General features: G+C 73.0%; 45 protein-coding genes and 1 pseudogene (1 of these 46 running past the window's edge). 14 read left to right on the forward strand and 32 right to left on the reverse strand.

The genetic code is table 11. The features are described from left to right. Nucleotides 1-170: 170 nt before the first annotated feature. Nucleotides 171-6848, reverse strand: coding sequence for an RHS repeat-associated core domain-containing protein (locus P3T37_RS32695; RefSeq protein ID WP_280727557.1), 6678 nt, complete (start codon nucleotides 6846-6848; stop codon nucleotides 171-173). A gap of 399 nt (nucleotides 6849-7247) precedes the next feature. Here P3T37_RS32695 and P3T37_RS32700 point away from each other — a divergent pair, with 399 nt between their 5' ends. Next, on the forward strand, nucleotides 7248-11972 hold the full coding sequence (locus P3T37_RS32700) for a hypothetical protein (RefSeq protein ID WP_280727558.1): 4725 nt from the start codon (nucleotides 7248-7250) through the stop codon (nucleotides 11970-11972). A 118-nt stretch (nucleotides 11973-12090) separates the two neighbouring features. Here the strand turns inward: P3T37_RS32700 and P3T37_RS32705 are convergent, their stop codons facing one another. The 8 genes and pseudogenes from P3T37_RS32705 to P3T37_RS32740 all read right to left on the reverse strand — a co-directional run bounded on the left by P3T37_RS32705 (nucleotide 12091) and on the right by P3T37_RS32740 (nucleotide 18676). After that, on the reverse strand, nucleotides 12091-13104 hold the full coding sequence (locus P3T37_RS32705) for an SDR family oxidoreductase (RefSeq protein ID WP_280727559.1): 1014 nt from the start codon (nucleotides 13102-13104) through the stop codon (nucleotides 12091-12093). Beyond that, a complete protein-coding gene (locus P3T37_RS32710; protein WP_280727560.1) occupies nucleotides 13101-13367 on the reverse strand; it encodes a hypothetical protein in 267 nt (88 codons plus the stop codon). Before P3T37_RS32710 ends, P3T37_RS32705 begins: the two co-directional genes overlap by 4 nt. Continuing rightward, nucleotides 13351-13929 (reverse strand): ketoacyl-synthetase C-terminal extension domain-containing protein, encoded by a 579-nt coding sequence (locus P3T37_RS32715; RefSeq protein ID WP_280727561.1) that lies wholly within the window; start codon nucleotides 13927-13929, stop codon nucleotides 13351-13353. The genes P3T37_RS32710 and P3T37_RS32715 overlap by 17 nt, the downstream gene beginning before the upstream one ends. 154 nt (nucleotides 13930-14083) lie before the next feature. Next, nucleotides 14084-15055 (reverse strand): annotated as a pseudogene (locus tag P3T37_RS32720) (polyketide synthase); the annotation flags it as partial. Next, entirely contained in the window at nucleotides 15052-15876 is an 825-nt protein-coding gene (locus P3T37_RS32725) for an acyl-ACP desaturase (protein ID WP_280727562.1), read from the reverse strand. The gene P3T37_RS32725 and the pseudogene P3T37_RS32720, both read right to left, overlap by 4 nt. Then, nucleotides 15873-16127 (reverse strand): acyl carrier protein, encoded by a 255-nt coding sequence (locus P3T37_RS32730; RefSeq protein WP_280727563.1) that lies wholly within the window; start codon nucleotides 16125-16127, stop codon nucleotides 15873-15875. Before P3T37_RS32730 ends, P3T37_RS32725 begins: the two co-directional genes overlap by 4 nt. Before the next feature lie 19 nt (nucleotides 16128-16146). Next, entirely contained in the window at nucleotides 16147-17031 is an 885-nt protein-coding gene (locus tag P3T37_RS32735; protein WP_280727564.1) for a class I SAM-dependent methyltransferase, read from the reverse strand. Then, entirely contained in the window at nucleotides 17021-18676 is a 1656-nt protein-coding gene (locus P3T37_RS32740; RefSeq protein WP_280727565.1) for an AMP-binding protein, read from the reverse strand. The genes P3T37_RS32735 and P3T37_RS32740 overlap by 11 nt, the downstream gene beginning before the upstream one ends. A gap of 225 nt (nucleotides 18677-18901) precedes the next feature. Here P3T37_RS32740 and P3T37_RS32745 point away from each other — a divergent pair, with 225 nt between their 5' ends. The 3 genes from P3T37_RS32745 (at nucleotide 18902) to P3T37_RS32755 (ending at nucleotide 21048) form a co-directional block, all read left to right on the forward strand. Beyond that, complete coding sequence (locus tag P3T37_RS32745) at nucleotides 18902-19534, forward strand: TetR family transcriptional regulator (protein WP_280727566.1); 633 nt, start codon at nucleotides 18902-18904, stop codon at nucleotides 19532-19534. Between the two features lie 153 nt (nucleotides 19535-19687). Then, a complete protein-coding gene (locus P3T37_RS32750; RefSeq protein WP_280727567.1) occupies nucleotides 19688-20320 on the forward strand; it encodes a hypothetical protein in 633 nt (210 codons plus the stop codon). Nucleotides 20321-20340: 20 nt separating this feature from the next. Next, on the forward strand, nucleotides 20341-21048 hold the full coding sequence (locus tag P3T37_RS32755) for a hypothetical protein (protein ID WP_280727568.1): 708 nt from the start codon (nucleotides 20341-20343) through the stop codon (nucleotides 21046-21048). Between the two features lie 57 nt (nucleotides 21049-21105). Here P3T37_RS32755 and P3T37_RS32760 read toward each other — a convergent pair whose 3' ends face one another. Continuing rightward, entirely contained in the window at nucleotides 21106-21432 is a 327-nt protein-coding gene (locus P3T37_RS32760; RefSeq protein ID WP_280727569.1) for a nuclear transport factor 2 family protein, read from the reverse strand. Between the two features lie 214 nt (nucleotides 21433-21646). On the opposite strand from P3T37_RS32760, the gene P3T37_RS32765 reads away from it, so the two are divergent. Together P3T37_RS32765 and P3T37_RS32770 are read left to right on the forward strand one after the other, a co-directional pair. After that, a complete protein-coding gene (locus P3T37_RS32765; RefSeq protein ID WP_280727570.1) occupies nucleotides 21647-22729 on the forward strand; it encodes a hypothetical protein in 1083 nt (360 codons plus the stop codon). A gap of 35 nt (nucleotides 22730-22764) precedes the next feature. Beyond that, the gene (locus P3T37_RS32770; RefSeq protein ID WP_280727571.1) at nucleotides 22765-23550 is read left to right on the forward strand and encodes a methyltransferase domain-containing protein; all 786 of its coding nucleotides are present in this window, start codon (nucleotides 22765-22767) and stop codon (nucleotides 23548-23550) included. On the opposite strand, the gene P3T37_RS32775 is transcribed toward P3T37_RS32770, so the two are convergent. The 7 genes from P3T37_RS32775 to P3T37_RS32805 form a co-directional block, all read right to left on the reverse strand. Then, the gene (locus tag P3T37_RS32775) at nucleotides 23522-26398 is read right to left on the reverse strand and encodes a poly(A) polymerase (protein ID WP_280727572.1); all 2877 of its coding nucleotides are present in this window, start codon (nucleotides 26396-26398) and stop codon (nucleotides 23522-23524) included. The genes P3T37_RS32770 and P3T37_RS32775 overlap by 29 nt on opposite strands. Beyond that, nucleotides 26398-28179 carry an RNA ligase family protein gene (locus tag P3T37_RS32780; RefSeq protein WP_280727573.1) on the reverse strand — a complete coding sequence of 594 codons (1782 nt, stop codon included), beginning with the start codon at nucleotides 28177-28179 and terminating at the stop codon, nucleotides 26398-26400. Before P3T37_RS32780 ends, P3T37_RS32775 begins: the two co-directional genes overlap by 1 nt. 67 nt (nucleotides 28180-28246) lie before the next feature. Further along, entirely contained in the window at nucleotides 28247-29155 is a 909-nt protein-coding gene (locus P3T37_RS32785) for a Gfo/Idh/MocA family oxidoreductase (protein ID WP_280727574.1), read from the reverse strand. Nucleotides 29156-29201: 46 nt separating this feature from the next. Beyond that, the gene (locus tag P3T37_RS32790; RefSeq protein ID WP_280727575.1) at nucleotides 29202-29870 is read right to left on the reverse strand and encodes an O-methyltransferase; all 669 of its coding nucleotides are present in this window, start codon (nucleotides 29868-29870) and stop codon (nucleotides 29202-29204) included. 61 nt (nucleotides 29871-29931) lie between these two features. Beyond that, nucleotides 29932-30612 (reverse strand): DedA family protein, encoded by a 681-nt coding sequence (locus P3T37_RS32795; protein ID WP_280727576.1) that lies wholly within the window; start codon nucleotides 30610-30612, stop codon nucleotides 29932-29934. A 93-nt stretch (nucleotides 30613-30705) separates the two neighbouring features. Next, a complete protein-coding gene (locus tag P3T37_RS32800) occupies nucleotides 30706-31173 on the reverse strand; it encodes an adenosine-specific kinase (RefSeq protein WP_280727577.1) in 468 nt (155 codons plus the stop codon). A gap of 63 nt (nucleotides 31174-31236) precedes the next feature. Further along, on the reverse strand, nucleotides 31237-32109 hold the full coding sequence (locus tag P3T37_RS32805) for a hypothetical protein (protein ID WP_280727578.1): 873 nt from the start codon (nucleotides 32107-32109) through the stop codon (nucleotides 31237-31239). Between the two features lie 362 nt (nucleotides 32110-32471). Between P3T37_RS32805 and P3T37_RS32810 the strand changes: the two genes are divergently transcribed. Together P3T37_RS32810 and P3T37_RS32815 are read left to right on the forward strand one after the other, a co-directional pair. Beyond that, nucleotides 32472-34376, forward strand: coding sequence for a tetratricopeptide repeat protein (locus tag P3T37_RS32810; RefSeq protein WP_280727579.1), 1905 nt, complete (start codon nucleotides 32472-32474; stop codon nucleotides 34374-34376). A 136-nt stretch (nucleotides 34377-34512) separates the two neighbouring features. Further along, nucleotides 34513-35544: a zinc-dependent alcohol dehydrogenase family protein gene (locus P3T37_RS32815; RefSeq protein ID WP_280727580.1), complete on the forward strand. Its 1032-nt coding sequence runs from the start codon at nucleotides 34513-34515 to the stop codon at nucleotides 35542-35544. 59 nt (nucleotides 35545-35603) lie between these two features. Here P3T37_RS32815 and P3T37_RS32820 read toward each other — a convergent pair whose 3' ends face one another. Next, entirely contained in the window at nucleotides 35604-36011 is a 408-nt protein-coding gene (locus tag P3T37_RS32820; RefSeq protein WP_280727581.1) for an SHOCT domain-containing protein, read from the reverse strand. 175 nt (nucleotides 36012-36186) lie between these two features. Here P3T37_RS32820 and P3T37_RS32825 point away from each other — a divergent pair, with 175 nt between their 5' ends. Next, nucleotides 36187-37998 carry a LuxR family transcriptional regulator gene (locus P3T37_RS32825; RefSeq protein WP_280727582.1) on the forward strand — a complete coding sequence of 604 codons (1812 nt, stop codon included), beginning with the start codon at nucleotides 36187-36189 and terminating at the stop codon, nucleotides 37996-37998. A gap of 69 nt (nucleotides 37999-38067) precedes the next feature. Here the strand turns inward: P3T37_RS32825 and P3T37_RS32830 are convergent, their stop codons facing one another. From P3T37_RS32830 to P3T37_RS32865, 8 genes are all read right to left on the reverse strand, one after another. After that, the gene (locus P3T37_RS32830; RefSeq protein WP_280727583.1) at nucleotides 38068-38322 is read right to left on the reverse strand and encodes a LapA family protein; all 255 of its coding nucleotides are present in this window, start codon (nucleotides 38320-38322) and stop codon (nucleotides 38068-38070) included. Between the two features lie 165 nt (nucleotides 38323-38487). Next, nucleotides 38488-39348, reverse strand: coding sequence for a fused MFS/spermidine synthase (locus P3T37_RS32835; RefSeq protein WP_280727584.1), 861 nt, complete (start codon nucleotides 39346-39348; stop codon nucleotides 38488-38490). Further along, on the reverse strand, nucleotides 39342-40310 hold the full coding sequence (locus P3T37_RS32840) for an alpha/beta hydrolase (RefSeq protein ID WP_280727585.1): 969 nt from the start codon (nucleotides 40308-40310) through the stop codon (nucleotides 39342-39344). Before P3T37_RS32840 ends, P3T37_RS32835 begins: the two co-directional genes overlap by 7 nt. Before the next feature lie 64 nt (nucleotides 40311-40374). After that, entirely contained in the window at nucleotides 40375-41031 is a 657-nt protein-coding gene (locus P3T37_RS32845) for an AI-2E family transporter (protein ID WP_280727586.1), read from the reverse strand. 61 nt (nucleotides 41032-41092) lie between these two features. Continuing rightward, a complete protein-coding gene (locus P3T37_RS32850) occupies nucleotides 41093-42232 on the reverse strand; it encodes a winged helix DNA-binding domain-containing protein (protein WP_280727587.1) in 1140 nt (379 codons plus the stop codon). Beyond that, nucleotides 42232-42942, reverse strand: a complete 711-nt coding sequence (locus P3T37_RS32855; RefSeq protein ID WP_280727588.1) for a glycerophosphodiester phosphodiesterase — start codon at nucleotides 42940-42942, stop codon at nucleotides 42232-42234. Before P3T37_RS32855 ends, P3T37_RS32850 begins: the two co-directional genes overlap by 1 nt. Before the next feature lie 41 nt (nucleotides 42943-42983). Beyond that, nucleotides 42984-43400: a helix-turn-helix transcriptional regulator gene (locus tag P3T37_RS32860; RefSeq protein WP_280727589.1), complete on the reverse strand. Its 417-nt coding sequence runs from the start codon at nucleotides 43398-43400 to the stop codon at nucleotides 42984-42986. Between the two features lie 82 nt (nucleotides 43401-43482). Next, the gene (locus P3T37_RS32865) at nucleotides 43483-44688 is read right to left on the reverse strand and encodes an ROK family transcriptional regulator (RefSeq protein ID WP_280727590.1); all 1206 of its coding nucleotides are present in this window, start codon (nucleotides 44686-44688) and stop codon (nucleotides 43483-43485) included. A 56-nt stretch (nucleotides 44689-44744) separates the two neighbouring features. Between P3T37_RS32865 and P3T37_RS32870 the strand changes: the two genes are divergently transcribed. Both P3T37_RS32870 and P3T37_RS32875 read left to right on the forward strand, forming a co-directional pair. Next, nucleotides 44745-45932 carry an MFS transporter gene (locus tag P3T37_RS32870; RefSeq protein WP_280727591.1) on the forward strand — a complete coding sequence of 396 codons (1188 nt, stop codon included), beginning with the start codon at nucleotides 44745-44747 and terminating at the stop codon, nucleotides 45930-45932. A gap of 1 nt (nucleotide 45933) precedes the next feature. Continuing rightward, nucleotides 45934-46584 carry a TVP38/TMEM64 family protein gene (locus P3T37_RS32875; protein ID WP_280727592.1) on the forward strand — a complete coding sequence of 217 codons (651 nt, stop codon included), beginning with the start codon at nucleotides 45934-45936 and terminating at the stop codon, nucleotides 46582-46584. A 100-nt stretch (nucleotides 46585-46684) separates the two neighbouring features. Here the strand turns inward: P3T37_RS32875 and P3T37_RS32880 are convergent, their stop codons facing one another. Further along, nucleotides 46685-47419 carry an SDR family oxidoreductase gene (locus tag P3T37_RS32880; protein WP_280727593.1) on the reverse strand — a complete coding sequence of 245 codons (735 nt, stop codon included), beginning with the start codon at nucleotides 47417-47419 and terminating at the stop codon, nucleotides 46685-46687. Between the two features lie 389 nt (nucleotides 47420-47808). Between P3T37_RS32880 and sepF the strand changes: the two genes are divergently transcribed. The 3 genes from sepF to P3T37_RS32895 all read left to right on the forward strand — a co-directional run bounded on the left by sepF (nucleotide 47809) and on the right by P3T37_RS32895 (nucleotide 50445). Next, a complete protein-coding gene (gene sepF, locus P3T37_RS32885; protein ID WP_051966361.1) occupies nucleotides 47809-48201 on the forward strand; it encodes a cell division protein SepF in 393 nt (130 codons plus the stop codon). Between the two features lie 160 nt (nucleotides 48202-48361). Beyond that, nucleotides 48362-48916: a helix-turn-helix domain-containing protein gene (locus tag P3T37_RS32890; RefSeq protein WP_280727594.1), complete on the forward strand. Its 555-nt coding sequence runs from the start codon at nucleotides 48362-48364 to the stop codon at nucleotides 48914-48916. Further along, on the forward strand, nucleotides 48913-50445 hold the full coding sequence (locus tag P3T37_RS32895; RefSeq protein ID WP_280727595.1) for an MFS transporter: 1533 nt from the start codon (nucleotides 48913-48915) through the stop codon (nucleotides 50443-50445). The genes P3T37_RS32890 and P3T37_RS32895 overlap by 4 nt, the downstream gene beginning before the upstream one ends. Nucleotides 50446-50451: 6 nt before the next feature. Here the strand turns inward: P3T37_RS32895 and P3T37_RS32900 are convergent, their stop codons facing one another. The 5 genes from P3T37_RS32900 to P3T37_RS32920 all read right to left on the reverse strand — a co-directional run. Next, complete coding sequence (locus tag P3T37_RS32900; RefSeq protein ID WP_280727596.1) at nucleotides 50452-52965, reverse strand: SpoIIE family protein phosphatase; 2514 nt, start codon at nucleotides 52963-52965, stop codon at nucleotides 50452-50454. A gap of 119 nt (nucleotides 52966-53084) precedes the next feature. Next, entirely contained in the window at nucleotides 53085-54647 is a 1563-nt protein-coding gene (locus P3T37_RS32905; protein ID WP_280727597.1) for an aldehyde dehydrogenase family protein, read from the reverse strand. A gap of 76 nt (nucleotides 54648-54723) precedes the next feature. Continuing rightward, the gene (locus P3T37_RS32910; protein ID WP_280727598.1) at nucleotides 54724-55350 is read right to left on the reverse strand and encodes a TetR/AcrR family transcriptional regulator; all 627 of its coding nucleotides are present in this window, start codon (nucleotides 55348-55350) and stop codon (nucleotides 54724-54726) included. Between the two features lie 103 nt (nucleotides 55351-55453). Next, nucleotides 55454-57052, reverse strand: a complete 1599-nt coding sequence (locus tag P3T37_RS32915; RefSeq protein ID WP_280727599.1) for an AMP-binding protein — start codon at nucleotides 57050-57052, stop codon at nucleotides 55454-55456. 69 nt (nucleotides 57053-57121) lie between these two features. Further along, nucleotides 57122-57671: the 3' portion of an acyl-CoA dehydrogenase family protein gene (locus tag P3T37_RS32920; protein WP_280727600.1), read on the reverse strand. The gene runs 632 nt beyond the window's last position; the window shows 550 of its 1182 coding nt (coding positions 633-1182); the start codon falls outside the window, past its right edge — the gene reads right to left on this strand; it ends in the stop codon at nucleotides 57122-57124.

The following is a 57671-nucleotide window of genomic DNA, read 5'->3' on the forward strand; positions in this document are numbered from 1 at the left end:
TCGTCCGTCGACGGCTTGACCTGCCCAGGGCGTGGCATCCAGGCACCTCCTGGACAGGCAGCCTACCAGCAAGGATCCTTAAGTCAGTGGTATTGACTCTAGCCTGGAGGCCGAACAGGCATCCGGGGGCCTGCGACGTTCCGCAGGCCCCCGGATGTCACGGTGTCAGGTCACTTGCCCGCGGCCCTCCAGTGCAGGAGGTCGTATGCGTGGGTCATGCCGATCGTGGGATAGACACCGAGGCCGCCTCCCACAGCCGCGCCGAAGTTCTGGCCGGATCCCCAGAACTTGCCGGAGGCGCAGCCGCCCACCTCGTCGAAAGCGCAGGCGCCGACACCCAGGTCGTTCTGGTTGTCGGGGGTCTGGGTGTTGAAGCCGAGCGTGACGCCTCCGCCGAGTCCCATCTTGCTCCTGGCGACCAGCTTCTCCACACTGTGCACGTCGAGGCCGCCCCGCAGAGCGTCGGCAGCGGCACCGAGCGGCCCGGTGGAGAAACCGGCCAGCAGGTTGCCGTCCTGGAATCCGATCCCGAGACAGAGGAGCGCGACACAGCCCGAGGCCTGCACCTGGGCGTGTTGGAGCGCCCAGACCATCCACTGCGGCGTGCTGTCGCTGCCGGACCCGCAGGCGCCACTGCTCTGGGCCGTGTCGCTGGCACACGGGTTGACATTGCTGAGTGCCTTGTCGACGGCCTTGCCGACCGCCGGATCCAGTTCCATCGCGCACTGGAGGTTGGCCTTGCAGGCGTCCTTCCACTGCAGGTACTCCTCGTACCGCTGCCCGCCGGGAGAATCCGGCCGGTTGAGGTAGTCGCAGAGGTCGCAGTGACCCTGGCTCGGCAGGCCGCCGCGCTGCACGTGGGCGTAGGTCAGCATCATCTTGTCGTAGTCGGTCAGTTTGTAGTCGCCGTCGGCAGGCGGGAGCGCCGTGGGCGGAACCCCGTTGCCGAAGCCGCCGGTCGCCCCGACGGGCGGCGGGTCCGCGGGGGCCGGGATCTGCGGCCCGTCACCCGGACCGCACAGGCACCTCTCCAGCCCGGTCGGGTCGCTGCCGCCGACCGGGTTGCTCGCCGCGTAGGTGTAGCCGCCGAGCTGCTGGGGGCTGCCGGTCTCCAGCACCGGGTCGGCGCTGAGGAAGCGGCCGAGTCCGGGGTCGTACTTGCGGGCGCCGAGGTCGGTGTAGCCGGTCGTGGTCTCCTTCGGTGCGCCGAGGAATCCCCTGGTGGGGTCCGGCCACCCGGTCGAGCCGCCGCGGTTCTGGCCGTACGGGGTGTACAGCTGGCGGGTGGCCTTCTGGGTGGTGGTGTCCATGGTGAGCGTCGCGGTGCCGTGCGGGTCGGACAGGACGTAGTCCGCCGAGCCGCCCGGGAGGCTGGACGCCATGGCCACCGTGCTGCCGCCGAGCGCGTAGCTGCGCACCGCGCCGAGCAGCACGTTCGGGGTGACGGCGGTGTTGACCACGATCGCGGTGTCACCGACGAACAGGGTGGTCTGGCCCGGGTCCCGGCGGATCAGCTGGTTGCCGTCCGCGTCGTAGAGGTAGGTGGTGGGAGGGTTGCCGCCCTGGGTGATCTTGGCGAGATGGCCCTCGTCGTCCCACTCCAGGTCCTGCTCGGTGCCCGCGCTCGGCGAGCGCTTGGTGGTCGCGCCGGCAGGGCTCGCGGTCAGCGCGGTGCTGACGGTGCCGCCCGGGCCGGTGGTGCTGGTGGCGGTCAGGAAGTGCGGCTGGGGTCCGTTGGGGCACTGGACGGTGCTCCCGGTGCAGCCGTTGGTGTACCTGGTGGTGGTGTCGGCGGCGGCGCCGTTGACGGCGTGCTCGACGCTGCTCGTACGGTCGCCGATGGCGTCGTAGCCGAAGGACTCCCAGTACGCCGCCGAGCCGGTGGCCACCGTGGCCGCGGTCGGGGCGGTGCCGGCAGCCGGGCAGTCGGCCGTCGAGGTCCAGGCCTGGGACAGGCGGTTGAGACCGTCGTACTGGTAGCACTGGCGGTCGGTGACCGCGGCGGCGGTGTCGGTCTGCCGGTCGAGGGCCGAGGTCGGGTTGCCTGCGGGGTCGTAGGCGTAGGTCAGGTCGTCCACCATCGGGCCGGGGGCCTGGGTGCGGCTGGTCTGCACCTCCTTCAGGGCGCGGGTCTGGTCGTCGTAGCTGTAGGTCGACCAGGCCGGGTTGTTCGACGGGCCGTAGGTGATCTGCGAGATCTCCCCCCGGCTGGTGTAACTGACCGGTCCCACCAGGGCGTTGACGCTCTGCAGGCTGGTCGGGCTGCCCAGCGCGCTGTAGCCGTAGAGGACGTCGTCGGCGAGCAGGCCTGCCACGCCGGGGTCGCGCTGGTCGGTCAGCTGCTGGGTGGCGGCGGAGTAGGACAGCGTGGTGGCGTAGCTGGTGGGCAGCGGCGCCTCACTGGCCGGCAGGGTGACCTTCGTCCCCGTGGGCTTGCCGAGTGAGGTGTAGCCGGTGACCTGGACGACGTACGCGCCGGTCGTGCCGGGGACGTAGCGCGCGCTGTAGCTCAGCCGGCCGGCCTGCAGGGTGTCGTACTTCCACACCCCGAAACGGAAGTTCCCGCCGGTCCTGTCGGTCGCGCTGACCTTGCGGCCGAGCAGGTCGTAGCCGTAGTCGAGTTCGACCTTGCGCGCGTCGGTCGTCGAGACCAGGTCGCCCGCGTCGTCGTAGCCGAGCCTGGTGGTGCCGGTGTCCGGGTCGTTCTGCTGGATCTTGCGGCCGTTCAGGTCGTAGCCGGTCGTCCAGGTGGTCCCGTCCGGTCCGGTGAGACCGGTCTGCTTGCCGAGCGGGTTGTACGTGTAGGTGGTCGCCGAGGAGGTCCCGCCGGTCACCTGGTAGCCGGACTGCGCCGAGCCGCTGAGCACCGGCGCGGTCGAGTACTGGTCGGCCTCGACCGTGAGGCCTCGCGCGTCCACGACCTGCCGGGTCGCCACACCACCGGACTTCGGGATGCTGACCGTGCTGTCGCCGGTGTAGGCGACGGCGGTGGCCATGCCCGCGGGGGTCACCGCGTTGTGCTCGTCGTTGGTGGCCGTGGCCCGCCCCATCGCGTCGTGGTCGGTGACCGTGGTCGACGGGATGCTGGTCTGCGCGGTCATCACCAGGGAGCTCATCGGCGAGCCCGCGACCACGTAGTTGTTGTTGGTGAGCACGGTCCAACCGTGCGAGTCGTACTGCGTGTCGCTCACCGTCATGCCGGAGTTCTCGCCGACGGCCTGGGTCTGACGCTGCCTCAGCATGGCGTCGTACAGCGTCACGGTGGACGCGTAGGAGCCGTTCTCCAGCAGCTTGGACGAGGTGACGGCGGACGGGGAGGTGTTGGAGAGCGCGTAGGCGAAGGTCATCGACGGGCTCTGGTGCGCCGCCTTGGACTGCGCGGGAAGCCAGACGGAGGTGACCCGGCCGAGCGCGTCGTAGCTGAGGTCGGTCTTCAGGTTCGAGGCGTCGACCCGTTCCACGGGCACGCCTCGGACCGGGTCCTGCGACTCGGTGGAGGTCTGGTAGGTCGGGGTGGCACCGGCGGTGACCTGGACCTGGGTGGTGACGGAGGTGGGCAGTGCGCCGGCCGCTGGGGCGTACGTCTTGGTCGTGGTCTGGGCCAGACTGCTGCCGTCCGGGGCCGTCGACCTGGGGGTCCGGGTCACCACCAGCGGGCGGCCGTACGCGTCGTAGCTGGTTCCGGTGGTGGCCGTGAACGCCGTGGCGGTCGGCCCGCTGTTCGCCGAGGCCGCCTCGGCCAGGGTGGCGTCGCCCTTGCCGGGTGCCGTCGCGCCGGGCGCGCCGTCCCAGCCGAAGGCGTTGCCGTCGTAGGAGGTCCGGGTGTCGGCGATCAGGGTGCCGGTCGGCGTGGCGCCCGCGGTGGTGCAGTCCTGCGCGGTGGCGATGGCCTCGGCGTGCAGCACGAGGCTCTCACCGGGGTTGCTCAGGTAGTGGGTCAGGGTGCACTGCGGTGTGTTCCCGGCGGCCCCCACCTCACCGCGGTCGTCCACCTGGACCGGCATACCGGTGGTCGGTTGCCCGAGCGCGGTGGTGTAGAAGGTGTCCGTCTCGGTGGTCCGGGTTCCGTAGGAGACCGCCTGCGTGGTGTACACGGCGGCGGTGCGGACCATCTGCGCGGTGAGCGGTGCGAGACCGTCCCGGCTGCGGCTGGCCGTCGGGCCGATCACGGTGGGGACGGTGACCGACGCGTGGTCGACCGGTCCGCCGTCGGAGGTGTAGGTGTCGGTCTCGAAGATCTGCCCGGCGAGCGCGTCGACGTCGCTCGGGCTGGTGTACCTGCCGTCCTGGGAGGTCAGTGTGACGGTGCTGCCGCCGCTTCCGGAAGGGGTGTTGTCGGACATGCCGCGGAAGTAGCTGGTGCGGCTCAGCGTGAGCTGGTCACTGACCTTGGCGCCGTTGGTCATGTGGAAGACGGTGGGGTCGCCGGTCCGGGTCTCGACGGCGCCGTAGCCGCGGAACTGACCGTACGTGCGGTTCTCCGGCTTGATGAGCTCGTTGTCGTCGTAGTGCCAGGCCGCACCGCCCAGGTAGTTGTAGGTGGTCAGCAGCGACGGGTAGCTGCCGTCCTGGTTGGTCTGGTGCTGGTCCTGGGTCCGCACACTGTGCACGGTGTACTTGTTGAACCAGTCGAGCTGCGGAGTGGTGTAGTTGGGCGGGGTCCAGGAGACCGGGTAGCAGGCCTTGGTGTTACTGGAGGGGTCGGCGGGGACGTTGCCCGGGGTGCACTCGGCCGTGTTGTAGGTGACCGTGACCTGGGCGCCCGTCTCCGTGGTGATGTTCTGGATCCGGTCGTGGTACATCGTCGGCTGGTTGGGGATCGTGCCGACCCGGTTGGGCAGTTGGTCCGGCGGGTCGAAGGTGGTCGACAGAGCGGGTGAGGCGCCGGTCGCGCCGGCGGTGGTGTCCAGACCCCTGTGCTGGACACCGTCCAGCCAGAGCGTGGGGGCGTGGTCGCCACCGTCCGGGAAGGACTGGGTGAAGTCGTACCGGTCCGCCTGCTGCGCCACCCCGCCGACCTGCACCTGGGTGGTGATGTCGTTGAGCCGCATCCGCGACCAGAACGAGGGGCTGTGGTTGGAGCAGTCCGCGCCCTTCGCGCAGTTCTGGTCGACCGGCACGTCCGGCCACCACGCCGCGTTCGCCGCGACGAAGTGCGCGTCGTCGCACGTCACGCCCGAGATGCAGCGCTCCTTGACGTCGAAGCCGATCTGCTCGGGCGCGGTGGCGCTGTAGACGGTCGAGGCGGTCAGGCCGTAGTCGATCCGCGACAGGTAGCCGCCGCGGGTGTAGAGGGCACCGGCGCTCTGGGCGTCGGCGCCGTAGTAGTTGGTCTCCGGCTGGTAGTAGTACGCGATCGCGTTGCTGTGCAGGTCGACCGTGTAGTCCAGGTTCCAGCGCCAGCCCTGCACGCAGGAGGAGTCCGCGAAGGCGGCCGCGTGGCAGGGGTCACCGGCGTGCGCGCCGTAGACCGGCTCGGTGAAGACCGACTGGGTGGTCTGCTTCCCCGCGGAGTAGCCCGGAAGCTGGTTGAGGCCGAAGTAGTACTGCGTCCCGCCCTGCGTGACGCGGAAGTACTCGCCGTTGTAGGTGCTGTTGCTCGCGCCGCCGGTCAGGAAGAGCTGCTCGATCTTCTCGTCCGCGCTGTCGCTGACCGGGCGGAAGGCCGACCCGTCGTAGACGATCTGCGTCGACTCGCCGTTCAGCGACAGGGTCAGCAGCTGTCCGGCCCAGCAGTTGTCGCCGGACCCCTGCGGTGCGCCCGAACTCTTGTCGCTCGCACAGGACTTGTAGCTGCGCTCGATGAAGGAGGAGTCGGAGGACCAGCCGTCGCCCAGCCAGGAGGACTGGTTGTTGGTCCCGGCCGTGCGGCCGTCCTGCGAGGAGGAGTCGTAGGAGAGCGAGACATCGGGAGTCGCGCCCGCGATCGCGCCCGGCACCTTGATCGGGTACGCGTAGTTGAACGCACCCGTGGCGCCGCCCGCCGACCAGGTTCCGGCGGGCGAGAGCGAGGTGGCCGAGTAGCTGCCCGCCGACCCGTCGGCACTGGAGGTCGCCGCCAGCACCACGCCGGTCGGGCTCCCGGTCGGGCTCGCGCCGGTCGGGCCGGCCGCCGCGCGCGGCTGGGAGGCGGGAGCTGGCACTGTCACGGTGCCGGTCAGCGGCGAGCCGCCCTCCTTCGCCTGCACCGGGGTCTGGGTCCGGCACTGCGCCAGCTGCGGCGTCGTCAGGGCGCAGGCCGGCAGCTGCACGAGGTGCAGCCGGGCGGCGTAGTCGCCACCGAACGCCGAGCGGAACGAGGACGGGTCCACGCTGACCGTGGTGGAGCCCGAACCGGCCGAGGCGTCCTGGGCGGCGACGGTGAAGAGGATGCCGTGCACACCCGCGGTCTGCGCCGCGTTCTGGTCGAGCAGGTCGACCCGCACCCGCGAGGGCCCACCCGCGGCGCCGCCCGCCGGCTCGCCCTTGCCGACCAGCACGGGCAGCGACCCTGCCCGCACCACGCTGGAACTCGCCGCGGTGGCGGCGCCGGTGGCCGCCGAGCGGAAGGCCGGGATGGTGACCGCCGTACTCAGGTCGGCGACAGCCGATCCGGCGGCGGGCAGCTTGGAGCTCTGGGTCGGGTCGAACTTCGCGAAGCTCGCGCTCGGCGCCGCCGACCCCTTCCCCGCCCGCTTGTAGGGGAGCTGCTGCTCCTTGGCGATCGCCGGAGCCTGCGGCTTCGGCTTGGCGGCCGCGAAGGCCACCGGTGGTGATGCGGTGGCCACCAGGGCCGCCGCCAGCGCCATCGCGCTCGAGCGCAGCAGGCGACGCAACGTCGCTCTGCCGTCAACAGTGAACCGGCTCATGCCGTCATTGCCCCTGTACGTCGTAGGAAGGCGGAGAGTGCGGGCAACGCGCGGAGCGCGGCTCGGCAGAGCTCCCCCACTCTTCAGCAGTTCGCACAGACTCCCGGTGCCGTCTAACGGCGGCCTAACACCGGGCCAACCGCGCGAGGGCGGCAGCGGGCGCCAAGGGCGGTGCGGATCACCGGATATGGCGGTGAATCGGGACCAACCACCCGCCCGGAACGGGGTTTACCGGTGGTCCGCCCGGTTCTGCGCAACCCAGAATGCTCGGCGTAAGGGCGCCCGGACGTGGCGCCCCAAGGGAAATGGGGACACGGGCTGATGGCCCTCTTCAGACGAGCCGGAGGCCCTCGGCCTCAGGCCTGGGCGACGCCCAGAGCACGATCCGCCGGCACCGCGGTGATCCTGAGCATCGGCATCCTGGCCGGTCTCACCACCACCTCCGCACAGGCGGCGACGACCGCCGCACCGCCCGCCGCTCCGGCCGCCGGCAAGCCTGCCACGCTGCCGGTGACCAGCCAGGCCGAACCGGTGGATCCCGCCGTGACGGCCGCCGAGCAGAGCGCCGCCACCGAGGCGAAGAAGTCCCGCAAGCCGGTCGTGGTGGACGCGCTGACCAGGGAGAACGTCCAGACCGTCGCCAATCCCGACGGTTCGTTCACCCTCACGCAGAACGCCACCCCGGTCCGGGCCCGCCAGGGCAACGCCTGGGTGCCGATCGACACCAAGCTCGCCAAGCGCGCCGACGGCACCTTCGCGCCCGGCGCCAGTGACAGCGACCTGGCCTTCTCCGGCGGCGGCGACGGCCCGCTGGTCACCATGACCCGTACGGGCAAGCGGCTCGCGATCAGCTGGCCCGGCACCCTCCCGGCGCCCGTGGTCAGCGGCGACACCGCGACCTACCCCGCCGTCCTGCCGGACGTCGACCTCGCGGTCACCGCCCGCGCGGACGGCTTCAGCGAGGTCCTGGTCGTCAAGAGCGCGGCGGCCGCGGCCAATCCGGCGCTCGCCACGATCCATCTCGCCACCCGCACCGACGGTCTGACGATCAGTCAGACCTCCGGCGGCGACGCCGAGGCCAAGGACGCGGCCGGCACCACCGTCTTCCGGGCCGATCCCCCGCTGGTCTGGGACTCGGCGCAGGCCGTCGCGCCGGCGGTTCCCCGTGCGCTGCCGCAGGCCGAGCAGGCCCCCGCCGCGCCGCCCGCCGGTCTGCGGGGCCTCGACTCCAAGGCCTCGGACGTCCGCGGGCCCGGCGGCGGCGCCCACACCACCCGGATGGGTTTCGACGTCGGCCGCGACGGGCTCACCATCACGCCGGACAAGGCGCTGCTCACCTCGCCGAAGACCGTCTACCCCGTCTTCATCGACCCGCAGTGGACGGGCAGCCCGTCGGTGGTCTCCTGGGCCTCCATCAACGACCAGGGCTGGAAGGCCACTTCCGGGAACCAGGCCAAGGTCGGCGACGTCGGGGACTGGCCGGGCTGCGGCGACTACTGCTACGCGGTCCACCGCTCCTACTTCGAGATGAACACCGACGGCTTCCGCAACGTCGGCGCCAAGGTCACGGCCGCGAAGTTCACCCCGTACTTCACCTGGACCGCGGCCGACAACGAACCCACCGAGGTCTATGCCGACGCCGACTTCGGCGGCGACCTGAGCTGGGGCACCAAGCCCAGCTCCGGCTCCTCCAGTTACGTCACCACCTGCAACGTGGGCGGCAGCGGCGGCTGCGGCACGGGCCAGATCGACTTCGACGTCACCTCCGTCGCCCAGGGGGCCGCCACCGGCGGCTGGCGCACCTTCGAGGTCGACGCGCCGAACGAGGGCGACAAGTTCCAGTGGAAGCAGATCGACCCCACCCAGACCAACTGGACCGTCACCTACTTCCTCCCGCCGACCCTGAACGACGCCTCGACGTTCACCACCACCCCCTCGGTCACCGGCCCCGGCGGCGGCAGGTACGTCAACTCCCACAACGTCACCCTGCAGGCCCTGGGCGCTGACCCCGACAGCGAGAAGGTCCAGTCCGGCTACGAGATCTGGAACACCTCCAACGGCAGCGTCACGACCGAGGTCGCCGGCGGCCTGTTCTCCGCCTACACGGCCACCGGCGGCAGCGTCCAGTACTCCAACCTCGCCGACGGCACGTACGCCTGGCGCGGTGTGACGCACAGCCAGGACGGCGGCATGTGGTCCGGCTGGGGGGCCTGGCAGCCGTTCACCGTCGACGCCTCGCAGCCGCCGGCTGCCGCCGTCGAATCGCCGCAGTTCCCCCAGAACCAGTTCGGCGCCGCCTTCCAGGACAACGGCACCTTCACCTTCACCACCTACGGCTCCGGCCACGTCGCCGGCTACCTGATCTCGCTGGACGGTGACCTGGGCAACGCCGCCTGGAGCCAGCAGTCCCCGCCGCCCACCGTGCCGGCCAACGGCCCGCTCACCACGGGCCGGACGTACTGGCTGCCGGCCACCAACACCGTCGGCACCACCACCTTCCCGATCCCGACGGTCGGTGCCCACCACGTCTACGCCAAGACCGTGAGCTGGTCGGGCATCGCCGCCGCCACCCAGACCAGCTACGGCTTCTGGGCCGGCGTCACCTCGCCCAAGTACGTCTACGGCGACCAGCTGGTCAACGGCTACACCGCCACCAACGACGACAAGAGCACCACCGCGGTCCCCAAGGCGACCTGGACCGCCGGTGCGGGCGGCGTCCTGCAGACCCAGAGCGACTGCTGCGGCATCCACTGGGCCGACGGCCAGCAGGCCCTCTACACCGACAGCACCACCGGCCACACCGCCCTGAACGACACGGTCACCTTCAACTTCGACGTGCCGCACGACGGTTACTGGAGCCTGGGGGCCAACTTCACCCAGTCCGCCGGCTTCGGCCAGTTCAAGCTGGTCCTCGACCAGGGCAGCGCCACCCAGAGCACCGTGCTCCCGCTCTTCGACGGCTACCACGACTCGGTCGTCACCAGCTTCCAGGACTTCGGCCCCCCGCTGGACACCGCCGGGAAGCCGATCAAGCTGAGTCAGGGCCTGCACACCCTCACCATGACGATGACCGGCAAGAACGCCGCGACCGTCGGCTACGGCTACAAGGCGGGCCTGGACGTGCTGCGGCTGGCGCCGATGAGCGCCACCTGCCCGATCGGCGACCTCGCCGCCTGCCAGAACAACATCGCCGTCAGCCCCGACACCAACCACCTGGCCGCCGACGCGGACGGCTCCGGCGCCAGCTTCTCCGCCGGGCAGCTCACCAGCGCGGGGTGGCGCTCCGGTACTCCCGTCACCATCAACGGCGCACTGATGACGGTTCCCAGCTACGCCACCGGCAAGGCCGACAACATCCTCGCCGCCGGCCAGACGGTCACCGTGGACCCCACCTCATCCGCCAACGCCGGTAACGCCGTCGTCTTCCTGGCGTTCGCCACCGGAGGCTCCTACACCGGCACCATGACCGGAACGGTCACCTACCCGACCGTGCCCGGCACCACGAGCAGCACCTGCGGCACCAGCGTCAGCCACCCCTACCACCTGGACATGGTGCCGGACTGGACCAGCGGCGCGCCCAGCTCGCACGCCGTCGGATTCGCCGGCCGCAACACCCCCACCGGGACCGATGCGGCAGCACCCCAGCTGTTCCCGATCTCCGTGGCGCTGGACTGCCCGGGCGTGCCGATCCAGAGCATCACCCTGCCCGTCGTCACCAACCGGCTCAGGTCCGGCACCGCGGCCGTGCACATCATGGGCGTCGGCATCCGCCCCGCCTCCTACGACCCCGCCTCCGGCCAGAACTGGAACGGCAGTTGGGCCGCCCAGCAGGACACCACGCTGGGCACCTGGACCGACCAGACGCTGCGGATCCCGGCCCGGCTCAGCATCGGCGACAACGCCGGGGGCAAGGTGCGGATCCACCTGTCCAACACGCTGGGCACCACCGCCATCACCTTCCCGCACGTCTCCGTCGCCCTCCAGGGCGCGGCAGGCGGCGCGGCAACGGCCGCCGCACCACTGCCGGTGACGTTCGCCGGAGCGAGCGGCGTGACCATCCCGGCGGGCGGCGAGATGGTCAGTGACCCGGTCACCCTCGACGCCGCCGCGCAGTCCACCCTGCTGGTCAGCCTCCAACTCAGCGGCAGTGTCAGCGGCCTGTCCGCGCACGGCGTGAACCAGAGCAGCGTCTACGCGACCCCGCAGAGCACCGGTGACCACACCGGCGACACCTCCGCCGCCGGATTCACCATCCCCGTCCCCGCCGTCCCGTACCTCACCGGCGTCGACGTCACCCCCACATCGGGCAACACCGGGGCGCTGGCCCTGGTCGGCGACCAGAGCGTGAACAGCGACTCCGCCACCCCCGACAACGCCCACCACCTGTCCGACCTGATCTACACCGACGTCGTCAACGCCTACAACGCCTACAACCCCAACGACCCAAACAACGACCCGAGCAAGGCCGCTCCGCCCACCCCCTACGGCGTCCTCAACCTGGGCCGCGACAGCGCGGTCACCGGCAACAACCTGCTCCCCGCGCTCTCCGGCAGCAGCACCCAGCTCGCGCCGCCCAGCGCCACCAACCCGCTCGACCGCACCGTCCTGGACGCCGCCGACGTCCACACCGCCCTGATCTCCACCGGCACCTCCGACATCCTCAGCGGCACCTCCGCCGCCGACATCGAGAACCGCCTCATCGCGCTGACCAAGCAGATCCAGCTGCGCTACGTGGACACCGCACCGGGCAGCTCGCGCAAGATCACGGTCTACGTCGCGACGATCCCCGACAGTCCCGGCATGAGCGCCAACACCGCGCAGGAGACCGTCCGGCGCACCGTCAACAGCTTCATCCGCTGCGGCAGATCCGACCCGACGGCCAACGTCTGCGCCGGCGTCACCGGCAGCTGGCTGGGCGGAAACGCCGACGGCGAGATCGACTTCGCGGCCGCGGTCTCCACCGGCAACACCGATGTCGGCACGATCAACGCCGCCCGCGACCTCACCAACAACCTGCCCAACGACACCTACTACGCGGACCTGGCCGCGCGGTACACCGCCGACAGCGTCAGCCCCGCCGCCGTCACCCTGCAACCCGCCACCACCCACCCCGCCACCTCCTGACGTCCGGTCCGGTCCGGTCACCCCAGCTGCTGCGGGGTGACCGGACCGTTCGTCGTCTCGCTGGTGGCCATGCGGTACGGGCTCTACCGAAGGTCGGATCTCACGTTCGCGATGTTCTTCACCGGGCTGACCTACGGGTCAGGGCGGCCAGTGCGTCGAGGACGGACTGCGTCGTCGGCGCCGAGGTACCGGGGATGGCGCCGAGATGGCTGGGGAAGCGGCGCTCGTGCCGGTACACCTCGCACATCGCGCTGAGGTCGGCGACTCGCCGCCAGGCGGGCGTTCCGGGCCGGATTCCGCTGGTGGACAGCCGGCGGGCCAGCTCGGCCACCTCCACCAGCTCGGGCGCGACCGCCGGCAGCCCCAGGGCGCCGGCGGTTTCGGTGACCGTCGCGGCGACCTGGGCCATGGTGGGGGCCGCCGGGCCCGCTGTGAGCCAGACCAGGGGTGGCGTGCCGCCCGGCGAGCAGACCAGTGCGGCGATCGCCTCGGCGACCACGTCGGTCGCCATGATGTCCAGCACGGAAGCGGGCAGCAGCGGAACCGCCGGGATCCGGCCCTGCACAGCGGCGGCCACGAACCGGTGGAAGCCCTGGAGGACGGCGGTCTCACCCGTTCGCGAGTTGCCCAGCATGCCGGGGATCCTGGCGATGACGGCGTCAATCGGCGCTTCGCGGACGAGCTGTTCGGCGGCGCGCTTGGAGTCCAGGTAGCCGCCCGGGTGGTTCCTGCTGCCGGGGACGGGCGCGGACGAGGAGGCGGTGAGCGGGAGTTCGACGAACGCGGTGCTGAGGTGGATCAGCCGTGCGCGGGCGGTCGCCGCGAAGGCGCAGGTGTGCCGGGTGCCTTCGACGTTGGTGGCCTCCAGCTGCGCGCCGGCCTTCAGCCACCCCACCTGTGCGGCGCAGTGCACCACCTGCGTGACGGTGCAGGCCAGTTCGGCGTGGACGTCCTCGTCAAGGCCGAGGCGCGGTGCGGTGATGTCCCCCGGGACGGTCCGCACACCCGGCTCCGCGATTTGCTGACGGTGCGTCAGGGCAACCACGTCCAGCCCGGACCGGTGGCGCAGCGCCTGGACGACCGCGCTGCCGACCAGACCGGACGCCCCCGTGACGAGCACGGTCCCCCTCATGCCGCACTGCCCTTGAGGCTCTCGTGCACCCAGCCGATCACGTCCTCGACGGTCGTGCCGGGCGTGACCACGTCCTTGTCCATGAACGGCAGCTGCGGCCAGGTCCCGACCAGGCGCTCGGCGAGTTCGGTGAACATCAACGAGTCGAAGTCCAGGTCATTGACCAGGGACTGATCGAGCGTCAGGACATCGAGAGGGAAGTCACTGGCCGCACCGACAGCGGCGAACACCCCCGCGGCAATCGGGTCATCGGTCCGGTTCAAGGCGTACTCCCCAGTGCGTGGTTCGGGTGACGGGGCTGACCGGGATGGTCAGCAGGGTCCCGGTGAGCGGGGTGGCCAGGGGCGGCGGCGCCTCGGGAGCGGCGGCACGGTGGCCGCGCAGCAGCGCCACCAGGCTGTCGTGGTCCTCGGCGTGCACGGTGCGCTGGTGCGGCAGGGCCGCGCGCGTGCTGAGGGTGTACGCGAGGTCCGCGAGGTCGGGGGCCTGTTCCTGGACCAGGTCGGCGAGTTGGCGGCCGTACTGCGCCAGCAGGTCAGGGGTGCCGGCCGAGAGGACGAACGGGCGCAGCCCGCGCGGCTGTCGGGGGCCTGCCGCCACCGGCGTCTGCTCCAGCACCAGGTGGACGTTGGTCCCGCCGAAGCCGAAGGAGCTGACCGCCGCGCGGCGCCGGGGATCCTCCCAACTCTCGGCGGTACGCGCGACGTTGAAGCGTGTCCCGGCCAGCGCCTCGCTCGGCCGCTCCAGGCCCGGCTGCGGCGGGACCACCCCGCGCTGCACGACCAGGGCGGCCTTGATCAGACTCGCGATGCCCGCGGCCGACATGGTGTGCCCGATGTTCGCCTTCACCGAGGAGATCCAGCTCGGCGTCTGCGCCGATTCCGCCAACAGCTCTTCCAGGGCCGCGAGTTCCACCGCGTCGCCCACCGGTGTCGCGCTGCCGTGGCACTCCACGAAGCCCACACCCCCCCGGGTCGAGCCGCGCGTCGCGGTAGGCGCGGCGCATGCAGTCCAGCTGGCCCGCCCGGCTCGGCGTCATCGGCCCACCGGACCTGCCGTCGTTGGAGCAGGCGCTGCCCCGGATGACGGCGTAGATCCGGTCACCGTCGTCCAGCGCGTCCGCCAGCCGCTTCAGGATGACGACGCCCGCGCCCTCCCCCAGGACGAAGCCGTCGGCCTCCCGGTCGAAGGGCCGGCACACCCCCTGGCGGGAGAGGGCCCCGACCCGGGAGAAGGCCACCAGGTTGTCCGGCCCGAGGTTGAGGTAGACGCCTCCGGCGACCGCCAGATCGCACTGACCCGCCCGCAGGTGGACGACCGCCTCGTGCACGGCGACCAGGGCCGAGGAGCAGGCGGCGTCGACCACGAAGCTGGGACCGCGCAGGTCGAACACCGAACTCACCGTGGCGGCAGCCATGTTCAGGAGCGAGCCGGCCGCCGTGTACGGCTGTGCGGGGACCACCCCCTCGGCAGAACGCAGCATCGGCTCCCGCAGCTCCGCGGGGACCGGCGCGTAGGCGCCCGAGGCCAACTGGCGGGCCCGCACGCGCATCGCCATCAGGTTGCGGTACTCCGAGACCGACGCGCCCATGTACACGCCGGTGTCCTGGCGGGCCGGACCGCGCTGTTCGAGTCCGGCGTCCTGCAGCGCCTCGCGGGTCAACTCGACCAGCAGGCGGTGCTGCGGGTCCATGACCTGCGCGCGCCGCGGTGCGATGCCGAAGTGCAGGGCGGGGAAGGAGGCGATGTCGGCGAGGTGCGCCACCCGGTCGGTGTAGCAGCCGTCCGGCCAGCGGGGATCGCCGGGCCGGTGGAAGGGGGTGTGGTCCCACCGGTCGCCCACCGGGTGGTTGACGACGCCTCCCCGCGTCAGCAGCCGCCAGTAGTCGGTGATCCCGTCCGCACCGGGCAGCCGGCAGGCCATGCCGATGATGGCGACGGCTCCGGTCATGTCACCGCCGCCTTCCGGTGCCGCAGTTCGCTGTCCACTGCGGCCCGCTCCCGCGGTCCCGGCAGGTCGTGCCTGGTCAGACCCACAGCGCCGAGCGAGGGGAACACCACCTCGCGCAGGAACACCCCGGAGTCGATGCCGGCCGTGCGCATGACCGCGATCCGTGCCTCGTAGTCGGGCAGGACGTCCTCGGCGGGCATCCGGAAGGTCCGCAGCACGTGGGCCAGGTCGAGCAGGGTGCCCGGGCGGTCGGTGTCCAGGTGCAGCTCGATCATCCGCTGGTAGAACCTGGCGTGGGCCATCTCGTCGCGGCCGATCAGCCGGTAGATCTCCGCGAGGACGTGATCCCCGGCCCTGAGGGCGAGTTCACGCTGCTTGCGGTAGATGACGAACGTGGTCAGTTCCTGGATCGCGCCGTAGACGACCATCTGGCGCCCCTCGGCATAGGGGCGGGTCCACGTCCGCGCCAGCACGTCGTCCGCGAAGTCGAACAGCTGCTGTTCGGTGCGCTGGCCGCTGCGGTGCAGGTACTCCCGCAGGACCAGCGAGTGCTTGGACTCCTCGTAGCCCCAGTTGGCCGCGAACCACGCCTGCCCGTAGTTCCCGCCGACGGCGTCCAGGTGCGCGCTGAGGTAGTCCGGCAGGAACATCTCCACACCGCAGAACGTCTCGGCGCACTGCGCCAGTTGCTCGTTCGGCGCGGACGCCGGGAGCTCGTCCCAGGGGATGTCGGTGAACAGGTTCCATCTGCGTGTGCGTTCGGCCCTCTCGAAGAACGTCATGTACTCGCGGTGGAAGGCCTCCCGTAGCGCACGGCTCACTGGAGGACCGTCCTGACCGGCGCGCCGGCCAGCACCGCGCACAGATCCCCCACCGTGGCCACCGCGTGCAGCTTCGCGTCCGGGACGCGGCGGTCGGTCTGCTCCTCGGCCCAGGCGACCAGTTCCAGCATCTCCAGCGAGTCGACCCCCAGCTCGTCGACCTTGTCCTGCAAGGACAGCGGCGCGAAAGTCCGGGCGGTCACGCGGTGCAGGCCCTGGTGCAGCAGGTCCAGCAGTTCCTGATTGGTCATCACATCTCCATTCTCGAGTTCACCGGGCGTCGTCGATGCGACGCAGCGACCACTGCGCCAGCGACAGCTGGCGCCGGGCGAAGCCGTTGACGCAGGCGGTCAGATAGCGGTCGTAGTCGAGGAACAGCTGCTCGCCCCACTGCTTGCGGATGAGCGCCTCGTTGCGGCGCAGATTGGTACGCCACTGCGCGCAGGTGCGCTGGTAGTCCGTACGGCGGGTGCGCATCTGGACGACCTCCCAGTACGGCGCGGCCGCCCAGACGACCTCCTCGATGCGCGGGGCGACTCCGCCGGGGAAGATCTCCCGGCTGGCCCAGGCGATCTCGCGGATGTCCTCGCGCGTACGGGGAACCCGGTCCCGCAGGATCGTCTGCAGTCCGAAGTGCGCACCGGGCCGCGTCCACCGCCAGGCCCGGCGGAAGTACTCACCGAGCTTGTCGGCGGACCGCCCCTCGCGGATGTCCTCGGTGGAGCAGACGTGCTCGATCATGCAGATCGAGATCACCGCGTCGAAGGGATTCTCCGGCTCGTAGTCCAGGAAGTCGACGCAGGAGGCGGTGACCCCGGGCAGCCGGCGGCGGACGACCTCGCCGTACTGCGCCCGCGACAGCGTGATGCCGTGGGCCTCGGCGACGCCCCGGTCGCGCACCAGGTACTCCAGGTTGGCTCCCCAGCCGCAGCCCAGATCCAGCACCCGGCTGGTCGGGCGGACCTGGGCGAAGTCGTACATCACGCCCAGCTTCGCCTGCTGCGCCTCGTCGAGGTCGTCCGTGGCGTCGAAGACCCCGCAGGAGTAGCTCATCCGCCTGTCGAGCCAGAGCCTGAAGAACTCGTTGTCGACGTCGTAGGCGACCGCGATGTCGGCCCTGCTATCGGACCTGCTATCGGCCTTGCTACTGGACATGGACCAGTTCACCTTCCAGATAGCGGCGGCGGGTCTCCTGCCGGCGCGGCTTTCCCGATGTCGTTCTGGGGATGGTTCCCGGACGTACCAGCACCACGTCGTGCACCGCCATCGCCAACTGCTCGCCGAGGACGGACCGCACCTGAGCCGGCAGCCCACCGGCGGCGCTCTCGCGGCACTCGACCACGACCACCAGCTCCTCGGTCTCCTCAGCCGGCCGGGTGCAGGCCACCACCCCGCCCAGACGTGCCCCCGGCAGCGCCTCGACCAGCCACTCCACGCGCTGCGGATCCGTGTTGCTGCCTCGGACGATCAGCAGGTCCTTGGCCCGCCCGGTCACGAACAGCTCACCGTCGACCAGGTATCCGCGATCGCCCGTCCGCACCCAGCCGTCGCGCCCGAAGGTCCGGCCGGTGGCCTCGGGATCGCCCACATAGCCGCGCGCCACCGACGGGCCCGTCACCCACACCTCGCCCACCGCGCGATCCGCAAGGCACCGGCCGCGCTCGTCCCGGATCGTCAGTCCGTGGCCCTCGAACGCACTGCCGCAGCCCACCACCTCCGTCACCGGGCCGGCGTCGGGCACCCCGTCCGGAGCAGGTACGGCGCTGCCGCGGGCGAGCGCCTCGGCGTCGATCCGGTCCACGGTCAGCGGCCGTCCGCCGGGCGGGAAGGTGACGGCTAGCGTGGACTCGGCCAGGCCGTAGCAGGGCAGCACCGCCTCGGGCCGCAACCCGGCCGGCGCGAACGCCTCGGTGAACCGGCGCAGCACCTCCCGGTTGATCGGCTCGCCGCCGCAACCCGCGACCCGCACCCGGCTCAGGTCGAGGGCCGCCACGCTCTCCGGACGGCTGCGCCGCGCCGCCAGCGCGTACGCGAAGTTCGGGGCGAAGGTGAGCGTTGCCGACCTCTCGTGCATGGCCCGCATCCAGGACCCCGGATCCCGCACGAAGCTGCGGGTGGGCAGGAAGGAGGTCGGAACACCGACGGCCAGCGGAGCCAGCAGGAACCCCACCAGGCCCATGTCGTGGTGCAGCGGCAGCCACGACAGGCCGCGATCTGTATCGGCGTCGGCGTTCACGCCCTCGCGCATGATGGCGAGTCCGTTGGCCATCACGGCCCCGGCCCGCGCCGCCACCGCCCGGGGGCGCGCCGTGCTGCCGCTGCTGAACTGCAGGTACACCACGTCCTGCGGCCCGCGCGGAACCGGCCCGCCCTCGCTCGGCGGGGCGCCGGCCAGCTCCTCGTACGTCACCAGCGGGCCGACCGTCCGCGCAAGCTCCCGCTCGGCCGCCGGCAGGCACAGCGCCTTCGGTCGCGCCACCGAGAGCACGGTGTCCAGCAGTTCGCGCCATGGCTCCCGGCGTCCCAGCAACGGCGGCGGCGGGACCGGCACCGGTACCAGGCCGGCCCACAGCGCCCCCAGAAACGCGCCGACGAAAGGCCCGGGATCCCCGGCCACCATGGCGACCCGATCCCCCGGACGCAGCCCCGCCCCGACCAGGCCCGCCGCCGCGACGCGAACCTCCCGCAGCAGCTCACGCCGACTGAGCCGGACCCACTCACCGTCCGGCCCGAGGTACTCGTGCGCGGGACGGTCGTCGTCATAGGTCGCCAGAACGTCGGTCAGCCATACGAAGCTCAAGGGACACCACTTCTCGCGAACACCGGTCGGCGAGCACGACGTTAGCGACCGATTTCCTTGATCATCAGCCGGAGTGCCCCATCGCCCGTGAGGAGAGCCAGTAATTCACCCGTCCCGGTGACGGCGACCTCCAGCGGTCCCGCCGTCGAGGGACTGCCGAAGAACATGAGCCTTCCTCATGGTATTGATTCGCGCCCGGAACGCCGGATGCGGCACAGTGGAGTCATGAGCGAGCAGACCGAGGTCCTGCGGCGGCAACCCGTCCAGCAGCGCAGCCAGGAACGCCTGGAGCGGATCCTGGACGCCTGCGCCGAACTGCTGGACGAGATCGGCGCGGCGGCGCTCACCACCAAGGAGATCGCGGCCCGCGCGCAGGTGCCGATCGGCACGCTCTACCAGTTCTTCTCCGGCAAGCAGAGCCTGTTGGCGGCGCTCGCCCGGCGCAACCTGCAGCGCTACCTGGACCGGCTGACCCGCCGCCTGGAGGCCGAGTGCCCACAGGACATCGGTGGCTTCGTGGACCTCGCGGTCGAGGAGTTCGTCGCCATGAAGCGTGCCGTGGCCGGCTTCGGGGCCCTGGACTTCGGGCTCACCGGGCCGACGCCGTCGGCCTTGGGCGACGCCGAACACCTGCTGGACGTCACGCTCGACAACAACAGCACGGTCGCCCACCGGCTGCACCGGCTCACCTCCGAGCACCTGAGCACCGGCGGGCGCGGCCCCTCCGCGCTGGCCCTGCGGGTGGCGCTGGAATGCGCCGACTCGGTGCTCAAACTCGCCTTCCAGCACGACCGGGACGGCGATCCGGCGCTGATCGCGGAGTGCAAGATCCTGCTCCGGCGCTACCTGGCCGCCTGATCACGATCGGCCGCCCTGCGGCACGTTGCGGCGGGAACATGAGTTCGGCGCACGTATGGAAAGTCGAACTTTTCACCCCCTGAAGAGTCAAATCGGTTGCAGGAGAATGCAATTCGCCCCGGAGGCACGGCGGCCGATGGCTAGCTTCCTCGCATGCGACGCAGCACCGCCGGGCCCGCCGGCCCCGACCACCACCAGCCGGACCACGACCCCGGGCACCACGGACCGGGTGACCCCGGCGATCCCGGAGATCCCGGAGACCACGACCCCGGCGACCACGACCCGGACCATCACGACCCCGGACACCATCACCACCACGATCCCGATCCCGACCCCGGGCACTGCCACCCCTCGCCCCCGCCGGTACCGCCCACACCGCCACCGCCGCCCAAACCTCCCGCCCCGCCCACTCCCCCGCCGGTTCCGCACCCGCCGGTTCCGCACCCACCGACCCCGCCCCCGCCGCCACCACCCCCACCTCCACCGCTACCCCCGCCGACCCCGCACCTCGCGCCGCCGCCCACCAAGCCCACCCCGCACCCGGCCGCGCCCGCACCGGTCGTCCCCAGGGCGACGCACACCGTCGCCGCGCCGCTGCCGCCCCCGCCGGCGCCCAGCCGGCTGCACGCCACCACCGCCGTACCGACCCGGCCGCCCGACGAGAGCCTGACCGTCCCCGCCGTCGGCCCGGCCGACAGCGCGTTCATGCTCGTCGCGATCACCGTGCCCGCCGTCCTGGCCGGCGCGGTCACCTTCATCAACCACACTGCAGGGAGAGGTCGTTGAGCCTGGGTATCATTGTCGCCGTGATCATCGGCGGTGGCGCCGCCGTGGCTGTGCTGGCCGCCTTCGGCCGCACCAGCCGCTCGCGCGAGGGCACCTTCTCCGGAGGGGCCCTGGGCTTTCTCGGGTCCGCCTCGCTCTCGTCCTTCATGCTGGTCACCGCGTTCCTGATCGCGGGATCCTGGTCCAACCTCAACACGGCCCGCGGCCACACCTGGGACGAGGCCCGCTCGCTCAACGCGGCCTACACCGACGCCGACGCGTCCACCCGTCCCCTGCTGCGCGCCTACGTGACCGACGTGATCGGCCCGGACTTCCGGGCGATGAGCCACGGTTCGGCCGACTCCGGCACCTGGGCCGGCCTGGACGCCGTCCGCAGCCACGTCGAGGCGCTCCCCGACTCCGCTCAACGCACCACCATGCTGGCGGACTTGGACGACGTCTACACCAAGCGGCAGATCCGGCTGGCCGACGCCACCGCCTCACTGCCCGCGCCCCTCTACCCCGCGCTGATCGGCACCGGACTGCTCGTGCTGCTCTACGCGCCGATCGCGGGCCTGACGTTCCAGCGCCGCGAGGCCGTCGCACTCGGCCTGGTCGGCGCGGTGGTGGGCTTCGGCGTCTACCTGGTCCTGCACATGACCCACCCGTACTCCGGTCCCGTGCACGTGACGCCCGTCGCCTACCAGCAGAGCCTGGACCGCTTCAGCCAGCTCTCCCAACAAAACTGACGTCTCATCAGCTTTGTTCGGGCGGCAGCATCCGGCGGCCGCCCGCACAACGCGCCCTCAGCCGGTGATCCGCATCCGGCGCACCCGATCGCCGTCCACCGAGAAGGCGAAGTCGGACGGGCCGTTGAACCCGTTGCCGCCCACCTCGGTGCTCACCACCACCTCGGCGCCGTTCTGCGCCACCCCGGTGACCTTGAGCGTCACCGCCGAGCCGAGGAACTCCCGGTCGCTCCAGCCCTTGATGGCCTCCCGGCCGCGGAACTCCCGCCCCCAGTCGTCGACCACGCCGTCGGCGGTGAAGAAGTCCAGGAACGCGTCGAGTTGACCCGCATTGACCGCCTCCAGCAGGCGGTCGAGCGGGCTCGGCACGGTGGGTGAGGTCATGGCGGGGTCTCCTCGGGGCCGTCGGATTCCTGCGAGCCTCCCGCAACGGCGCCGAGCCCGCCCCGCGCCACGCCGCGCCCGGCAACCCGTTCGCCCACCCGGCGGACGCAGCACAGCACCGAAGTGCGCCGACAGCCGACGCTCGCCCGCTCGTACCCGCCCGTACCCGCCCGGTGGCCGCCATCGCCCCGCCGGATGATCGACAATGGTCCCCATGAGGTTGATCTCCGCGCTGGCCGGCATCCTGCTGCTCGCGCTCACCATCGCCAGCATCCTGCGCACCCTGGTGGTGCCCCGGGGGCTCTACTCCACCCTGGTCTCCCGGCTCTGGCAGGTGCTGCGCACCATCCTGCGGCTCTGCGCCAACCCGTTCGGCACCTACCGGGCGCAGGACCGCGCGCAGGCCTGGCTGGCGCCGCTGATGCTGGTCGGCATGCTGTTCTGCTGGCTCTGCGCCTTCCTGGCGGGCTTCACGCTGCTGCTCTACGCGAACTCGAACCTGACCTGGGGAGTCTCGCTGCGCGAGGCCGGCTCCAGCCTCTTCACCCTCGGCTACGCCAGCGGCGACCGGCTGCGGCTCTCCGGCATCGACTTCCTCGCCGCGGCCAGCGGGCCGCTGGTGATCGCCCTGCAGATCGCCTACCTGCCCACCCTCTACGGCTCCTACAACCGCCGTGAGGTGGAGGTCACGCTGCTCCAGTCGCGGGCCGGCGAACCGGCCTGGGGGCCCGAACTGCTGGCCCGCCAGTCGCTGGTGGACACCGAGACCGCACTGCCGCAGCTCTACCGCGACTGGGAGCGGCTGGCCGCCGAGCTCGGCGAGAGCCACTCCAACTACCCCGTGCTGCTCTCCTTCCGCTCGCCCCAGCCGCACCGCAGCTGGATCGTCGGCCTGATCACCGTGATGGACGCGGCCGCCCTGCAACTCGCGCTCAACCCGCGCACCGCGCCGCCCGAGGCCCGGTTGGTGCTGCGCGCCGGGTTCACCGCGCTGCGCGACATCGCCCGGGTGCTGCGGTTCCCGTTCGACCCCGACCCGGAGCCGGACAGCCCGATCCGGATCAGCTACCCCGAGTTCGACGCCGCCGTCAGCATGATCGTCGCCTCCGGCTTCGAGACCGAGCGGCCCACCGTGCTGGCCTGGCCGCACTTCCAGGGCTGGCGGGTCAACTACGAGGCCATCGCGTACGAGATCTGCCGCCGGGTGGACGCCGTCCCCACGCTCTGGACCGGCCCGCGCGACTTCCCCGCCGTCCCCATCCCGCCGCGCCGCCCCGCCGACCGCCGCCCGACCTGAGTCGTCCGCCCGCCATCCGTGTTTGACTGTTCGTCATGACGACGACTCTCGGAGTGCCGCGCCCCGACCAGGCCGCCTACATGCTCAACGCCGCCGCCGCCGACGCGGGCCGCGCGTACAAGGCGCAGCTGCTCGCGCTGCTGGACGTCCGGGCGGGCCAGACGGCCCTGGACCTCGGTTGCGGACCGGGCACCGACCTGGCCGCGTTCGCCGAACTGGTCGGCCCGGACGGGCGGGTGATCGGGGTGGACCGGGACCTGGCGATGCTCGACGCGGCGCGCCGGCGCACCGCCGAGCTGCCCGTGGTGCGGATCCTGGAGGGCGACGTGCACCAACTCCCGCTCGAGGACGGCAGCGTGGACCGGGCCAGGATCGACCGGGTGCTGATGCACGTCGAGGACCCCGGCACGGTGCTCGCCGGGCTGCACCGCGCTACGCGGCCCGGCGCGCTGGTCGCCCTCGCCGAACCCGACTGGGACACCCTGCTGGTGGACGCCGAGGATCTGGAGACCAGCCGCGCCTTCACCAGCTTCACCAGCTCCGTCGCGGTACGCAACGCGACCATCGGCCGCCGCCTGCCGCGGCTGGCCGAGCAGGCCGGGTTCACCGTGCGCTCGGTGCACGCCAACACCCCGGTGTTCCGCGAATTCGCGCAGGCCGACTACGTGTTGGCGCTGGGCCGGAACATGCAGCGGGCGATCGAGGCGGGCCTGGTCGAGGAGCAGCGCGGCCGCGCCTGGTTCGCCGCGCTCGAACAGGGTCCGTTCCTGGCCTCGTTCACCCTGTTCACGGTCATCTGCTCGCGCGGGCAAGGGTCGTGAGGGTCGGCACCACCCCGCACTCGGCCCAGTCGATCCGGACGCCCGGCAGGCCCTCGGCCCACCCCGCGGTGATCGCCGCCAGCCGGGCGGCGTCCGGCGGCGTGCGGCCGAGCCCGATGGCGTAACGCGCCTCGTCTGAGCTGCTTTCGAACGGCCGCGGCCAGGCGTGCGGCTCGGCGAGGCCGGACCGCTCCAGGACGGTCAGCAGCGCGCGCAGCCGGCCCCGGACGCGGCCGAGCGTGCAGTCGAACTCCTCGCCCCGCACCGCCCGTACGGTCAGCACCGCCCAGGCCGCGTGGCGCCGGTGCAGCGGCGGCGGTGACAGCAGCTCGGGTCGGCGGCCGTCCTCCAGGGCCTCCCAGGCCCGGTAGAGCTCCTGCACCAGCAACTCCCGGCCACCGAAGCTCACTTGTTCGGTGCACGAGCGCACCGGCCCGGTCGGTGTGAGGATCGTCAGCGCTGCCTCGGAGGAGGAGGAGGAGGCAGGCACAGTCCCTGGCAGCAACTCCACCGGCTCACGCCAGTCCCAGGCCGCCCAGCTGCCGAAGAACTGCCGCAGCAACCCGTCGGGCCCGGTGCCCGGCGGCGCCTCGCGGACCGTACGGGCCGCCAGCACCGTCCAGGCCAGGCCCGGCAGGCCGCCGAACGGCGCCGAGTCCAGGCCGCGCACCCGCGCCCACTCCTTCACCTGCCGGGCCAGCTCGGTGAAGGCGGCGCGGTCGGCGCCGACCGCCGCGAGGATCGCGTCCGCGTCGCTGACCGCGCTCAGCGCCGTCGCGGCCGCCTCCCCCAGCTCGGCCCGGCGCTGCACCGCCTCGGTGGGCGCCAGCTGCCCGGTGGCGACCACCGCCAGATCCACGGCCAGGCCGTCGACCTGGAGGCGCAGCCCCGGCACCCGGGCGCCGATCACCGGCCGGACCCGGACGGCCTGCGGCAGCGCCGCCCGTACCCGTTGCGACAGCTCCGACAGCTGCGACGGCTCCGCCGAGTCGGCGGCGCCGGGCAGCGCCGCCACCAGGTCCAGGTCCGCGCCCGGCAGCGCGCACCCGAGCCGCCGCGAGCCGACGACGTGCACGACCCCGTCGGCCAGCTCCTGCGACAGCCGCCGCACGACCTGCTCCGCCCCCCGGTCGCAGCCACCGCCGTCGACGGCGGGCTCCAGCGCAGGTTCGGGCAGCCAGCGCAGCTCGCCCGTCCCCAGCTCGACGGTGGCCCGCGCCTGCATCGGCCCCTCGCCCCGGCGGGAGAGCAGGACCAGCTCCCCGACCCGCGCCAAACTCCCGCCCAGCCGACCGGCGAGCGCGGCGGCCAGCCGGCGCGGCTCACGGGCGCGCCCGAGCGTCAGGTGCGGGGTATAGCCGTCGCCGCGACCCCGGCAGCGGGGGAAGGACGACTCCAGGGCGCGGCGCAGCGCCGCCCAGGGCGCGGCATCGGCCGCCGCCGGGTCGAGCCAGAGCGTGGCGTCGCCGCGGTGCGCGAAGCTGCGGACCCCTTCGAGCCGCGCGGTGAACGGGGCGACGCTCGCCGCCGCCGCGCGCAGCAGCGGGGCGGCCCGTTCGAACTCGGCCTCCGGCACGAAGCCGAAGAGCAGGTTCACGTGCGGCGGCCAGCGGTCGATCTGCGGATCGTGCTCGCGGCGGACCTGCTGGATCGCCGGCCACAGCTCGGCCGGCGGGATCCAGGCGACCGCCGTCCGAGCGGTGGGCGCCGCGTCGAGCACGTCATCGGCCAACGCCGCATCCGTGCTGCCCAGTTCGGCCAGCACGCCATAGTGGTCCGACAGGAACAGCCCGTCGACCGGCGCGTCACCGCACAGCTCCGCCGCGGTCGCCCGCAGCTCCGGCCCGCGCACCAGCACCCGGTCCAGCCGCGAGGCCCGGCCGGACAGCGAGGAGACGGCGGCCAGCGGGTTGGCACCCGGGTCGAAGGTGGGCGTGCGGTCGGCCGCACCGCGCACCTCGCTCCAGGCGTCCCGCAGGCCGAGCCGGGCCGCCGGTCCGTCGCCGCCGTCGTTGAGGTCGCCGAGCAGCAGTAGGTCACCCTCCACTCCTGCCAACCCTTCGGCGAGCCGGGCGAGTTCGTCCTGCCGCTTGAGCGCGCCCTGGTCGTAGTGGTCACTGGTCAGGTGGGTGCCGGCCACCGTCAGCGGACCGTCGGCCGTCTGGACGGTGACGGCCGCGACGGCCTTGTGCGGGCCGAGGGCGTGCTGGGCCGCCTCCCGGACGGGCAGCCTGCTGAGCAGCAGCAGCCCGCTGTCGTCCACGTCCCGCCCGGCCGGGTCGGTACCCAGCGTGTAGCCGGCCCGCACCCAGTGCGCGGCGAGGAGCAGGTCGAGCAGGCCCGCCTCGACCTCCTGGAGCGCGATGACGTCGGCGTCCGCGCGCTCCAGCGCCGCCAGCAGCAGCGGCCGGCGCCGGGCGGTGTCGATCCGGTCGCGGTCGTAGCGGTCCCACAGGGTGTTCCAGGTCAGTACCCGGACGGCCGCCGCCCGGGTGCGGACCGGCGGCGTGCCGTCCCAGGCCGCGGCAGGGCACCAGCCGCGCACCGGGTCCCAGGCGTGCGGCGTCCGGGCGGTGAAGAACGGCGCGCGCAGTCGGCGCGGGTCCTGCGCCCGGCCGAGCTCCGAGGCGTCGAGGCAGTCCAGACCCGCCGCCCGGTCCCAGACCACCTCGCCGTCCGCCTCCACGAACAGCACCCGGTGCCACGGGATGTCGCCGCCGGGCACGAAGGCGGGCAGCGGAACCCGCTTGGGCGCGGTGGCGCGGACGTTGACGCCCAGCACGAACCGGGCCGGATCGAACCGCTGATCCCAGCGGATCCGGTGGTAGATCTCCTCGCTGGTGCGCATCACAGGTCCGGACTGTCGAGTGAGCCGACCGTGTCGTCCACGGTGCCGCCCGGGCCGACGTACCAGGTGCGGTGCGCCTGGCCGGGGTAGGGCGGGGCGAAGCGGTCGAGTTGCGCGGCGAGCACCGCCGCCGGGACGGGATGCGGGCGCACCGCGTTGCGCCGGGCCAGCTCCTCGTCCTCGACCAGTACGACGGCGTGCGTGACCAGCGCGTCGCGCCGCCGCGCCACCGCGTGCACCAGCGAGCGCGACGGCCGGGTGAGCGAGGTGGCGTCCCAGACCACCGTGCGCCGCCCGGTCAGCGCCGCGTCGAGCCGCGCCAGGCCCTCGCTGAGCACGGCCGCGTTGGCCCGCTGGTCGGAGCGGTCCCCGCGGGCCTCGCGCAGGTCGTCCAGTGCGAGCACCTCGTCGACGCCGGGCAGGGCGCGGGCGAAGCCGCTCTTGCCGCTGCCGGAGGGGCCCACCATGACGACCAGGCGCGGGAACTCCCCCTCGCGCAGCCGCCAGCCGCGCGCCAGCGCCTCCTGCGCGGTGCCGATCCGTCCCAGCGCGCTGCCCTCCAGCGCCTCGGCCCAGTACCGGTCGGCCACGGCGGGCTCCGGCGGGCCGTCCGCGTCGAGCTCGCGGCGCAGCGCGGAACGCAACTCGCCCAGCGGCGCCGGTCCGAGCAGGTCGGCGGCCTCGGCGTGCAGCGCCGACCATTCGACCTGCTCGCGGGCCTCGGCGGCCGCCGGGTCCGTCCGCCCGGTCAGCACCGCGGCCGCGACCGCGTGCAGCACCCCGAGGTCAGCCGCCGGCGAGAGCCGGACCAGCCCGGCCCGGCGCTCCTCGTCGGGGAACGGCGCGTGCAGGGCGGTGTGCAGGCCGACCAGGTCCGCGACCCGGCGGGCCCGCGCCATGCCCAGCGGCGCCACCAGCCGCGGCGCCAGCCGTCCCCGGCGCGCACCGTGCAGCAGCGCCGCGAGCACGCCCGTCAGCCGGGCCGCGCCGGTACGTCCCAGCAGTTCGAGGCGCGCGGAGACGTCGGCCACCGCCGCCTCGGCCCGCTCGACCGCGCCCGGGCCGCCGAGCTCCCCCGGCCCCAGTCGCACGGCCGCCAGCAGCGCCGGCACGTCGACCGGCGCCCCCGACTGCACGTCCCAGAGCGCGGCGCCCGGCCGCAGCCCGTTGGCGACCACGGCGGCGTGCATCCAGTGCGTGTCGGTGCGCACGTGCGCCGGACGGACCCACTTGGCCACTCGGTCGGCGAACTCCGCCCGCCCGAAGCCCTCCGCGGTGCGGACCACGTAGCCCTCCTGGCGCTCGGTGTCCAGCCGCAGCACCCGTAGCGCCCGCACCGCCCGTTCGTCCAGCACGCCGCGCCACAGCACCGGCGGCACCGGCACCCCCAGCCGCCGGGCGAAGCGCACCGTCTCGTCCCAGTCCAGGCAGCGGTCCTCGCCGTCCCAGACCGAGAAGGCGTAGAACCAGCTCTCCAGATCCCCGTAGGCGATCGAGTGCCGGGCGTAGAGGTTCTCCCCGCAGACCCGCCACCCCGCCGGGATCGACCGGGCGATCCGGCCCTGCAACGCCTTGACCCAGGCCCGGGACGGGTGGTGCGCGGAGTCCAGCGAACGGGCGTGCAGGCCGTCCGGGTAGAGCGTGGTGTTCTCCCCGTCGAGCTTCTCGGTGACCACGACCTCGCGGCCGAGCAGCCCTGCAAGACCGCCGGCCCGGACGTCGTCCGAGGTGGCCCCCGGCGACCAGGGCAGGTGCGGGGTGCGAGGGTAGTGCGTCCGCATGGCCCGCTCCCGTTGACGACATCGTGTCCGGCCACCCTAGGGTGCCTCCGCCGGACCGCTCCATCGATTAATCGGTGACTCGGCCTGCCGCGAGCCGGACGGTGCGGCCGGTGCTCAGCGCCTCCTCGGCGGCGGCCAGGACGCGCACCACCCGCAGGCCGAAGGCCGCGTCGCACGGGTGCGGCTGCTCCGCGCGCAGCGCGTCGACGGCGCGCGCGAAGGCGGCCCGGGGACCGGCGGTCGAGTCCGGCATCCGGCTCACCCCGGCCTCCCCGCGCAGCTCGATGCCCATGCCCGCGGCCTTCACCGGCGCGGTCAGGCTGAGGCGCGCCGTGCTGGAGGCACCGCCGCCGTGCCGCAGCACCAGGTGCACGGTGTCGCCCGGACCGCCGGCCGCCGTGATCGACTCGACCTCGCCGAGGACGGGCAGCAGCACCGACAGCACGTGCGGGCCGACATCCCAGAGCGCGCCCTTCTCCCGGCGCCAGGGCGAGGCCGCGTACGGGCTGGCGGTGCCCTCGGCGAAGACCGAGCCCAGCCAGTCGGCGTGGCCGGTGAACCAGCCGCCCGCGGCGGCCTGCTGCTCCGTCCAGGCTGACTGGCCCACGTCGAAGCGCAGCGTGAAGAAGACCTCGGTACGCACCCGCGCCCGCTCGGCCGCCGCCACCACGGCGGCGGCCTGCTCGACGTCCGTCGCCAGCGGCTTGTCCAGCAGCAGGTGGCAACCCGCCTGCGCGGCGCGCACCGCGAGCCCGGCCTGCACCGCGGGCGGCACGGCCAGTGAGAGCGCGTCGACGGCGGCGAACAGGGCGTCCACGTCCTGGTACGCCGGCACCCCGTGCGCGGCAGCCAGCTCGGCGGCCGCCTCCGGCCGCCGGCCCCACACCCCGGCGAACTCCACCCCGGGGTGCTCGGCCAGCACGGGCGCGTGCACCCGCTGGGCCCAGGGGCCGGTGCCCAGAAGTCCGATCCGCATGTGCCGCGCCCTCTCCCTCGTTCCGCTTTCCGCGTGTTCCGCCAGGTCAGCCGATGACGCGGACCAGCGTGAACCCGTCGTACCCCTTGAGCCCGACGGTCTGCACCGCGGTGGCCGTGACCCGCGGCTCGGCCGCGATCAGCTCGTGCATCGCGCGAACCCCCAGCACGGACGGGTCCGTGCTCTGCGCGTCGGCCACCGCGCCGCCGCGCACCACGTTGTCGATGACGATCAGCGAGCCGGGGCGGGTGAGCTTGAGCGCCCAGCGGAAGTAGTCGGGGTTGCTGGGCTTGTCGGCGTCGATGAAGACCAGGTCGAAGGGCTCGGCGCCATCGTCCACCAGCTCCGCCAGGCTGTCCACGGCCCGGCCGGTACGCACCTCGGCGACCTTCTCCAGGCCGGCCTCGTGCAGGTTGGCGCGGGCGACCGCCGAGTGCTTCGGGTCGATCTCCAGCGAGATCAGCCGCCCGTCGGCAGGCAGCGCCCGGCCCAGCCAGATACCGCTGTAGCCGCCGAGCGCGCCGACCTCCAGGATCCGGCGGGCACCCATGGTGACGGCCAGCAGGTGCAGCAGCTTGCCCTGGTTGGGGGCGACCGCGATCTCCGGCAGGCCCGCCGCCCGGCTGGTGGCGAGCGCGGCCGTGAGGACGGCGTCCTCCCCTACCAGGACGCCGTTCAGGTACTCGTCCACTGCGGTCCACTGCTGCTGGGTCATCGAAACCTCCGCTGTGCTGCTGGCCACTGCCTCTGCGGAGATCCTACGGCGTGACGCTGCGTCACTCGCCGACGGGCAGCGCCTGCTCAGCCACCCTGCCGTCAGCCGCGTCCACCACGTCCGCCGCCTCGTGCTCGGCGCGCATCCGCGCCGCCCGGCGTTTGAGCACCACGGCCGAGGCCGCGCCCGCCAGCGCGGCGAGCACCAGGGCGACCCACGAGAAGCTCTGCAGGTACTTCTCGACGACCTTGCCCGCGTAGTAGACGCCGACCGTCGTCCCGCCCGCCCAGATCACGCCGCCGAGCACGTTGGCGATCAGGAACTTCCAGTACGGCATCCGCAGCGCACCCGCCAGCGGCCCGGCGAAGATCCGCAGCAACGCGATGAACCGGCCGAAGAAGACCGCCCACATCCCCCACCGCTGGAACGCCCGCTCGGCGGTGGCCATATGGTCGGGCCCGAAGTGCGCCGGGAACTTCTTCCCGAGTTTCTCGAAGAGCGGCTTGCCGCCGCGGCGCCCGATGGCATAGCCGATCGAGTCGCCGATCACCGCTCCGGCCACGGCGCAGACCCCGACCAGCACCGGATTGACCGTCCCCTTGGCGGCCAGCAGGCCTGCCGAGACCAGGGCGATCTCGCCGGGCAGCGGAATGCCGATGCTCTCGACCCCGATGATCAGGCCGACCAGCAGGTACACCGCCAACGGCGGGACGCTGTTGATCCAGGCGTCGATGTGGAACAAGGCGGGCTACCTCCGGGGGCACACAGTGCGGGAACTAAACAGCCTAACGCGCTGCCACCCCGCCAACGCTTTGCCAGCCCTTTAAGTTCCGTCTCAGAGTTTGTACCCGAGGTCGCGCAGCAGCTGCCGCCGGTCGGCGGCATCGGACTCCGTCTCGATGCCGACCGGCGATGCGCCGTCGATCACACCGGCCACCCCGCGTCCCCGCTCGGTGACCGCGACCAGGACGTCCACCGGGTTGGCCGTCGCGCAGTACACCGTGCAGACCTCGGGCACCGCCTTGACCTGGTTGAGCACGTTGACGGGGTAGCCCTCGCGCAGCAGGATCACGAAGCAGTGCCCGGCGCCGATCGCGCTCGCGTTGGCGACCGCGAGCCGCACCAGGGCGTCGTCGTTGCCCGAGTGGCGCACCAGGCAGGCGCCGGAGGCCTCGCAGAAGGCGAGCCCGAAGCGCAGGTGCGGGCTCACCCCGACCAGCGCCTCGTGCAGATCCTCCACGGTCTTGATGAAGTGCGACTGCCCGATGATCACATTGACGTCATCCGGCTTCCCGACACTCACCGTCTCGAACAGAATTCCGGCGGCGGCCACCACGACACCTCCCACTCGTCCCGCACTCGTCGGTCAACCCAGGCCACCGAGGACCATGTCCTGGATGTAGCCGTTCATGTGGATGGTCGAGTCGGCGAAGCCGAACGTACCGCTATCGGAGTCCGCGGAGGCGGACAACCCCACCTGGCAGAAGTAGGAGTGGCCCGCGTTCGCCTTGAAGAAGGTCTCCGCAACGGTCCAGGCGCCGGACTCGGACCCGCTGGAGGAGTCGAACCAGCCGACGCCGTTGCTCCAGGCGGGCTGCACCTCGGCCTGCACCATCGGCAGCGCGCCGTCGTAGACGGTGAGGACGGTCGAGAAGTCGTTGTGCGCGACGTAGCCGTTCGCGTGGTCCGACCAGTCCATGTCGTAGTGGATGGTCACCGCGAACCGCTGGAAGGGGTTGTCGTTCGGGGTGAAGAACCACGAGCCGATCGTGACGCCGCAGCTCTTCGACTCGCCGAACGCCTGGACGTTCAAACCGAAGGTGCCGTGCCCCGGGTCGACCGACCCGCCCGCTCCCTCCGCGATTCCGCCGTCGAAGGGAGGCGTCTTGATCGCGAAGTTGGTGCCGGCGTCGAAGGTCGAGTCCAGAGTCCTGTCGACGCGCGGGCGGCGCGCGGCAGCGGCCTTGCGCGCCGCCCGCTTCTTCTGGTCCTCCCGCAGCGGCAGCATCGCCTCGCGCACCCCCGCAGCGCCCAGCAGCTGGTCCAGGACCGGCCGCCGAAGCTCCGCCGCGCGGACGAACTCCGCCCGCCGGCGCTCGGCGCGATCCTGCAGCGCGCGGATCAGCGCCGCGCCCGCCGCCCGGGTGGCCTCAGGCGAGGGCTGTTCGAAACCGAGTGCCCTCTCCAGCGCCCTGACCTGCTCGGCCCCGTGAGCGCGGATGTTCATCGTGGTCGTCATCGCAACTGGCACCTCGCATCGCAGCGGACAGCGCCGGTACCCAGGGGCCGTTGCCATCATCGGCGCTGTCCCTCAACCGTCTCAAACAGCAAGGCAGTTCGCATCTCCGCAGACTGCCCTACCGAACGAGGCATACGACGGAGCCGCCGAACTCGAACGCGGCCTCGACACCCTCCTCACCGGTCTGACCGCCACACTCACCCCGCGAGCCTCAGGACGGTGACGGCGAACCAAGGCGCAGCCGCGCTGAGCTCGGGCTAAACACCGGCGGGGACTGAAATCGGTCCCCGCCGGCGCTGCCCGCCGCCCGCACAGGCCCGAACAGGACTCTCCCGTTTCACTGTTGAACATCTGTCAGCTCGTTGACACGCCAGGGTGAGCCACAGGATGATCTAGCACCTCCCGCCCTGCGGATCGCCCACGGACTGGCCGAGTTCCTCACCGAGTACCTCCAGGAGCTGAACGCCGGCCCGCGCACCCTGCTGATCGAGGATCTGCACCAGGCCGACCCGACCGACCGCGAGCTGGTGGCCGTACTGCTGCGCCGGATGGACCCCGCCCTGCTCACGCTGGTGGTCAGCACCGGAGCGGAGTTCAGCGCCGATCCCGAGGGGCCGGTCGCCGCGCCACTGCCGCCGGCACTGGAGAGGTACTGCCGGGCCGTCGACCACGACTGCGCCCCCGGCCCGCTCGGTGACGACCCCGCGGGCGAGTTCGTCGACGGCGACGGGACGGCCGACGACCCGCGGCTGCTCGCCGCCTACCAGGCGCTGGCGCCGGAGCGGCGGACCGCCCTGCACGACGCCCGCCGCACCGAGCTGGAGCAGCTGGGCGAACCCTCCCTGGCGCTGGGAGCGATCGCCTGGCACGCCCAGCACGGCAGCGCCCCGGCCGGCCGGGGCGCCGACGCCCTGGTGCACGCGCTCAACATCTGCATGGACCTGGGCTTCTACCACGCGGTGGTGGACTACGCGCAGCGCGGGCTCACCCTGGTCGACCACGAGAGCCACTTCGAGCACTGGTGGGCCCTCACCACCAAGATGACCACCTCGTACGCCGCGCTCGGCCTGCCCGAACTCGCGCTGCCGCTCTACAACGGCGCCCGGGCCGCCACCACCTCGGCCTCGGTGCACCTGCAGGCCGCCTACGCCACCGCCATGCTCTACACCCGCCACCTGGACCCCGACCAGCGCGACCACCAGGCTGCCCGCGGCTGGATCAACCAGGCGATCGCCTTCGCCGGACTGGTCGGCGACACCAAGCAGCGCGCGATGCAGACCGCCTTCAACCGCAACGGGCTCGCCCTCATCGAGGTGCACCAGAAGCGCCCGCAGGAGGCCCTGCTGCTGCTGGACGACGCGCTCGCCCGGCTCGACGAGGCGCTCGACCCCACCGAGCACGCCCTGCACCGCTCGGTGCTGCGCTACAACCGCGCGCAGGTGCACGCCTCGCTGGGCCGGCACGCCGACGCGCTCGAAGGCTACACCGCCGTGATCGAACTCGACCCGCACTACGCCGAGTACTGGTTCGACCGCGGCATGATCCTGCGCCGGCTGGGGCGCGCGGAGGAGGCGCTGGCCGACTACGAGCAGGCGATCCGGCTCTCCCCGCCGTTCCCCGAGGCCTACTACAACCGGGCCGACGTGAAGGCCGAACTCGGCGACGTGGCAGGCGCGGTGGCCGACTTCGGCTATGTCCTGGAGCTCGACCCCGAGTTCACCGACGCCTACCTCAACCGGGCCGTGCTGCTGAGCGAGCTGGACGACCTGGACGGCGCCCGGCGCGATGTCGAGGCGGGCCTGGCACTGGCCGCCGACAACACCGAACTACTCTGCCTCAAAGCCCAGTTGCACAGCTCGGCGGGCGAGCCGGAGGCGGCCGCGGAGGCGCTCACGGCGGCCCTGCTGGCGGACGAGGACTGCGCCGAGGCCTGGGCACTGCGCGGGGTGCTCGCCTACGAGAACGGCGATCTGGAGCTCGCCGTCGCCGACCTGGAGCGGGCGCTGAGCCTGAGCCAGGGGCCGGGGATCGCCTTCAACCTGGCTGTGGCGCAGACCGACGCGGGCGGCTTCGCGCGGGCCCTGGAGCTGCTGGACGGGCTGCTCGCCGAGGACGGCGGCGAGGACCCGGACACCCGGCTGCAGCGGGCCCGCTGCCTGCTCGGGCTCGGCCGCCGGGCCGAGGCCGAGGCCGAGTTGCAGGCCTGCCGACAGGCCGACCCGGAACTCGCCGAGCAGGTCGATGAGTTGCTCGCGGTGCGCGGCTGACACCGCTCGACTGCGTGCCGAACCGGTACAACCTCGACCGCACGGACGGTCGACTCCTGGAGCGCTCCAGGAGCAGGATGGAATGGGCCGGGTGCTCCTGTCGTCGCCCCGGCCCATGCCTCCGGAAGGGGCGGACATGGCGATACCCCGGCACGAGACGCTCAGCACGACCGCTTGGGTGGTCGAGCGGCCCGGTCCGCTCGACTCGTTCCCGCTACGTCGCGTGGAGCGGCCGATCACGGAACCACGAGCGCGGGAGATCCTGATCGAGGTAGCAGCCTGCGGCGTCTGCCGCACCGACCTCCACCTGGCCGAGGGCGACCTGGTGCCGCACAGACCGCGCTGCACCCCAGGCCACGAGATCGTGGGCCGAGTGCTGCAAGCCGGCTCCGCCGTCACGGAGTTCACCCCCGGCGACAGGGTCGGAGCAGCCTGGCTGGCCGGCACCTGCGGTACCTGCCGCTACTGCCGTGCAGACCACGAGAACCTCTGCCCGTATTCCCGCTACACCGGGTGGGACCTCGACGGCGGCTATGCCGGACACACGACGGTGGACGCCCGGTTCGCCTACCCGCTGCCCGAAGGCCCGGCCGACGAGGAGCTCGCCCCGCTGCTGTGTGCGGGCATCATCGGCTACCGCGCGCTGGAGCGCACCGACCTGCCGCCCGGCGGCCGACTGGGCATCTACGGCTTCGGGGCCTCCGCGCACCTGACCGCCCAACTCGCGCTCTCCCGCGGAGCCGTCGTGCACGTCCTCACCCGGTCCGAGGAGGCACAGCGCCTCGCCCTGGAACTCGGCGCCGCGTCGGCCCGGGGCGCGTACGACAGCCCACCAGAACCCCTGGACGCAGCGATCCTCTTCGCCCCCGTCGGCGACCTGGTCCCCGTCGCGCTGGCCGCCCTGGACCGGGGCGGCACGCTCGCCGTGGCCGGAATCCACCTCACCGACATCCCCGGCCTGAACTACGACCGGCACCTGTTCCAGGAACGCACCCTGCGCAGCGTCACCGCCAACACCCGCGCGGACGGCCGCGCCTACCTGGCCGAGGCCGCCCGGAACCGCCCCACCGTCCACGTGCAGCGCTACGCCATGAGCCGGGCCGACACCGCACTGGCGGACCTCGCAGCCGACCGGGTCACCGGCGTCGCCGTCCTGATCGCCGAGTGACAGGGTGCGGTGGAGGTGCCGTTCAACCGCCGGCCGCCTACCGGGCAGCGATGAAGCAGTTACCCCAGGACCCTGGCCTTGGCCTTCGCGTACTCCTCCTCCGTGATGTCGCCGCTCTTCCTGAGCTCGGCCAGTCTGGCCAGCTCGTCGGTGCTTCCGGAGGTGCCCGCGGCGGCGCGGACATAGGTCTGGAACTCCTCCTCGGCGCGCTTGGCCCGCTGTACGTCGCGCTCGTGCATGCTCCCACCCCGGGCGATCAGGTACACCAGGACACCGAGGAACGGCAGGATGACCACGAACAGAGTCCAGAGCGCCTTGCCCCAGCCGCTCAGCTCGTGGTCACGGAAGATGTCGCCGATGACCCGGAACAGCAGCATGAACCACATGAGCCACAGGAAGATGATCGCAATGGTCCAGAACAGGTTCAGCAGCGGATAGTCCGAAGCCAGGCTCACCGCGTTGTTCATGGTCTACTCCCTCGGTCGCGGCCGCACGGCAGTACTGGCTCCACGGTGCGGCGGATCCCCTCGGGATCGCCTCACCCGGTCCGGGTGACCGCAAGTGGTGATCACCGGTGCACGGGGGTTGAGTGGAAGTGTCGGCTGGTCGAAGGTCTCACCCCTCGTGAACCCCGGTGACCCCATGCAGCGCCACGCAGTCTCCAACTCCCATGCCCCACCCAATCGCTGGACCCTCACACCGTCCGGCGACCCGATGCTCGCCGCCAGGTTCACCGTCCCGGGGCCGCCGAGGCGCGTCGTCCGGCGCCCCGAGCTGCTGAACCGTCTGACGACCGGAGTACGGCGGCCGCTCACCCTGCTCAACGGCCCGACCGGTGCCGGCAAGACGGTGCTCGCCGCCCAGTGGATCACCGCGGGCCTGGCGCCGCACCCGACCGTGTGGTTGACAGTTGAACCAGGTGACGCCCCCGGCGTGTTCTGGGCCTACGTACTGGAGGCGTTCGACCGGCACCGGGTGAAGCTGCCGGGCGATCTGGACCGACCCACCAGCGCGGAGGGCGTGAGCCAGTCCTTCCTGGTACGTCTCGCCGAGGGGCTGGCCGAGTCGGCGGAGCCCGTGATCCTGGTACTCGACCAGTTCGACTCGGCATCCGGGCACGAGATCACCGAGGGTCTGCGGTTCGTACTCCGTCACGCCGCTGACGGCCTGCGGCTCGTGCTGACCAGCACGACGGACACCCTGCTGCCGCTGCATCGCTACCGGGCCGCCGACGAGATCACCGAGATCCGCAACGCGGACCTGAAGTTCAGCACCATGGAGGCCGCCGCGCTGCTGCGTGAGCACGAGCTGGAGATCTCCCGGACGGGGATCCGGCGGCTGGTCGAGCGCACGGACGGGTGGGCCGCCGGCCTGCGCCTGTGCGCGCTGACCATGCAGCGAAGTGCCGATCCCGAGGCGTTTGCCCGTGAGTTCGCCGCTGACCGCACCGCTATCGCCGACTACCTGGTCCGCGAGGTGCTCGACGGGCAGGCTCCGCCGGTCCAGGACCTGCTGTTACGTACGTGCGTCACCGACCGTATCCACCCTGAACTCGCCGACGTCTTGACCGGCCGCGACGACGCCGAGTGGAACCTGGCCACCCTCGCCCGCGCCAACGCCTTCGTGGAACGGGTCGACGGAACGGCCTGGTACCGCCTGCATCCCCTGTTCGCCGAGGTCCTGCACACGCATCTGCGCCACCGCTGCCCCGGCCTCGAACCCGGGCTGCACCAGCGGGCGGCGCACTGGCTCGCCGACGCCGGACAGCTCACCGAAGCCCTCATCCAGGCCGCCGCCGGCGGCGACTGGCAGTTCGCCACGGACCAGCTGGCCGACAACCTGGCACTCGGTCGGCTCCTCAACGGTCCGGACAGGGAACGGCTGTCGCACGCCTTCGCCGCCATGCCGCCGGATCTGACGGGTGCGGCTCCGGCACTGGTGAGGGCAGCCTGCCGGTTGGCCGAGCATGATCTCGACGGCTGTACGGCCGCGTTGCGGCGTGCCGACGCGCATCTGTCGGATGCCGCCAACCCGGCCCGTCGGCTCGGCCGCGCGCTCCTGGGCCTGCTGGCAGGGCGCCAGGCCGGAGATCTCGCCGCCGTCGAGCAGGCGGCCGCCGAGGCCGACCGCCTGCTGGGTGAGCTCCCGAAGCCCCTGCTCGGCAAGCGCCCAGAGATCCGTGCGCTGCTGCCGGCCGGCCTCGGGGCGGCGCACCTCGGTGCCGGGCGGGCGGGGGCCGGCGATCCATCGCCCCCGCTGGTCGAGGCGCTGAGCGTGCGTGAGCTCGAGGTGCTGCGCCAGGCAGCCCGGATGCTCTCCACCGAGGAGATCGCGGTCGAGCTCTACGTCTCCGCCAACACGGTCAAGACCCACCTGAAGAGCATCCACCGCAAGCTCTCCGTCACCCGGCGCAGCGAGGCCGTCCATCGGGCCGAGGACCTCGGCATGCTGTGACCGCGTCCGCCCGGCCGTCTTCCAGGTCCGGACTGCGCACCGCGGCCCGACGGACGGTCGACCGTGTTCTCACTGCCTCGCGCGGCGGCGGCCGAGGAAGAAGCCGATGACCAGGCCGGTGAGCAGCGTCACGGTGAGGACCGCCCACAGGGGCAGCGCGACGCTGGTAACCCACAGCTTGACGGAGACCGATCCGGTGTTGGCCGCGATGAACCAGACAGCGAGCACTGCGAGGACGGCAATCCCGATCGTGCGTAGCCGCACGTCGCGGCCCTTGACCGTAATGGTCGGCGGGCGGCGCGGCGGAGAGGTTTTCTGCGCCATGCTCTCCAGTATGGCCCCACCGGCTACGGCCGCTAGGGCCGCTCGGCGAACCCCAGGGCGGTGACCGAGGGGCGCCGGGTCGACAGCGGCGCAACGGTCAGGGCCGGCGGCAGCAGGGCGCCGGCGTCCTCGCTCGCACTCTGCTCGGTCAACGACTGGTCCTCTCTAGGCAATGCTGAACGCCCCGGCCGGCGGGGGCGGGGAGGGGCGGGCGGAGGCGTCCGTCACGGGCTGGACGCCGCGCACCAGTCGGCGCAGCTCGTCCCCCTCGACCAGCCGGGCCGGGAACGGGTCGGCGGCGAGCCGGCGGCTGAGCGCCTCGACCGGCAGCGGACGGTCGGAGCCGACCAGCAGCACGTTGCCGAACCGGCGCCCGCGCAGCACCGACGGCTCGGCGACCAGGCAGGTCTGCGGGAAGACCGCCCGCAGGGTGGCGGCCTGCGCCTTGGCGAACTCCAGCGGTGCGCCGTCCGCCAGGTTCGCCGCGTAGCAGCCGCCGGGGCGCAGCGCGGCAGCGGCCAGCGTGACGAACTCCACCGAGGTGAGGTGCGCGGGGGTGCGCGAGCCCTGGAAGACGTCGGCGACCAGCAGGTCGACCGAGCCCGGCGCCACGCCGCCCAGGGCCTCGCGGGCGTCCCCGACCGTCACGGCGAGGTCGGGCCCGGTCCACGGCAGCACCTCCTGGACCAGCTCCATCAGCGGGCCGTCCAGCTCCACCACCCGCTGCCGCGAGCCGGGGCGGGTGGCGGCGAGGTAGCGGGGCAGGGTGAGCGCGCCGCCGCCCAGGTGCAGCGCGTCCAGGGCCAGGCCCTCGGGCGCCAGCACGTCGGCCAGGTGGCCGATCCGGCGGGTGTACTCGAACTCCAGCCGGGTCGGGTCGGCGAGGTCGACGTAGGACTGCGGGGTGCCGTCCAGCGTCAGCAGCCAGCCGCCGTCGCAGTCCAGATCGGGCATCAGCTTCGCCGTCCCGAGCGCCACCTCGCGCAGCACCGGGACCGGCTCGCCCGCGTCGGTGTCTCTCAGCATTCCCGCAGCATATGACCTGGGAAGTACGCACCCATCCAGCGGTCCAGCTCCTGGAAGACCTGGGTGCGGGCCTGCTCGCCGGAGAGCACCAGGTCGTGCATGCCGCCCTCGATCCGCACGGTGGTGACGTGGCGTCCCAGGCGGGGTGCGAGCGCCGCGATGTCGTCGGCGCGCAGGACCGCGTCGCGCTGGAGCATCGCCGGGTCCCACTTGTTCGTGACGACCGAGGCGGTGGAAGCCATCAGCAGGACGGGGACGTCGACGTGCAGCCCGCGCCGCACCGCGCGGTGGCCGCGCTGGATGGCCGCCAGCCAGCCGGCGTAGAGCGGGAAGCCCTCGGCGGGCTTGAGCGCGAGGTCGAACTCCCACTCACCGCGGTGGGCGCGGTGCAGGCTGTGCACGTAGTGCGGGTTCAGCGGGGCGGGCAGCTTGCGGGTGGCCGCCAGGCGGCCGAGTGCGCCGACCGCGGGCGCGCCCAGGGTGCGCATGGCGGGGCTGGTGGGCATGGAGAGGAACGGGCTGTTCAGGAAGAGCCCGTCCACCAGGCCGCGCCCGGCGCGGCGGGAGGCCCACAGGGCGGCCACCAGTCCGCCGGTGGAGTGGCCGTTGACCAGCAGCCGGGTGTGACCGTCCTGCTCGCGGATGATCCGGACCGCCTCCTCGACCTCCTCGTCGTAGGCGGACAGGTCACGGACGAAGTTGGGCGACTGGTGGGGCCGCAGCGAGCGCCCGTACTTGCGCAGGTCCAGGGCGTAGAAGGAGAAGCCGGCGGCGACGAAGTGCTCCGCCAGGTTGGTCTGGAAGAAGTAGTCGGTGTAGCCGTGGAGGTACAGCACGGCCTTCTCGGACCCGGGGACGAGCCGCCTGACCAGGGTCGCGCTGACCGCGCCCTCCTCGTCCGCGGCCAGCGGCAGCTCGGCCGCCTCGTACGGGGCACCCAGGATGTCTTCGCGGAACTCCATGATCGCTGCCGCACCCAATCTCTGATCCGACCTTCGTGGAGCACAGACGATACCGGCCGGTAGCTCACCGAGTGCGCTGGCGCGGACGGCCGCGCAGGACCGCGACGATGCCCATGGCCGCCGCGCAGAGCGGGACGGCCAGCAGGGCGCCGATGATGCCGGCGATCCCGGCGCCGGCGACCACGGCGAACATGATGGTCGCGGGGTGCAGCTCGACCGTCCGGCTCTGGATCAGCGGCTGCAGGACGTTGCCCTCGACCATCAGGCCCGAGAGCACGCCGCCTGCCAGCGAACCGAGCAGCGAGCCGCCGGCCGGTCCGCCGGCGCCGGCGGCCTGCGAGAGGCCCGCCTGCAACCGGTCGCCGGCCGGACCGAGCCAGTCGGCGAGCTGATCGCCCGCCTGCTTCAGCGACTCGGCGATCTGCGGGGCGCTGTGCACCAGCGAGTTGGTGAGCAGCCCCAGCACCCCGCAGACCACCGCCACCAGCACGGCGCAGGTCAGCGCGGCAGCCGTCCCGCGCCCCAGGCCCCGCGCGACCAGCCAGGGCATCACCGGTTGCAGCAGCGCCGTCCCGAGCAGCGCGACGGTCATCGGGATGGTGGCGGCGCGCAGTTCCACGAAGGCGAAGACGACCATCGCGCCCACGCCGATGAAGAGGATCACGGCCGCCGACCAGGCGGCGGCCGTCCGCACGGCGGGCGGCAGCAGCTGCTCGGACATTCGACCATCTCAGCACACCATCTGACGGAGTGTCCGCTATGCGCGGGCTCGGCGCGTCCCGCTAGGAGCCGCCGCGCACGCTGTCGACGCTTTCGACCTCGACCTCGCCGCTCTCGCCCGGCGGCAGGGCGAAGTCGAGCAGCCGCTCGCCTTCCGCCACCGCCTCGGCGCGCGCCGCACGGGTCAGCGGGCCGAAGGGGCGCAGGTGCAGGCGGGTCGCGCCGCGTGCGGCGGACAGCTGCCAGGAGCCGGCCACCAGGCCGTCGAGGAGCAGCGTGCCGAGCACGATGCCGTTCTGCGTCATCACCCGCGGCCGGTGCTCCTCGGGCAGCACCCGGGTGCGGTCGGCGTGCGAGAGCAGCAGGTTGTCGAAGGGGGCGACCAACCGTACGGGGGCGGGGGTCGCGGCGGGCGGGCGCGGGGCGTCGGGGAGGTCGTACAGGGTGCGGCCCTGCTCGTCGCGGAACTCCACCAGCTGCGGGCGCAGCCGGGTCAGCACCGCGGCGAGCCGGGTCAGCCCGGACCACTTCTGCACGTCCGCGACGGTGGCGGGCCCGAAGGCGGCGAGGTAGCGCAGCACCAGCTGCTCCAGGCCGCCCGCACCGTCCGCCGGCGCCGCGCAGGGGCGGCCGAGCCAGTGTTCGGCGGTGGTGTGCGCGGCGGGTCCGCCGGCCCGCCACAGGCCGCGCGGCGGGACCTGGACGAGCGCGAGGCGGGCGCGGATCGCCTGGGCCAGCGCGGCCGGGTCCCGGTCCGGGTACGCGGCGCCGAGCAGTTCGCCCAGCTGCTGGAAGGTCCGCGGCTGCGCCTCGACCAGCCGGCGGCCCTGCTCGGCCAGCGCGTCCAGATCGAGCCCGGTCAGCCGCTTGCCGTAGGCGCCGCGCAGGGCCTGGTCAAGGACGGGTTGCAGCAGCGGGCGGAGCGTCAGCGCGTCCTCGGCGGTGACCAGGTGGATGGTGCCGCGCTGGAGGCCGATCCGGACCACCGCACGCTGCTCGATCAGCGCGCTCAGCTGCTCGGGGCGGATCTCGCGCAGCCGCGACCAGAGGCCGAAGTACGGCGGGTCGACCGCCTGGGCCTGCAACCCGACCAGCTGCCCGACCATCGCCTCGGGTGTCGCCTCGGCCCGCTCCAGCAGGTGCTGACGGGCCAGCAGCGCGCGGTTCAGCGCGAGCGGGCCGAGGGTCCGGGGCTCGGGCATCAGCGAGAGCCCGCGTCGATCACCGAACGCAGCGTGCCGATCCGGTTGGAGGTCAGCGAGGCGACCCCGGCCAGCAGCATCCGCCGCATGGTGCGCCGCCGGTCCACCGTCCAGGCGCTGACCGCCAGGCCCTCGCCCCGGGCGCGGTCCACCAGCGCGCGGTCGACCAGGCCGAAGGGCGGGTTGAGGTAGCGCGGGCGCAGATCGTCCAGCAGCGGGCGGGCGGGCAGCGCCGGCTGCTTCCAGGTGAGCGCGAGCTCCGCGTCCGGGGCCAGCGCCCGCACCGCGAGCATCGCGGTGGCCGGACCGCAGAACATCACCCGCTGCTCGGCGCCGAGGTCGGCGACGGCCTGCCAGGCCGCCGCCGCGGGACCGGGGTCGTCCAGATCGATCATGAGCCGGGCGGACGGGGACCCGCTCACCAGCTTGAGCGCCTCGGCGAGCGAGGGGACGCGCTCGCCGCCGGCGAACCGCCGCTCGTCGAGCTGTGCGGCCGTCAGCGCGCCGACCGGCCGGTCCAGTTCCCAGAGCCGCTTGAGCGTCCGGTCGTGCAGCAGGACGGGGACGCCGTCGCGGGTGAGCTGGACGTCCACCTCCACCGCGTCGGCCCCGGCGGCCAGCGCGGCGGCGATGGCGGGGAGGGTGTTCTCGCGGTGGCGGTACGGGTCGCCGCGGTGGGCGACGGCCAGCGGACGCGGGGCGGATGGCACAGCTCTTCCTCCGGTCGGTCTGCGCAGTGAGGTGCGGTGGGTCAGCCGCGTTCGATCATCACATTGGTCGACTTGATGACTGCCGTCGCCCTGGCCCCCGGCACCAGGCCGAGTTCCTCGGCCGACTCCCGGCTGATCAGCGACACCACCCGGAACGGTCCCGCCTGCACCTCCACCTGCGCGGCGACGTCACCCAGCACCACGTGCGTGACGATGCCGGGGAACCGGTTGCGCGCCGAGGAGGGGCGGCCCTCCGCCTCCGCCGCGCCCGGCTTGGCGAGTTCGCGCGCGAAGGCGGCCAACCGCTCGCCGGGGATGATCCGGTGGCCGTGGTCGTCCCGCTCGGCCTCGACCCGGCCGGCGTCGACCCAGCGGCGCATGGTGTCGGTGCTGACGCCGAGCATGGCCGCGGCCTCACCGATGCGGTAGTGGTTGACCGATCGGTCGGGCTGCCCCATGGTGCTCCCCTGAGTTCTGGTGCTGATGGGCCCATCCTCTCGCATCCCGCCGGGCTTCCCGCACCCGCGTCACCCCGGCGGCTCAGGCCACGCCGAAGCCGAACAGGTCGCGGCAGACCGCGTCCGAGGCCGTCAGCACCGCGCCGCTGAGCACCGCGCCGCCGCCGGCCGCGCCCGGTCGCACCTCGGTGCGCAGCGGCGACAGCGCGGCCAGCCGGGCGGCCACCCGGTCGGCGAGCGCCCTGCCGCCGGCCCGGCCGACCTCGCCGCCCAGCACCAGGCAGCCCGGGTCCAGGATCACGCAGACCCCGGCCGCGCCCAGCGCCACCCGCTCCGCCAGCGCGTCCAGGAACGGCGCGCCCGCCGCCTCGTCCGCCGCCGCCGCGAGCACTGCGGCCTCGGCCGCCGCCGCGTCGTCGCCGCCGACGGTCGGGGCGGGTGGCAGGAGGCCGTGGGCGCGCGCCAGTTCGCAGACCGCGGCGCTGCCGGCCAGGCTGTGGAAGCCGCCGTCGCACGCGGTCGCACTGGGCAGACCGCCGGTGCCGGGCACCGGCAGGAAGGCGATCTCGCCGGTGCCGCCGGAGAAGCCGCGCCGCAGCCGGCCGTCCAGCAGGACGGCGGCGCCGACCCCGTGCCCGAGCCAGAGCAGCACGAAGGTGTCCCGGTCGGCGGCGGCGCCGATCCGGTGCTCGGCGATGCCGGCCAGGTTGACCTCGTTCTCCAGGATCACCTCGCCGGGCAGCCCCGCGCGCAGCACGGTGACCAGCTCGGCATGCCAACGCGGCAGCGATCTGGCCGAGTTGAGCTCCCCGGTGGAGGGGTCCACCAGCCCGGGCGCACCGACGGCCACGGTGTGCAGCAGCGTCACCCCGGCCTGCTCGGCGGTGTGCAGCAGGGTGCGCAGCACCCGCTCGGCCACGTCGGCGGGCGGGTCGGCCGGATCCACCGGGACGGCTGCGGTGGCGAGCGTGCGGCCGGCCAGGTCCGCGACGGCGAGCGTGACCCCGGCGGCCCGGACGTCGATGCCGGCCAGCTGGGCGCGGTCGTAGCGCAGCCCGTACACCCGGGCGTTGGGGCCCCGGCGCTGCTCGCCGCGCTCACCCACCACGGTCACCAGGCCGCCGCGCTGGAGCCGTTCCAGCAGGTCCGAGACGGTGGGGCGGGAGAGCCCGGTGAGGGTGTGCAGCTCGGTTGCGGTCAGCGTGACGTGACGCAGCAGCAGGTCCAGCGCCAGCCGGTCGTTGATCGCACGGGCAGTGCTGGGGGTGGCCGTACGGGCGGTGGTCATGAGGCGGATCCTGCCAGATCTGTTTATCAGGTTTCCTTCCTGATAATTTATCGGCTATGTCGAGGGCGAGCAGTCCCCTGCGCCGGGCCAGGATCAGTGTCGCGCTGGTGTTCGCCGTCCACGGCGCCGTCGCGGGCAGCTTCGCGACCCGGATCCCCGCCGTCCAGCACGCGTTGCGACTCAGCCCCGGCGCACTCGGGCTCGCGCTGGTGATGCCGGCCGTCGGCGCCTCGCTCGCGATGCCGCTGGCCGGACGGGTCACCCACCGGCTCGGCGCGCGGGCCGCCATCCGGCTGCTGCTGGCGCTCTTCTGCCTGGCCCTGGCGCTGCCCGCGGTGATGCCGGGGCTGCCCTGGCTCTGCCTGGCCCTGTTCGTCTTCGGCGCCACCTCCGGGATGGCCGACGTCGCGATGAACGCCGAGGGCGTGGAGGTCGAACAGCGGCTCGGCCGCTCGATCATGTCCGGCCTGCACGGCCTGTGGAGCGCGGGCGGACTGGTCGCCTCCGGCTTCGGCGCGCTGGCGGCCCGTCAGCACCTGTCGGCCGGCATCCACCTGGCGCTGGCCGCGGCCGTCCTGCTGGTGCTCGGCCAACTCGTCTGCACCGGCCTGCTGGACGTCCGCCCGGACCCGCAGGCCGAGGCCCCCGCCCGGTTCGCCCTGCCACCCCGTTCGGTCCTGGCGATCGGCCTGGTCGGCTTCTGCGGCGTCTTCGCCGAGGGCGCCGGAATGGACTGGTCCGGCGTCTACCTGCGCGACGTCACCGGCGCCTCGGCGGCGACCGCGACGATCGCCTACACCGCGTTCGCGTTCACCATGACCAGCGCCCGACTGGCCGGGGACGCGGTGGTCCGCCGGATCGGCGCCGTGCGCGCCGTACGGCTGGGCGGCGCGGTCGCCACGGCCGGCGGACTGCTGGTGGTCGCCGCGCGGACCCCGGCGGCGGCGGTGCCGGGCTTCGCGCTGATCGGCGTCGGGGTGGCAGTGGTCGTCCCGCTGGCGTTCGCCGCCGCCGGACACCGCGGACCCAACCCCAGCCAGGCCATCGCGGGCGTGGCGACCGTCACCTACACCTCGGGCCTGATCGCCCCCGCGGTGGTCGGCGCCGTCGCCCAGGCCGGCTCGCTGCGCGTCTCCTTCGCCCTGGTCACCGCGCTGACGGCCACCCTGGCGCTGACCGCCGGCGCCCTGCGGCCCGTCCCCGCCCGGCTCCGGCAGCCGGACCCGCAGGACATACCCTCGTGAGGTGCTGCTCTCCCGTCTGACCTCCCCCTGGGCGCGCTTCGCCCTGCTCGCGCTGATCCTGGCCGGCGCCGCGGGCTCGGTCGCCCTGTGGGACCCGCGGCACCCGGCCGGCGCCGTCCCCGGGGCGTGGCGCGCGCCCGCCTTCGCGCTGCTCTTCGCGCTCGGGACGCTGGCGTTCGTGCCCAAACCCGCGCTGAACGTGGCAGCCGGCGTGCTGTTCGGCGTGGAACGCGGCCTGCCCCTGGCGGTGCTCGGCACCACGCTGGGCGCCGCCCTCGCCTTCGGCCTGGGCCGCGGCCTCGGGCGCGAGGCGGTACGGCCACTGCTGCGCGGCAAGGTGCTGACCGCGCTGGACCGCCGGCTGACCGAGCAGGGCTTCCGCAGCGTCCTGCTGCTGCGCCTGATCCCCGGCGTCCCCTTCCAGGCCGCCAACCTGGGCGCCGCCTTCTCCGGCGTCCGCCTGCGCCCGTTCCTGGCCGCCACGGGCCTGGGCGTCCTGCCCGGCACCGCGGCCTACGTGGTGGCGGGCTCGGCAGCCGGCTCCCCCGGCTCGCCGGCCTTCCTGGCCTCCACCGCGGTGATCGTCCTGATGGGCCTGCTGAGCCTCGCCGCCCTCCGCCGCACCCGCCGCCCCGCCCCGGAGACCGCCTGACCCCGGTCGGCCGGCCGGTCTACAGGCGCAGCACCGCCGGGTCCAGGTCGAGCCGGACCGGCTCGCTGCTGCCGTCCACGTCGGCTCAGGGAGCACCAGTTCAGAGCCCGCCGGAGATGCGCAGGTTGGCGCCCGTCGCGTAGGAGGCGTCGGCGGAGAGGAGCCAGGCGACGGCTGCGGCGATCTCGTCGGGTTCGCCGGCCCGGCGCAGTGGGATGAGGGGGGCCATCCGGAGCGGGCGGGCGGCGTCGCCCATGTCGCGGTGCATCTCGGTGTTGGTGATGCCGGGAGAGACGGCGTTGACGCGGATCCCGGCGGGGCCGAGCTCCTTGGCGAGCCCGAGGGTGAGGGTGTCGGTGGCGGCCTTGGTCGCCGCGTAGTGGACGTACTCGCCGGGGCTGCCCAGGGTGGCGGAGGCCGAGGAGATGTTCACGATGGCGCCGCCGGGGGCGAAGTCCCGGGCGGCGCGGCGGGCGCAGAGTACGTAGCCGATCAGGTTGACGTCCACGACTCTGCGCAGGTCCTCGGTGCGCAGCTCGGTGATCGGGGCCAGCGGTCCGGTCACTCCGGCGTTGTTGACCAGGCCGGTGACCGGGCCCAGTTGCTCGGCCGCGGTGTCGAACAGCCGGTCGACGTCGGCCTCGACGGCGGTGTCCACGCGGACGGTGACCACCCGCACACCGGCGTCCCTGGCGTCGCCGGCCACCTCCTCGGCGGAGTCCGCGTCCCGCAGGTAGCCGATCGCGAGGTCGTGGCCGTCGGCGGCGAGCCGCCGGCAGACCGCTGCACCGATCCCGCGGCCTCCGCCGGTAACGATGGTGACGGGACGTGACATGAGCGTTCTCCCTCGGTCGGCGCGACGGCAAGCCGAGCATAGCCACGCAATATCTGTTCGCCGTAAGGGGGCTTCTCCGGACAGGATGAGCCCCGTGGATTCCAACACGCCCTACCTGTCCGGGCCCTCGCGCGCATGACACGTCGTCAAGCTCTTATTGACGACGGACCAGTTGGTCTACGCGCGCAACCGCCCAGCGGTCGGTGACGTCCGCTCAGGGTGAGGACGGCGTGTGCCGGCGGCACACGCCACAACCCGAACGGCGCGCCCGGGCGGGCGCCAGAGGCGTGATCAGTGCGATACTCGGACAGTTCCGTGGAGTGGATGGCGCGTCAGACCGACCGCGCGGGCGCACGGGACCAGACGGGATAAGGACAGGGAGGCGCGGCATGGGAGCACTTCGCGACGAGCACCACAACGGGTGGCTGATGCCCTCCGGCAACTACCCCGCCGCAGTGCACGAGGATCCCTGGGCGATCGCGGACGCGACGCCCACCATCCCGCAGGTGGCGAAGATCGTCTCACTGAAGCCGACCGGCTTCGAGTCGGCCCGGGCCGTCGGCGAGCACGTGCGGGCCGGCACCCCGGTGGTCATGGATGTGACCGAGATGGACGACGCCGAGGCCAAGCGGATGGTGGACTTCGCCTCCGGCCTGGTGTTCGGCACCTACGGCGGTATCGAGCGGATCGCCCGCCGGGTCTTCCTGCTCACGCCGGCCGAGGTGGAGGTCACGGTCATCGACCGCCCGCTGGACGAGAGCGGTTTCTACAACCAGAGCTGAGCGCCGTAGCTGTTGGACCCTCCGTTGCCGGAGGCGGCCCCCGCCGCCTCCGGTTTTTTGCTGCCATGCGGCTGCCATGCGACGGCCATGCGGTCGGCATGCAGCTGACGCGGAGATCTCATGTGAGACATCCATGTCTCACATGAGCTAGAATCCTTTCATGGCTATTGATCGCGACTCGGTCCTCAAGGCGGCTGTCGGCGTCCTGTCCCGGCAGCCGACCGCCCATCTGGACGAGATCGCCCGGGCCGCCGGCATCAGCCGCGCCACGCTGCACCGGATCTTCCCGGGGCGCGACGCGCTGATCCGCGAGGTCGGCCTGCTGGGCCTGCGCAAGTACAACGCCGCCCTGGACACCGCCGCGATCGAGGACGGCGACGCCCAGGCCGCCCTGCGCCGGCTCGCCGACGTCCTGGTGCCGGACGCGGCGCTCTGCGCCTTCCTGGCCGGCGAGAACCAGCTGTTCGACGATCCCGAGCTGTGCGCGCTCTGGGAGGACCAGGACGCCCGGGTCCGCGCGCTCTTCCTGCGCGGTCAGCAGGAGGGCGTGTTCCGGATCGAGCTGTCGGCGAGCTGGCTCAGCGAGGCCTTCTTCGACCTGCTGGCCGGCGTCGGCTGGGCCGTCCAGGACGGCCGCCTCGCCCCCCGCGACAGTGCATTCGCCCTCATCGAGCTCTTCCTCGGCGGAGCTCTCAGGAGACCCTCCACCCCATGAGCACCACATCGCTCCACCGCCCCACCCGCACCGCCGCACACCGCCCCGACCGCCGCTGGATCGCGCTGGGCGTCCTCGTCCTGGCCATCGTGCTGGTCGCGATCGACGCGACCGTCCTGGTGCTGGCCATCCCCTCGATCACCGAGACGCTGCGGCCCAGCAGCACCCAGCTGCTCTGGATCGGCGACATCTACTCGTTCGTACTGGCCGGTCTGCTGGTCAGCATGGGCTCGCTGAGCGACCGGATCGGCCGCAAGAAGCTGCTGATGATCGGCACCGCCGCGTTCGGCGCGGCCTCGCTGGTCGCCGCCTACGCTCCCGGCCCCGGCTGGCTGATCGCCGCCCGCGCGCTGCTCGGCGTGGCCGGCGCGACGATCATGCCCTCCACCCTCTCGCTGATCCGCTCGCTCTTCCCCGACGCCCGCGAGCGCGGGACCGCGATCGGCATCTGGGGCGCGGCGGCCACGGCCGGCGCCGCCGCCGGTCCGCTGGTCGGCGGCGTGCTGCTCGAACACTTCTGGTGGGGCTCGGTCTTCCTGCTCAACCTGCCGGTGATGGCGCTGCTGCTGGTGCTCGGCGGCTGGCTGCTGCCCGAGTCGCGCGACCCGAAGCCCGGCCGCTGGGACCTGGCGAGCGTGCTGCTCTCGATGTTCGGCGTGATCGCCGTCGTCTACGCGATCAAGGAGGCCGCCGCCCACGGGGTGGCCCGCTGGGACGTGCCGACCGCCGCCGTCCTGGGCACCCTTGCGCTGGTCGTTTTCGTCCGCCGCCAACTGCGGCTGGCCACCCCGCTGCTGGACGTCCGGCTGTTCGCCGACCGGCGCTTCACCGCCGCCATCCTGGGGGCGCTGGTGGCGCTGATCGGGCTGGCCGGGGTGGTCTTCTTCATCTCGCAGTACCTCCAGCTGGTGCGCGGCTACTCGCCGCTCAAGGCCGGGCTGGCCGAGATGCCGGCCTTCGCCGGGGCGGTCGTCGCCTCGATGCTCTGCGCCCGGCTGGCGCGCCGCGCGGGCGCGCGGGTCGCGCTGGTCGTCGGGCTGCTGGCGATGGGCCTGGCCATGGGCGTGCTGGGCTGGCTCCAGCAGGACACCGCGTACCTGGTGCTGGCGGGCGTCTTCACGGTGCTCGGCGCCGGCGAGGGGCTGGTCTACACCCTGTCGGCGGACCTGGTGCTGACCGCGGCGCCCGAGGAGAAGTCCGGTGCGGCCTCGGCCGTCTCGGAGACCGCCTACGAGCTCGGCACCGCGCTCGGCATCGCCCTCTTCGGCTCAGTGCTGACCGCCGTGTACGCGCACGGCGTCGGCCTCCCCGCCGGCGTCGACCCCGAACTGGCCGCGCGGGCCCGGGAGTCGCTGGGCGGCGCGGTGGAGGCGGCCGCGACGCTGCCCGCCGGAGTCGGACAGGTCATGCTGGCGCAGGCCAGGGAGTCCTTCGTGCACGGCCTGGGCATCGCCGCGGTGCTGGCCGCCGGGCTGCTGATCGCGGGTGCGGTGCTGGCCTGGTTCCTGCTGCGGCCCAGCCGCAGATGACAGGCGTCAGCTGCCGAGCGGGAGTTCGAGTTCGGCCCAGACCACCTTGCCGTCCTTGACCGGGCGGCTGCCCCAGCGGTGGGCCAGCTCGTTGACCAGGGCCATCCCGCGCCCGCCCTCGTCCTGGGAGCCGAACGGGCGCAGCCGGGGCGCCGTCCCGGCGGAGTCGGCGACCTCCATGGTCAGCCCGCGGTCGCGGAAGAGCCGCAGCCGGCGCGGCTCCCCCGCGTGCACCAGCGCGTTCGTCACCAGCTCGCTGACCAGCAGCTCGGCGAAGTCCGCCAGCGGGGACAGGCCCCAGGCGGCGAGGGTGGCGCGGGTGAAGCGGCGGGCCAGTGCGGGCGCCCGCTCCTCGTCGATCAGCGACAGCGTGGCGATCCGGTCGCCCGGCACCGGCAGCGCCCGCGCCATGATCATCGCGATGTCGTCCTCGGAGCCGCCACGGACCAGGCTGGTGACCACGGCGTCGCAGTGCGCCTCCAGGGTGCGGCCGCGCTCGGCGAGGGTGCGGCGCAGCGCGTCGATGCCCTCGTCGATGTCCTGGCCGCGGCGCTCCACCAGGCCGTCCGTGTAGAGCGTGAGGATGCCGCCCTCGGGCAGGGTGAACTCGATGTTCTCGAAGGCCACCCCGCCGACCCCCAGCGGGACGCCGGCCGGCGGCGTCAGCACCCGCGCGCTGCCGTCCGGGGCCATCACCACCGGCGGCAGGTGGCCGGCGCTGGAGAGCGTGCAGCTGCGGTCCACCGGGTCGTAGACCGCGCAGACGCAGGTGGCGAACTGGCCCTCGCCGATGCCGGTGGCGGTCTCGTCGAGCCGGGTCAGCACCTGGGCGGGCAGCATGTCCAGGGTGGCCAGGGTGCGGGCGACGGTGCGCAGTTGGCCCATCGTGGCGGCGGCCCGGATGCCGTGGCCCATCACGTCGCCGACCACCAGCGCGACCCGTCCGCAGGACAGCGGCACGACGTCGAACCAGTCGCCGCCGACCTCGCTGACCACGCTGCTGGGCAGGTAGCGGTAGGCGATCTCCAGGCCGAGGGTGCGGTGGATCTCCTGCGGCAGCAGGCTGCGCTGGAGGGTGAGCGCGGTCTCCCGCTCGCGCCGGTAGAGCCGGGCGTTGTCCATCGAGACGGCGGTGCGGGCCACCAGCTCCTCGGCGAGCGAGACGTCCCCGTCGTTGAACGGCTCCGGATTGCGGATCCGGATGAACTCGGCGCCGCCCAGCACCTTGCCGCGGGCCATCAGCGGCACCAGCAGGTAGGAGTGGACGCCCTCCGCGATGGCCGGGCCGACCCGCTCCGGCTTGGCGGCCAGGCTGCGCAGCGTCGGTTCGTCCAGATGGGGGATCACCAGCGGGCGCCCGCTGCGCAGCGTCCTGGTGTACATCCGGTGCGAGTCGAAGGCGGAGGTCTCGCCCACCGCGTCGGCCAGCAGCGAGACCCGCGACTCGTACGCCTCGCCGGAGGCCACCGCGCGCAGCTCGACGCCCTGGTCCGGCGCGAGCAGGCCGGGCTCCTCGCCCTGAAGCACCGGGTCCAGCAGGTCGACGGTGGCGAAGTCGGCGAACCGCGGGACCACCGCCTCGACCAGCTCCTCGGCGGTGCGCTTGAGGTCCAGCGTGGTGCCGATCCTGGCGGTGGCAGCGGCCAGCATCGCCAGCCGGTCCTGGGCCCGGGAGGCCCGCGCCTCGGCCTGGTAGCGCGCGGTGACGTCGATGATCGAGGAGCTGACGCCGAGCACCCGGCCCGAGGAGTCCTCCAGGCGGAAGTACGAGGCCGACCAGGCCCGGTCCCGGCGCGGGTCGCCGGGAGTGCGGCCGTGCGAGCGGGCGTCCACCACCGGCACGCCCGAGGCCAGCACGTGGCGCATCACCGCCTCGATCTCGGCGGCGTTCAGCCCCGGCAGCACCGCGTCCATCCGGCGGCCCAGGTGCGCCTCGACGGACAGCCCGTTGATCCGGGCCAGCGCCTCGTTGAGCCGCACGAAGCGCAGCTCGGTGTCGTAGACCGCCATGCCGATCGGGGACTGGGTGAAGAAGCCGTCCAGCACGGCGAGGTCCGCCTCGACCTGGCGCAGCGCCCGGACGTCCGAACCGGTGGCCAGTACCAGCGGGCGGCCCTGCGGGCCGTCGATGCCGTACGTGCGGAACTCCAGCTCAACCTGGTGGCCGTCGCGGTGGCGAACCGGGAAGACCCCGGACCAGCGGCGGCCGACCAGGATGCGCTGGTAGAGGGCGAGCACCTCGTCGCGGTTCTCGGGGCGGACGAGCAGCGGAGCCGCGAAGTGGCCGACGATCTCGTCGGCGGTCCAGCCGAGCAGCTGTTCGGCGTCCTCGCTCCAGTGCAGGACGCGGCCCTCGCCGTCCAGCAGGGCGGTGGCGAGCGGGACCAGCCGGTGGCCGTCCAGCCGGGCGGGGGCGATGTCGGGCGGCTCGGCGGCGTCGAGGTGCTCGCGGTCCTCGGCGTCGGGGCCGTCCGCGCTGTGCTCCCCCTCGGACGGGGAGCCGGTGTCTGGTGCGTGCATGGTCTGGAAACCACCCCGGTTACGTCCCTAGGTGCTCGTGGTACCCAGACTGCCCGGACATCGGCACGGCGGCGACCGCGCGCCACCGGGCCGTCGCCTCGGCGCGGAGGTCGGTCCCGTCAGCGGGGAGGGTAGAGCGAGTAGGAGGGGAAGTTGCCGTAGAGCTTCTCGTCCGGGCCCTCCGGGCCGAAGGTGACCGCCTGGACCAGCAGGTCGCCGCCGACGAAGGCGCCCTTCCAGGAGGCGCCGAGCCCGCCGAAGACCTCCTCGCGGTCGCCGCGGCTGCGCGGCTTGTTGATGCCGACCTTGAAGGCCAGCAGGTCGGGGGCGACCCGCGCGGCGAAGTCGAGGTCGTCGGTGGCGAGTGAGGCGACCAGCGAGCCGTTGCCCGCGTTCATCGCGGCCAGCAGCTCGGACTCGGTGTCGACCAGCAGGATCGAGTCCAGCGGGCCGAACGGCTCGGAGTGGTGCAGCGCCCAGCTGGCGGGCGGGTTGAGCACGCAGGACGGCGCGATGTAGGCGTCCAGCGACTGGTCGGGCAGGAAGTCGGGCAGGAAGGAGCCCGCCGCCAGGTCCCCGCGGTGCAGCGGGATGCCGCGGGCGGCGATCGCGGCGTCGAAGTGCGCGCGCAGCTCGGCGGCCTTGGCCGCGTGGATGACCGGGCCGAAGTCGAGGGCGGGGAACTCGTCCGCCGGGTCGGCGACGGCCAGCGGGTGGCCGAAGCGCAGGGAGGCCAGGACCGCCAGGTAGGTGTCCAGGAAGGCCGGGAAGAGCGCGCGCTGGACCACATAGCGGGGGTAGGCGGTGCAGCGCTGCTTGGCGTACTCGAAGCCCTTGCGCAGGTGCGCCGCCAGGGTCGGCCAGTCGCTGTAGTCCCAGACGCCCCAGGTGTTCAGCCCCTCCTGCTCCAGGAAGTGGCGGCGGCCCAGGTCGGCCAGCGCGGTGGCCGCCCGGCGCCCGTTGGCGCGGCCGCCGACGAAGGCCAGCGCGCCCAGGCCCGGGGCCTGCACCAGGGCGTCCGCCAGGCTGCTGCCCTGGCCGGAGAGCAGCGTCACGGGCAGACCCGCGCGGCGCATCAGGGCGTGCGCGAGCGTGAGGCAGTGGAACCCGCCCTGGGACGGCGTCTTGGCCACCACCGCGTTGCCCGCCAGCACCTGGACCAGCTCCGCGTGCACCTGGACGCTCATCGGGTAGTTCCAGCTCGCGATGTTGGAGACCGGTCCGGGCAGCGGCACCCGGCCCGCCGACTGGCGGTCGATGTTCTCCAGGTACCAGCGCACGCCGTCCAGCGCCCGGTCCACGTCCGCGCAGGCCAGCCGCCAGGGCTTGCCGATCTCCCAGACCAGCAGCAGGGCGAGCAGGTCCCGGTGCTCGGCCAGCGACTCCACCGCGGCGAGCACCCGCGCCTTGCGCTCGTCCAGCGGGACCGCGCCCCAGCGGCCGTGCTCGGCGATCGCGAAGGCCACCGCGCGGTGCGCCTCGTCGACGTCGATCCGCGGCGGGCCGGGGATCTCGGTGCCGTCCAGCGGGGTGGTCGCCTCGCCCGGCGTGCCCACCGGCCGCCACTCGCCCCTGACCAGGTTCAGCAGGCGGTCCGAAGTGAACGCCTCCGGGGCGGCGCGCACGCAGCGTGCGTAGGTGTCGGACCAGGACGTGCCGGACTTGAGCCGCAGAACTGTCATGGTGCGTGCCTCCGGTCAGGACGGGGTGGCGTGCCTCCTGTTCATGGTCGCCCCAAACGGTGTCCGGCGGGCGAAGCTAGGGCTTCCGTGCAGTGGCTGCCGCGTGCAGGGCGGCGTCGAGCTGGCGGGCCCACTGGCGGACGACGCCGGAGCGGCGGGCGCCGTCGTCGGTGAGCAGGTTCGCCAGGCCCAGGCCGCGGGCCAGGTCCAGGGTCGCCTGGACGCTCTCCCGCACGCCCGGGGCGCTCTCGTCCGCGCCGAGGAACTCCACCGCGGCGCGGTGCGACTCCCGGCCGACCCGGTTCTCCAGCGCGACGATCCGCTCCCGCAGCGGCTCCTCGGTGGCAGCGGCCACCCAGAGCTGGAGGGCGGCGCGGAAGAGCGGGCCGGTGTAGAGGCGGACGATCAGGTCGACCACCGCCTCGGTGCGGGCCGGGCCAAGCGGCGGCAGCTCGCCGGTGTCCGCGCGGACGGCGGCCAGCCGCTCGACCGTGACGTGCTCGACGGCGGCGGTGAACAGGTCCTCGCGGGTCGGGAAGTGGTGCTGCGCGGCGCCCCGGGTCACGCCGGCCCGTTCGGCCACCACGGTGACGGTGCTGCCGTTCCAGCCCAGCTCGGCCAGGCACTCCACGGCCGCCTCCAGCAGTCGGCGGCGGGTGGCTCGGCTGCGGTCCTGCTGGGGGGTGCGGGCGGCGGTGGTCATCGGTGGTGCGCTCCGGTCCGTACGGGGGCTGTCCGGGTCCTCGGCCCGGCCACCGTGATCCTCGCAGACGGCGGCCGGGCGGCGGGCATGGTAAGCGCGCTGGTCAGCGGGTGCGCAGCTCGCGGCGCAGGATCTTGCCGGCCGCCGACTTCGGCACGGCGTCCAGGAACTCCACCGCGCGGACCTTCTTGTACGGCGCCACCTGGCCGGCCACGAACTCGATCACCTCGGCCTCGGTGAGCGCGCTGCCCGCGCTGCGCACCACGAAGGCCTTCGGCCGTTCGGTGCCGTCCGGGCCGGTGACGCCTATGACGGCCGCGTCCACCACCTGCGGGTGGGTCAGCAGCAGCGCCTCCAGCTCGGCGGGTGCCACCTGGTAGCCCTTGTACTTGATCAACTCCTTGACCCGGTCGACGACATGCAGGTAGCCGCGCTCGTCGACCCGGCCGACGTCCCCGGTGTGCAGCCAGCCGTCGGCGTCGATCATCGCGTCGGTCTCGCCCTGGCGGCCGAAGTAGCCCTTCATCACCTGCGGTCCGCGGAACAGGAGTTCGCCCGTCGCGTCGACGCCGAGGTCGTGGTCCGAACCGTCCAGGGCGACCACCTTCAACTCGGTGGAGGCGATCAGCCTGCCGACCGAACCGGGCGAGGGCGTCGGGTCGTCCAGCGGCACCAGGTGGGTGACCGGGGAGAGTTCGGTCATGCCGTAGCCCTGCCGGACGGAGTCCAGGCCGAGCCGGGCGGCGCAGGCCGCGGCCAGCGAGGCGTCCAGCGGGGCGGCGGCGCTCAGCACGTAGCGCACCGAGGAGAGGTCGAACCGGTCCACCAGCGGGTGCTTGGCCAGCGCCAGCACGATCGGCGGGGCGACGAACAGGCCCTCCACGCGTTGGTCCTGGATGGTGCGCAGGAACTGCTCCAGGTCGAAGCGGGGCAGCACCACGATGGTGGAGCCGGCGCGCAGCGGGCGGTTGAGCAGGGCGGTGAGCCCGTAGATGTGGAAGAACGGCAGGACGGCGATGATCCGCTCGCCCGGCTCGGGGCTGTGCAGCGCGTCGACCTGCGCGAGGTTCGTGGCGATCGAACGGTGGGTGAGCATCACGCCCTTGGGCAGGCCGGTGGTGCCGCTGGAGTAGGGCAGCACCGCCACGTCGGAGCCGGGGTCGATGGAGACCTCGGGCTCCGCAGCGGTGCAGGCGAGCAGGTCGGCCAGCGAGCGGTGGCCGGACTGCCGTTGTTCCACGTCTACGGTCTGACGGTCGCAGGTGATGATCTCGCGGATCTCGATGCCGTCCTTGGCCAGCTCCGCGACCGCGGCCAGCGAGACCGGCAGCAGGGCCGAGGCGGTGATGATCCAGCGCGCGCCGCTGTCCCGCAGCTGCTCGGCCAGCTCGCCCGGGGTGGCGAGCGAGCTGACCGTCGTCACGGTGGCGCCGGCCCTGGTACAGCCGTAGAAGGCGAGGGGGTAGGCGATCGAGTTGGGGCTGTGCAGCGCGACCACGTCGCCCTGGCGCAGTCCGGCCTCGGCCAGTCCGGCGGCGACCCGGCCGACCGAGGCGGCGAGTTCGGCGTAGCCGATGCTCTCCCCGGTCACCCCGTCGACCAGGGCCGGCAGGTCACCGAAGCGGGCGGCCCCGCCGAGCACCGCCTGGTCGATCGGCAGGTCGAGGGCGGGAACGTCGGGGTACACGCTGCGGAACACCATGAGGACTCCTGCGGGTTGGGAGTGTGGCGGATGCCCAGGTTGCTACCCGGGCATCCAGTGGCCCACGCGTCAGTACGAGCGCGGCAGCCCCAGGGTGTGCTGCGCCACGTAGTTGAGGATCATCTCCCGGCTGACCGGGGCCACCCGGCCGACCCGGGTGGCGGCGATCAGGGCGGCCAGCCCGTACTCCTGGCTCAGTCCGTTGCCGCCCAGGGTCTGCACGGCCTGGTCCACGGTGCGGCAAGCCACCTCGCCGGAGGCGTACTTGGCCATGTTGGCCGCCTCGCCGGCCGCCAGGTCGTCACCGCCGTCGTACAGGGCGGCGGCCTTGCGCATCATCAGGCGGGCGAGCTCGATCTCGATGGCGCACTGCGCCAGCGGGTGGGCCAGGCCCTGGTGGGCGCCGATCGGGGTGTCCCAGACGGTCCGCGTCTTCGCGTACTCCACCGCGGTGTTGAGCGCCTGCCGGGCCACTCCGAGTGAGAAGGCGGCGGTCATGATCCGCTCGGGATTCAGGCCCGCGAAGAGCTGGAGCAGGCCGGCGTTCTCGTCGCCGACCAGCGCGTCGGCCGGCAGCCGGACGTCGTCGATGAAGACCTGGAACTGCTTCTCGGGCGAG

This window comes from Kitasatospora sp. MAA4, from assembly GCF_029893355.1.
Classification (GTDB): Bacteria; Actinomycetota; Actinomycetes; order Streptomycetales; family Streptomycetaceae; genus Kitasatospora.

Coding starts and splice junctions, on each gene's coding strand:
- P3T37_RS32695 (WP_280727557.1), bottom strand. CDS start 6,848: ATGAGCCGGTTCACTGTTGACGGCAGAGCGACGTTGCGTCGCCTGCTG.
- P3T37_RS32705 (WP_280727559.1), bottom strand. CDS start 13,104: ATGAGGGGGACCGTGCTCGTCACGGGGGCGTCCGGTCTGGTCGGCAGC.
- P3T37_RS32715 (WP_280727561.1), bottom strand. CDS start 13,929: ATGTCGGCCGCGGGCATCGCGAGTCTGATCAAGGCCGCCCTGGTCGTG.
- P3T37_RS32730 (WP_280727563.1), bottom strand. CDS start 16,127: ATGACCAATCAGGAACTGCTGGACCTGCTGCACCAGGGCCTGCACCGC.
- P3T37_RS32735 (WP_280727564.1), bottom strand. CDS start 17,031: ATGTCCAGTAGCAAGGCCGATAGCAGGTCCGATAGCAGGGCCGACATC.
- P3T37_RS32745 (WP_280727566.1), top strand. CDS start 18,902: ATGAGCGAGCAGACCGAGGTCCTGCGGCGGCAACCCGTCCAGCAGCGC.
- P3T37_RS32750 (WP_280727567.1), top strand. CDS start 19,688: ATGCGACGCAGCACCGCCGGGCCCGCCGGCCCCGACCACCACCAGCCG.
- P3T37_RS32760 (WP_280727569.1), bottom strand. CDS start 21,432: ATGACCTCACCCACCGTGCCGAGCCCGCTCGACCGCCTGCTGGAGGCG.
- P3T37_RS32765 (WP_280727570.1), top strand. CDS start 21,647: ATGAGGTTGATCTCCGCGCTGGCCGGCATCCTGCTGCTCGCGCTCACC.
- P3T37_RS32770 (WP_280727571.1), top strand. CDS start 22,765: ATGACGACGACTCTCGGAGTGCCGCGCCCCGACCAGGCCGCCTACATG.
- P3T37_RS32775 (WP_280727572.1), bottom strand. CDS start 26,398: ATGCGCACCAGCGAGGAGATCTACCACCGGATCCGCTGGGATCAGCGG.
- P3T37_RS32780 (WP_280727573.1), bottom strand. CDS start 28,179: ATGCGGACGCACTACCCTCGCACCCCGCACCTGCCCTGGTCGCCGGGG.
- P3T37_RS32785 (WP_280727574.1), bottom strand. CDS start 29,155: ATGCGGATCGGACTTCTGGGCACCGGCCCCTGGGCCCAGCGGGTGCAC.
- P3T37_RS32790 (WP_280727575.1), bottom strand. CDS start 29,870: ATGACCCAGCAGCAGTGGACCGCAGTGGACGAGTACCTGAACGGCGTC.
- P3T37_RS32805 (WP_280727578.1), bottom strand. CDS start 32,109: ATGACGACCACGATGAACATCCGCGCTCACGGGGCCGAGCAGGTCAGG.
- P3T37_RS32815 (WP_280727580.1), top strand. CDS start 34,513: ATGGCGATACCCCGGCACGAGACGCTCAGCACGACCGCTTGGGTGGTC.
- P3T37_RS32820 (WP_280727581.1), bottom strand. CDS start 36,011: ATGAACAACGCGGTGAGCCTGGCTTCGGACTATCCGCTGCTGAACCTG.
- P3T37_RS32825 (WP_280727582.1), top strand. CDS start 36,187: ATGCAGCGCCACGCAGTCTCCAACTCCCATGCCCCACCCAATCGCTGG.
- P3T37_RS32830 (WP_280727583.1), bottom strand. CDS start 38,322: ATGGCGCAGAAAACCTCTCCGCCGCGCCGCCCGCCGACCATTACGGTC.
- P3T37_RS32835 (WP_280727584.1), bottom strand. CDS start 39,348: ATGCTGAGAGACACCGACGCGGGCGAGCCGGTCCCGGTGCTGCGCGAG.
- P3T37_RS32840 (WP_280727585.1), bottom strand. CDS start 40,310: ATGGAGTTCCGCGAAGACATCCTGGGTGCCCCGTACGAGGCGGCCGAG.
- P3T37_RS32845 (WP_280727586.1), bottom strand. CDS start 41,031: ATGTCCGAGCAGCTGCTGCCGCCCGCCGTGCGGACGGCCGCCGCCTGG.
- P3T37_RS32850 (WP_280727587.1), bottom strand. CDS start 42,232: ATGCCCGAGCCCCGGACCCTCGGCCCGCTCGCGCTGAACCGCGCGCTG.
- P3T37_RS32860 (WP_280727589.1), bottom strand. CDS start 43,400: ATGGGGCAGCCCGACCGATCGGTCAACCACTACCGCATCGGTGAGGCC.
- P3T37_RS32865 (WP_280727590.1), bottom strand. CDS start 44,688: ATGACCACCGCCCGTACGGCCACCCCCAGCACTGCCCGTGCGATCAAC.
- P3T37_RS32870 (WP_280727591.1), top strand. CDS start 44,745: ATGTCGAGGGCGAGCAGTCCCCTGCGCCGGGCCAGGATCAGTGTCGCG.
- P3T37_RS32880 (WP_280727593.1), bottom strand. CDS start 47,419: ATGTCACGTCCCGTCACCATCGTTACCGGCGGAGGCCGCGGGATCGGT.
- sepF (WP_051966361.1), top strand. CDS start 47,809: ATGGGAGCACTTCGCGACGAGCACCACAACGGGTGGCTGATGCCCTCC.
- P3T37_RS32890 (WP_280727594.1), top strand. CDS start 48,362: ATGGCTATTGATCGCGACTCGGTCCTCAAGGCGGCTGTCGGCGTCCTG.
- P3T37_RS32895 (WP_280727595.1), top strand. CDS start 48,913: ATGAGCACCACATCGCTCCACCGCCCCACCCGCACCGCCGCACACCGC.
- P3T37_RS32900 (WP_280727596.1), bottom strand. CDS start 52,965: ATGCACGCACCAGACACCGGCTCCCCGTCCGAGGGGGAGCACAGCGCG.
- P3T37_RS32905 (WP_280727597.1), bottom strand. CDS start 54,647: ATGACAGTTCTGCGGCTCAAGTCCGGCACGTCCTGGTCCGACACCTAC.
- P3T37_RS32910 (WP_280727598.1), bottom strand. CDS start 55,350: ATGACCACCGCCGCCCGCACCCCCCAGCAGGACCGCAGCCGAGCCACC.
- P3T37_RS32915 (WP_280727599.1), bottom strand. CDS start 57,052: ATGGTGTTCCGCAGCGTGTACCCCGACGTTCCCGCCCTCGACCTGCCG.